The organism is Gordonibacter massiliensis (ex Traore et al. 2017) (genome assembly GCF_019731765.1).
Classification (GTDB): domain Bacteria; phylum Actinomycetota; class Coriobacteriia; order Coriobacteriales; family Eggerthellaceae; genus Gordonibacter; species Gordonibacter massiliensis.
The window spans coordinates 461,373-507,055 of the sequence record NZ_JAASIO010000001.1; the positions used below are offsets into that span (position 1 = coordinate 461,373).

General features: G+C 65.3%; 26 protein-coding genes (1 of these 26 only partly in view). 16 read left to right on the top strand and 10 right to left on the bottom strand.

What is annotated here, in order from left to right:
* The 10 genes from HCH03_RS01985 to HCH03_RS02030 form a co-directional block, all read left to right on the top strand.
* Positions 1-57: the end of a PspA/IM30 family protein gene (locus HCH03_RS01985; RefSeq protein WP_185904072.1), read on the top strand. Its footprint begins 624 nt before the window's first position; 57 of the gene's 681 nt are visible here — the last part of the coding sequence; its start codon lies off the left edge, out of view; the stop codon is at positions 55-57.
* A gap of 155 nt (positions 58-212) precedes the next feature.
* Positions 213-863, top strand: a complete 651-nt coding sequence (locus tag HCH03_RS01990; RefSeq protein WP_221688137.1) for a YtxH domain-containing protein — start codon at positions 213-215, stop codon at positions 861-863.
* A 164-nt stretch (positions 864-1,027) separates the two neighbouring features.
* Positions 1,028-2,035 carry a PRC-barrel domain-containing protein gene (locus HCH03_RS01995; protein ID WP_221688138.1) on the top strand — a complete coding sequence of 336 codons (1,008 nt, stop codon included), beginning with the start codon at positions 1,028-1,030 and terminating at the stop codon, positions 2,033-2,035.
* A gap of 7 nt (positions 2,036-2,042) precedes the next feature.
* The gene (locus HCH03_RS02000) at positions 2,043-2,861 is read left to right on the top strand and encodes a TVP38/TMEM64 family protein (RefSeq protein ID WP_246599460.1); all 819 of its coding nucleotides are present in this window, start codon (positions 2,043-2,045) and stop codon (positions 2,859-2,861) included.
* Positions 2,862-3,082: 221 nt separating this feature from the next.
* Positions 3,083-4,117, top strand: coding sequence for a TM2 domain-containing protein (locus tag HCH03_RS02005; protein ID WP_221688139.1), 1,035 nt, complete (start codon positions 3,083-3,085; stop codon positions 4,115-4,117).
* A 642-nt stretch (positions 4,118-4,759) separates the two neighbouring features.
* Positions 4,760-5,698, top strand: coding sequence for an aldolase (locus HCH03_RS02010; RefSeq protein ID WP_080144251.1), 939 nt, complete (start codon positions 4,760-4,762; stop codon positions 5,696-5,698).
* A 330-nt stretch (positions 5,699-6,028) separates the two neighbouring features.
* Positions 6,029-12,175 carry a beta strand repeat-containing protein gene (locus tag HCH03_RS02015; protein ID WP_221688140.1) on the top strand — a complete coding sequence of 2,049 codons (6,147 nt, stop codon included), beginning with the start codon at positions 6,029-6,031 and terminating at the stop codon, positions 12,173-12,175.
* A gap of 1 nt (position 12,176) precedes the next feature.
* Positions 12,177-16,169: a S8 family serine peptidase gene (locus tag HCH03_RS02020; RefSeq protein WP_221688141.1), complete on the top strand. Its 3,993-nt coding sequence runs from the start codon at positions 12,177-12,179 to the stop codon at positions 16,167-16,169.
* A gap of 48 nt (positions 16,170-16,217) precedes the next feature.
* On the top strand, positions 16,218-19,895 hold the full coding sequence (locus HCH03_RS02025; protein WP_221688142.1) for a S8 family serine peptidase: 3,678 nt from the start codon (positions 16,218-16,220) through the stop codon (positions 19,893-19,895).
* A gap of 473 nt (positions 19,896-20,368) precedes the next feature.
* A complete protein-coding gene (locus HCH03_RS02030) occupies positions 20,369-21,922 on the top strand; it encodes a catalase (RefSeq protein WP_221688143.1) in 1,554 nt (517 codons plus the stop codon).
* A gap of 752 nt (positions 21,923-22,674) precedes the next feature.
* Here HCH03_RS02030 and HCH03_RS02035 read toward each other — a convergent pair.
* On the bottom strand, positions 22,675-25,206 hold the full coding sequence (locus tag HCH03_RS02035; protein WP_221688144.1) for an immune inhibitor A domain-containing protein: 2,532 nt from the start codon (positions 25,204-25,206) through the stop codon (positions 22,675-22,677).
* Between the two features lie 345 nt (positions 25,207-25,551).
* Between HCH03_RS02035 and HCH03_RS02040 the strand changes: the two genes are divergently transcribed.
* The 3 genes from HCH03_RS02040 to HCH03_RS02050 all read left to right on the top strand — a co-directional run bounded on the left by HCH03_RS02040 (position 25,552) and on the right by HCH03_RS02050 (position 30,489).
* Positions 25,552-28,320, top strand: coding sequence for a hypothetical protein (locus tag HCH03_RS02040; protein WP_221688145.1), 2,769 nt, complete (start codon positions 25,552-25,554; stop codon positions 28,318-28,320).
* A 461-nt stretch (positions 28,321-28,781) separates the two neighbouring features.
* The gene (locus HCH03_RS02045; RefSeq protein WP_221688146.1) at positions 28,782-29,441 is read left to right on the top strand and encodes a DUF6323 family protein; all 660 of its coding nucleotides are present in this window, start codon (positions 28,782-28,784) and stop codon (positions 29,439-29,441) included.
* The gene (locus HCH03_RS02050; RefSeq protein WP_221688147.1) at positions 29,434-30,489 is read left to right on the top strand and encodes a DUF6179 domain-containing protein; all 1,056 of its coding nucleotides are present in this window, start codon (positions 29,434-29,436) and stop codon (positions 30,487-30,489) included. The genes HCH03_RS02045 and HCH03_RS02050 overlap by 8 nt, the downstream gene beginning before the upstream one ends.
* A gap of 724 nt (positions 30,490-31,213) precedes the next feature.
* Here HCH03_RS02050 and HCH03_RS02055 read toward each other — a convergent pair.
* Positions 31,214-32,374 (bottom strand): Mbeg1-like protein, encoded by a 1,161-nt coding sequence (locus HCH03_RS02055; RefSeq protein ID WP_221688148.1) that lies wholly within the window; start codon positions 32,372-32,374, stop codon positions 31,214-31,216.
* 590 nt (positions 32,375-32,964) lie between these two features.
* Between HCH03_RS02055 and HCH03_RS02060 the strand changes: the two genes are divergently transcribed.
* Positions 32,965-34,155, top strand: coding sequence for an MFS transporter (locus tag HCH03_RS02060; RefSeq protein WP_246599462.1), 1,191 nt, complete (start codon positions 32,965-32,967; stop codon positions 34,153-34,155).
* Between the two features lie 126 nt (positions 34,156-34,281).
* On the opposite strand, the gene HCH03_RS02065 is transcribed toward HCH03_RS02060, so the two are convergent.
* The 3 genes from HCH03_RS02065 to amaP form a co-directional block, all read right to left on the bottom strand.
* A complete protein-coding gene (locus HCH03_RS02065) occupies positions 34,282-34,806 on the bottom strand; it encodes an Asp23/Gls24 family envelope stress response protein (RefSeq protein ID WP_221688149.1) in 525 nt (174 codons plus the stop codon).
* Between the two features lie 98 nt (positions 34,807-34,904).
* Positions 34,905-35,297: a DUF2273 domain-containing protein gene (locus tag HCH03_RS02070; RefSeq protein ID WP_221688150.1), complete on the bottom strand. Its 393-nt coding sequence runs from the start codon at positions 35,295-35,297 to the stop codon at positions 34,905-34,907.
* A gap of 12 nt (positions 35,298-35,309) precedes the next feature.
* Complete coding sequence (amaP, locus tag HCH03_RS02075; protein WP_221688151.1) at positions 35,310-35,933, bottom strand: alkaline shock response membrane anchor protein AmaP; 624 nt, start codon at positions 35,931-35,933, stop codon at positions 35,310-35,312.
* Positions 35,934-36,213: 280 nt separating this feature from the next.
* Between amaP and HCH03_RS02080 the strand changes: the two genes are divergently transcribed.
* Together HCH03_RS02080 and HCH03_RS02085 are read left to right on the top strand one after the other, a co-directional pair.
* The gene (locus HCH03_RS02080; RefSeq protein ID WP_221688152.1) at positions 36,214-38,469 is read left to right on the top strand and encodes a lectin like domain-containing protein; all 2,256 of its coding nucleotides are present in this window, start codon (positions 36,214-36,216) and stop codon (positions 38,467-38,469) included.
* Positions 38,470-38,615: 146 nt separating this feature from the next.
* The gene (locus HCH03_RS02085; protein WP_221688153.1) at positions 38,616-40,853 is read left to right on the top strand and encodes a lectin like domain-containing protein; all 2,238 of its coding nucleotides are present in this window, start codon (positions 38,616-38,618) and stop codon (positions 40,851-40,853) included.
* 133 nt (positions 40,854-40,986) lie between these two features.
* Here the strand turns inward: HCH03_RS02085 and HCH03_RS02090 are convergent, their stop codons facing one another.
* From HCH03_RS02090 to HCH03_RS02110, 5 genes are all read right to left on the bottom strand, one after another.
* Positions 40,987-41,946: a tetraspanin family protein gene (locus HCH03_RS02090; protein WP_221688154.1), complete on the bottom strand. Its 960-nt coding sequence runs from the start codon at positions 41,944-41,946 to the stop codon at positions 40,987-40,989.
* A 350-nt stretch (positions 41,947-42,296) separates the two neighbouring features.
* Complete coding sequence (locus tag HCH03_RS02095) at positions 42,297-43,127, bottom strand: LytTR family transcriptional regulator DNA-binding domain-containing protein (RefSeq protein WP_368042404.1); 831 nt, start codon at positions 43,125-43,127, stop codon at positions 42,297-42,299.
* A gap of 134 nt (positions 43,128-43,261) precedes the next feature.
* Entirely contained in the window at positions 43,262-44,488 is a 1,227-nt protein-coding gene (locus HCH03_RS02100; RefSeq protein ID WP_221688155.1) for a molybdopterin molybdotransferase MoeA, read from the bottom strand.
* 413 nt (positions 44,489-44,901) lie between these two features.
* The gene (locus tag HCH03_RS02105) at positions 44,902-45,297 is read right to left on the bottom strand and encodes a molybdenum cofactor biosynthesis protein MoaE (RefSeq protein WP_185904094.1); all 396 of its coding nucleotides are present in this window, start codon (positions 45,295-45,297) and stop codon (positions 44,902-44,904) included.
* A 194-nt stretch (positions 45,298-45,491) separates the two neighbouring features.
* A partial coding sequence (locus HCH03_RS02110; protein ID WP_221688156.1) for a hypothetical protein occupies positions 45,492-45,683 on the bottom strand: 192 nt, incomplete at its 5' end.

Here is a 45,683-nt window from a genome sequence, read left to right on the forward strand (position 1 = left end):
AGCGATGCGGCCGTGGAGGACGAGCTCGCCAAGCTGAAAGCGGAGATGGGGCTGTAAACGCAAAGGTCAGATTGCGGGTACGCCGTATTGAGGTGCGGCAACGAAAAGGCAACTGAATAATAGAGCGCTCGTGTTTTCCGCACCGCCGGTAGGCGCCTGCCCCTATAATGGGTGAATCGACAAACGTCCAGAACATCCTTTAGGAGGCAGATATGGGCAACAAATTCGGATCCTTTCTCGTCGGCGGTTTGGTCGGCGCTGCCGTCGCGCTGCTGTACGCTCCCCGCGCGGGTCATGAGACGCGCGCCATGGTCACCGACAAGGTGAACGCGGCGTGGGGCGAGGCCCAGGAGCTGGGCGCCCAGGCGAGCGCGAACGCGCAGCATGCGTACCAGGACGTCACGGCCAAGGGCCAGGAGGTCGCGCACGACGTGGCCGCCAAGGGCCAGCAGGCCGTGCAGACCGCCCAGGCCAAGGGCCAGGAGCTTTACGGTGCCGCCAGCGCGCGCGTGCAGGAGGCCGCCGACAACATCAAGCCGGTGTTCTCCGAGAAGAACGACGACCTGCGCGAGAAGATCGAAGCCGCCCGCCAGCGCATCGCTGCTCAGGTGGCCAAGAACGCCGAGCAGGCGCACGATGCCGTGAGCGACAAGATCCCCGTGGCGGCCGATGCCGCGCACGAGACGGTGGACAACGTGGCCGACAAGGCGCAGGACGTGGCCGACACCGCGAAGAACGCCTTCGAGACGGCCGCCGACAAGGTCGCCGGCGACGACAAGGAGTCGAAGACCGAGCTTCCGGATTTCGCCGTGCCGGGTCAGCCGGGCGGTTCCGATATCGCGGAAGGCAAGAAGGAAGACTAGCAACTCGCATGAATGAAGGCGGCGGCGCGTGGGGCCGAACGGTAGCAGCCGTTCGGTCCCCGCTCGCCGCCTTCGCGTCATCGGCGCGCTTTCGACTTCGGGTCGTCGCGGTTTGAGAGCACCGCATGCGCCGTACGCCGCGCGCGTTTGGGGGAAGAGCAAACATGGCCAAGCAGCAACTGATCACGACCGACGAACTCATGGGCGTCCGGGTTATCGGTGGGAAAAAGGGCACGAAGCGCATCGGCAAGGTGCGCCGTTTCGTGTTCCATCCCAAAGAGAAGCGCGTCGTCGGATTCGTGGTGAAGCGCCCCGACCTCCTGTGGATGTTCCGTCGCAAGGATCTGTTCGTGTCGATCAACGGCTACGACGTGAAAGACGGGCGCATCGTGGTGCGCAACGAGCCTTCGGCCACCAACCGCGCCGCCTGCAAAGAACTCGGCGTCGAGTGGGACGACTGCGTGCTGTGGGTGGGGCTGCCCGTCATGACCAACGACGGGGATACGCTCGGCGTGGTAGGGTCCGTGTCCTTCAACCGCACGACCGGCGCAATCGAATCGATCGGCACGGACAGCGGCGCCACGGCCAACGCGCTGCTCGGCAAGCGCGAGATACCCGCCAGCCTTGTCAAGGGCTTCAAGCGCGGCATGGGCGCGGCCCTCGCCCGCACGGGCGAGGAGGGGCAGGAGGACGACGACGTGGTGCTCGGCGCCATCCTCGTGGCAGACGAGGCGCGCGACATCGCGGTCGAGGGCGGCTTGGCCGAGAAGGCCGGCGAGGCCACGGCCGTGGTGGTGGACAAGGCGCACACCGCCGTCGACAAGGCGAAGCCGGTCGCCAGTGCCGCCGCCAAGAAGACGGGCGAGGTGGTGAACAAGGGCGCCTACGCCACCGGCAAGCAGATCGCCGCCACCAAGGGCATGTTCTCCGGCTTCAAGGAGGAGTACGAGAAGGAGCGCGGTTCAAAGCCCGCAAAGAAAACCGCTATCGAAAAGGCGGACGGCGGCGCGTCGACCGCTCCCGCAAAGAAGGCGGCTTCAACGAAGCAAGGCTCGACGGCGACGAAGTCGACCGCGTCGACTGCCAAAAAGCCCGCGCAGAAGCAAGCGCCCAAGAAGAACATGTTCTCTGCGTTCAAAGAGGAATACGACAAGGCACGCCACGACGAATAGGCACATCTTGGTACAAAAAACGCCGCATACATCCACATCCGAAACCGGAAAGCTGAAGCAGAAGGCTGTCGAGCGCAAGCACGAATTGCACGAGAAGGCGCAGCAGGAAACGACCGTTCACGGCCACAAGATGGAGAAGGGCGACATCTTCAAGTTCGTCGGCCTTATCGCGTTCTTCGCCATAATGATTTCGATCTGCGTGCTCATCTGGCCGTACGTTGCCGATTTATTCGAACCGGGCGGGCTCGACCGCGTTATCGCCGACGTGCGCGGCGCCGGACCCGTGGGGTTCCTCATCCTTTTGGGGCTGCAGTTCCTGCAAGTCGTGGTGGCGTTCATACCCGGCGAAGTGGTGCAGATCGCCGCCGGCATGCTGTACGGGCCATGGCTCGGCGCGCTCATCATTTTGCTGGGTTGCGTTATCTCCAGCGCGTTCATCTTCGCGCTCGTGCACAAGCTGGGCGCGCCCTTCGTGCAGAACATGGTGCCCACGAAGTACTTGGAGAAGTTCCGCGCCTTCGAGAAGTCGGGCAAGCTGAACATCGTCGTGCTCGTCTTGTTCCTTATTCCCGGGTTGCCGAAGGACACGTTCACCTACCTGGTGCCGCTCACCGATATGAACATGCGCACGTTCTTGCTGCTGTCGAACCTGGGGCGCATTCCCGGCATCTTGGTTTCGACCTACGCGGCCGACGGCATCATGGACGGACGCTTTGTGGAGAGCGCCGTCTTGTTCGGCGTGGCTGCGCTTATCGCAGTGCTGGGGATCGTGTTTCAGAAGCGCATCATGAAGTTTTTGGAGAAGCATTCGCATCGCGGCAAGTAGCCCCTACGGCAAGGCTCGTGCAGACGGCGCAAGGCGGGCGTCGCAGCTCGATGCGCCTTCGAGTTCCTTCCAGAGGGTGCTTCTTTCGAAACATTCGGCAACGCAAACCTTAAAGATAGTATACAGATAGCAATATCAAGGTGACAGGTTATCGACAAAACCGGCAGTGCCGGATACCATGGCGCTAGATACCTCGAAACCTCAGATAGAGAGGCCCTGTCATGAACCTCAACGAACAGAACGAAAACGCGAACGACGAGGTCGTCGCTGCAGAAGCCGAGCTTCGTGCCGCCTTGGAAACGCTTGAGGCCGCCCGTGCGCGCCTTGCCGAGTTGAAGGGGGAGCACCCCGCCGTCGAGCCCGGAGCCGACGCGGCTTCGGACGGCGTGCTCGTGGACGAGCTGGAGGTTGCGGCCGTCGTGGTGGACGAAACGGGCGCGATCGACGGCATCGTGGTGGAGCATGCCGCGGTGCCCGTTGAAGATGTCGTTTCGCCCGCCGAAGCCGAGCCGGCTGCCAACGGCGACGACGGCGCCGACGGGTCGACGGGGGAGGCGTGTTCGGACGCATCCGAGCATGAAGCTTCCCGCGACGCCGCCGAGGCCGTTTCCGCGACCGTGATCGAATCCGCTCCGGAGCAGGACTCCGAAGGGTCCGAGGACGGTGCTGCCGCTTCGCCTTCAGCCGAAGCGGCGACCCCTCCGGTGCAGCCCGACCCGATGCCCGACTGGGTGCCTTATACGACGACGCCGGCGCCGAACCCGCCTTCCGGGGCTCAGCCAACGCCTCCCACGGGCGCTCCGTACGCGCCGCCCGCCTCTTCCGGCGAGACGGCATCCGTGCCGCCTTCGGCGCAAGGGTATTATCAGCAGCCTCAGCAGCCGTACGGCGGCTATGCGGCCCCCGGCTACGGGCAGACGCCGCATGCGGGTCCGGGCGCGGTCCCTCCCCAGCAGCCGTATTACGGCTACCAGCAACCGTACTACCAACAGCCCGTCATAGCGACGAAAGACCACGTGGCTGCCGGCCTGCTGGGTATTTTCCTCGGTGCGCTGGGCATCCACAAGTTCTACCTGGGCTACAACACCGCCGGTTTCATCATGCTCGCCGTCACCATCCTGGGCAGCCTGTTCACCTTCGGGCTCGCCGGCGGCGTCATGTGGGTCATCGGCATTATCGAGGGCATCCTCTACCTGACGAAGTCCCAATCCGAATTCGAGCAGATGTACGTCGTCAACAAGCGCGAGTGGTTTTAGGTTCCGGCGGCTTACAGCCGCCGGAACTGCTCGACGCTGCGGCCCGCCCTCGCACCCGATCTCGCGGCGATGCCGGGGGCTCGCGTACCGGAGTACGCTTCGCCCCCGCCATCCCCGCGATCTCGGGCACGAGGGCGGGCCTCGCTGACTTACTACGCCAACCTGCGAGCTCGTTTTCGCGCTTGCGCGCGAAGCGCGGGTCGCTTCGCTCCCGCGCGGTCGACCTGGGAGGCCGTTATGCGGCTATCAGCCGCATGGCAAGCGCCGCTACGCTCGCTTGCCGGGGAACCTGCGCGACTGTTTTCGCGCTTCGCGCGAACGGGCGCTCTGGAGAGCGCCCCTACAGCCAAGCGTGCGGGCCGCTTCGCTCCCGCCCGTGCAACCTGCAGTTCTTCCCGTAGGGGGCGGCCTGCTGGCCGCCCGGCATGCCATGCAGCAGGCGCACATGCGCGCGCCGCAAGAGCGCCTTCCCCGAAGACGCACGCCTTCGATTCCGCCGCCCCCGGCAGGCGCATCCCGTTCGCCTGATTGTTCACGGGTTTTTCGGTGAATCGGCGCGGTCGGTTCCGCCCATTGGCTAGAATATCCTCATCGATTAAGGCAGCGTTGCCTTTGCGACTGAGATCCTATAAGGAGGAAATCATGCCCCAAATTACTCGTGATCAGGTGAGGGTGCCGGCCGACGTCATGCCGGAGTCCCGTGACGAGTACATCGAGAACTACCTGAAGGCCACGCGCGGCACGGGTCGTCTCATGCTGTTCGCGTGCGACCAGAAGATCGAGCACCTCAACAAGGACTTCTACGGCGAGGGCATCGACATCGCCGACGCCAAGCCCGAGCACCTCTTCGAGATCGGCCGCCAGGGCGTGTGCGGCGTGCTCGCCGGCCAGCGCGGCCTCATCGCGCAGTACGCTGCCGACTATCCCGAGATCAACTACCTCGTGAAGATGAACTCCAAAACGAACCTCGTGGGCACGAAGCAGGATGACCCCTACTCGCCGCAGCTCTACGATCTCGACGCCGTGCTGGCCATGCGCGAGGCCGGCGTGAACGTGGTGGGCATCGGCTACACCATCTACCTGGGCAGCGAGTACGAGTCCACCATGATGGCCGAGGCCGGCGAGCTCATCGCCCAGGCGCATGCCAACGGCCTGCTCGTGGTGCTGTGGATCTACCCGCGCGGCAAGGCCGTCACGGCCGAGAAGGATCCGGCGCTCATCGCCGGCGCGGCGGGCGTGGCCCTGTGCCTCGGCGCCGACTTCGTGAAGGTGAACCCGCCGAAGCCCGAGGACGGCACGGCTCCGGCCGAGGCCCTCAAGGTTGCCACGATGGCGTCCGGCCGCACGGGCCTCGTGTGCGCCGGCGGCTCCACGGTGGACGCCGAGACGTTCCTCACGCAGCTGTACGACCAGATCCACACGGGCGGCGCCGTGGGCAACGCCACCGGCCGCAACATTCACCAGCGCTCGTTGGACGAGGCCGTCCGCCTGACGAAGGCCATCAGCGCCATCACGCTGGCCGACTACTCCGTGGCCGACGCCCTGGCCGTGTTCAGCGGCGAGAAGGACTTCTCGCTGTAAGACGCATTGTTCCCACGCTTCATCGGCGCCCCCTCCGCACAGCGCGAAGGGGGCGCTTTCGTTTTCGGGGACCCCGCGCTTGAAGCACGGGCATCCAGATGCCCGCTTTGCCAAGGAATTGAGAAAACTCGGCGCACCGAAGGTTTTTCTCAATTCCTTTGACAACGTCGCGATAGCTTGTGGCGTGCCCTGTCTGCGAAGTCGCGATGCGTGGTCGCCCTGACGGCGTTTCACCTTGGCGTGCCGTTGGCAGCTTGGCGTGTTGCACTCTTGTTGTTTTCGTACCCCTATACTCGGCGTCACCGAATGGAACGCTGACAAGGAGACGCAATGGCGATGTCGAGGCTTGGGAAGGCAGCGCTCTGCGTGCTCTGCGCAACGTTGCTGGCGCTACCGGGATACGGTCGGGCGGATATCGCGAAAGCGTTCGCCGACACGGCTCTTCCGCTGGCAACCCAGCACGACGCCGAAGGCGCGGCTGCCGGAGGAGATGGTGCCGGGGTGGGCGCGGCCGATGCGGAGGCCGGCGAGGGCTCGGGCGGACAGGAGGCCGACGATCCGGCCCACGGAACGGTGACGAACGACGAATCAGTCGATACGACGCGCGAGGGTTCGGGCGGCCAACCTGCCAACACGCTGCTCGGAGAGACGAACGGCGAGTCTGACGAAACGTCCAACACGCTCAAAACAGTCCCTGCCCCTCATGCCGACCCTGCCGCCAACGCGTTCGTCGTGACCGGCGGCGCGTACGAAATCGCCGATGACGGCGTGCTGGTGCTCACCGAGTCGGAGGCGTACACGGTCGGCATGGTCGGGGATGCAACGACGTCGCCCACGGGCATTCGTGTTGCCACCGGAACGGCACCCTCCATCACGCTTGACAGCGTGCGCATCGACACGACCGACCAGACGAACATGCCGGCGTTCTTCATCGAAGGCAACGGCCCCGAAAACGATGGCAAGACGACGCTGCTGCTGAAGGGCGAGAGCACGCTGAACAGCGCGAAGGGGTGCGCGGGCGTGCAGAAGGAGGATGCGTCGAGAGCGCTGGTCATCGACAGCGCCGAGGGCACGGGTTCCACCTCGGGAACGCTCAACGTCGCAGGCGGCTACGGCGGCGCGGGTATCGGTTCGGGGCACGAGTCGGTGGACGACAGCATTGCCAAGTACATCGCCGTGCGCGGCGGAACCGTCAACGCCATGGGCGGTTTCGGCGCTGCCGGCATTGGCAGCGCGCTTTCGGACGGCGCCGGAAGCTACGCCTCGCATCTCGAAGTCACGGGTGGAGAGGTGCATGCCCAGAGCGGGGGACGCGCGGCCGCCATCGGCAGCGGCTACACGTGGGTCGAGGGCGGGGTGAGCAGCGCCACGAACATCGGGATCGAAGGCGGCACGGTGACGGCCAATTCCTACGTGAAGAACTACAGCGGCGGCGCGGCCATCGGCAGTGGTTCGGCCGGCACGAGCATCGCTGCCGGCATTTCCATCAGCGGCGGAAGCGTCAAGGCCGAAAGCGGGTTCGCCCCTTACAGCGGCGCGGCCATCGGCTCGGGGTCGTTCGACCGAACGGAAGGCGGCTCGTCGCTTGCTCGCGGCATTTCCATCAGCGGCGGAACCGTCGAGGCGACGGCTTACACGTACGCTCCCGCCATCGGCAGCGGCTATTCCGACACGAGCACCGCCGAAGGTATCGTCATCTCGGGCGGTGCGGTCACGGCCACGGGAGGCACGTACGCTCCCGCCATCGGCAGCGGCGCCGCCCGCATCGAATCGAAGCTCTGCGCTTCCACCGACCCCCAGTTGGATGCCGACGGCGTCGCTATTTCGGACGGCACGGTCATCGCCACGGCGTGCGCGGGCAGCGGCGGGTCGGGCATCGGCAGCGGCGCGATCGTGTCCGGCTACACCGGCGGTAGCACGACCACGAGCGACGTGGTTATCTCCGGCGGCTCGGTTACTGCGACGGGTGCTCCCGGCCGTCTTGCGGACGCATGCAGCTACACCGCACCCGGCATCGGCCCGAGCGAGGTGAACGACACGGATCCCGACGATCCCACCACGGCGACGTTCGAGGCGAGCATCGCGCGGCCCCTGTCTGCGACTGAGCTGCGCGCCAACGTCTGGACGGGCGAGTCGGCAGACAAGGCGCAGCTGGCAGCCGGCAACGCCGAATCCGTCGATCTGACGAAGTTGGAGGGAGCGCGCGCCTACACCCGTGTAGAGTTCGCGCCTTGCTCCGGCTTGGTGCTGACCACGGCGGGCGGCGGCCCGGTGGACGAGGGCGCCTACTCCTACGACAAGGACGGGGATGTCGTCATCCTGAACATCCAGAAGGACGGGGACTACGTGGTCAAGATGGCCGAGGGCGCAACGGAGGCGCGCACCCTCGTTGCCGTTTCCGGCGACGTGTGCGGCATCACGTTGGACAACGTGAACATTGCCAGCACCTCCGACCACGCGTGCGTTGACTTGTCCAAGGTTCGCTTTGCCAGACTGAGCCTGAAAGGGAGCAACACGCTGAGCGTGGCGTCGGGCAAGTACGGATCGGCTGTTGCCACGCACCCACAGGGGGAGTTGTTCATTGCCGGAATCGAGGACGGGGCGAGCTTGAAGGCGACGGGCGGCTACTCGCATGCCGCCATCGGCACCGTCCTGTCGAACGAAGGCGTCACGTGCGGGGATATCACCATCGAAAACGCGAAGATCACGGCGATCGGCGGGACGTACGCTCCCGGCATCGGCGCGAGCGTCAGCCCGAAGGGCTCGGCGACCGCGTCCGACATCACCATCCGCAACAGCACGGTCGAAGCCGTCGGCGGCGCGGCGGCGTCCGGTATCGGCAGCGGTTGGGCGAGCGGCGACAACGCGGTGTCCGACATCGTCATCGAGGACAGCACCGTCACGGCTACGGGCGGCTTCGGAGCGCCGGGCATCGGCAGCGGGTATTCCGATGCGGGCAACTCCACGCTTTCGGGCGTGCGCATTGCGAACAGCACCGTCGTGGCGCAAGGCGGCGGTTCCGACAGCGAAGAGGTCGAGGGAGAAGGCGACGAGGGCTCGCCGCATGCCGTCGGCGCCGGTGCGGGCATCGGCAGCGGGTTCGCCGAAGCGGGCGATAGCACGGTGTCCGGCATCTCTATCGTCGGCGGCGACGTGACGGCCACGGCGGGTATCGACGCGGATGGAGCGGGCGGCGCGCCCGGCATCGGCGCCGGGCCGGCGCTTCGGGGCGCCTCGGTGGCAACGGGCATCGCGCTCTCCGGTAACGTGGCTGCTCAGGGCGGTGCCACGAACGCCGCGAACGTCGGGCCCGCAATGCTGCCCGCCGTGGGCGCGGGTTCTGCGGCAAAGCGTACGACCGACGGCAACGCCATCGCTCCCGTGAACGGCCAGCGGGCGAACGCCTGGAAGGGCTCCTCGGCCGAGGATGAAAAGCAGTTCGCCATGCTTTCGTTCGGCTACGATCTCGACGACTTTGCCGACGCCTATTTGCGCATGGAGCTTGCGCCGTCGCCGGCCAAGGACACGCTCAAGGTTGAGGAGGGCAGCGGCGCGTACGAGTTCGCCCAAGACGGCGCCCTGGTGCTCACCGAATCGGCAGACTACGTCATAAGCATGGCCGAGGGCGCAGAGGCGTCGACGACGGGCATCCGCATCGCCGCCGGCGCATCGCCCGCCGTCACCTTGAACGGCGTTCGCATCGACACGACCATCAACTCCGGCATGCCCGCGTTCCATATACTCAAGGAGGCCGGCACCGTGACATTGAAGCTGCAAGGCGAAAGCTCGCTGGCAAGCGCGAAGGACTGCGCGGGCCTGCAGAAGGACAATCCGAAGGACGTTCTCGTCGGGAAAGAGGAGCTCGTCATCACGAGCATAGACGGCGACGGCGCCACCACCGGCTCGCTTACCGCCCTTGGCGGCTACGGCGGCGCGGGCATCGGCGCGGGGTTCGCGGCAGACGGAGCCAGCCGCGCGTCGCGCATCGTCGTCAAAGGCGGCACGGTCAACGCCACGGGCGGTTACGGCGCGGCCGGCATCGGCAGCGGCTACGCGGCCAAGAGCGACAGCATCGCCAAGAACATCTTCATCGAGGCCGGCGCGGTCGCGGCGCAAAGCGGTGCGTGGGCTGCCGGCATCGGCAGCGGCTACGCGGGGGCCGAAAACGGGCTGAGCAGCGCCACAGCCATCTTCATCAGCGGCGGAGCCGTTTCCGCCAACGCCCATCAGAAGAACGCGACCGGCGGCGCGGCCATCGGCAGCGGCAGGGCCTTCGAATCCGTCGCCGGTGGCATCTCCATCAGCGGTGGCAAGGTCGACGCGCAAGGCGGAAAGTCGGGCGGCAGCGCCCCGGCCATCGGCTCGGGAGTAGGCGATGGCGGCGACCAATGTCTGAGCCTTGCGCGGAACCTCTCCATCACAGGAGGAACCGTCGTTGCGACGGCGTACACGAGTGCCCCGGCCATCGGCAGCGGCGCGGCCTGGACGAGCCTCGTGGAAGATCTTTCCCTAGCGGGCGACGACACCGTGGTGACGGCTCGGGGCGGCGGGCTCTCCCCAGCCATCGGCAGCGGCACCGCGGACTTCGAATCGAAGCTGGACGGCCTCACCATCTCGGGCGGCACGATAACCGCAACGGCGGGCGAGGACAGCGGCGGATCGGGCATCGGCAGCGGCTCGATCAGGCCGAACAGGTACGAAGCCTCCGGTGGCCGCACGGCTGTCCGCAACGTGGCCATCTCCGGCGGCGACGTGGAGGCCGTCGGCGCTCCCGGTGGACGGTTCGCGGACGAATGCTCGTACCGAGCCGCCGCGTTCGGCCCCAGCGAGGTGAACGACACCGACCCCGACAACCCTACCGAGGTCGTGTTCGAGGGCGGCTCCATCAGCCCGACAACCGGTCTCTGCTTCAGCCTGTGGTCGGGCGATTCCTTCGATGAGTCGCAGCTTGAGCGCGAGTACGCCATGGAGTCGATAGCGCTCGACACGTATGCGGGCGCGTACCAGAACGTGTACTTCGAGACGCCGCCCGATCTGCTTATCACCACGCCCGAAGGGGGCCAGGTGGATCCAAGCGAGTACGAGTATTACAAAAAGGTAGGGCTTGATATTATCGGCTCGGGCGACTACGTGGTGAAGATGGCCCCCGGAGTTACCGAAACGCACGGCTGGATCGGGGTGGGTTCCGGCGCCTCGCCCGTCATCACGCTGGACAACGTGCATATTACGAATCCCCCGACCATCGCTTGCATCCACCTCGGCGCTGCGGGCGACGTCACGTTGAACCTGAAGGGACGCAACGTCCTGGACGCGTCGACATGGGGCAGCGGCATCCTCAGGGTCAACCAAGGCGCCCTGTCCATCGTCGGCATCGAGGACGGAGCGAGTTTGGAAGCGAAGAGCGGCTCGAACAAAGCGGCTATCGGCGCCTTGGGCCCCTTCGAGAACCTCACCATAGAGAACGCGACGATCACGGCGATCGGCGGGCCCACTGCTCCCGGAATCGGCGGGAGGGGCTATATAAACGATCCCTCGACCGTGACCGGCATCACCATCCGCAACAGCACGGTCACGGCCGTCGGCGGCGAGGCGGCGGCCGGTATCGGCAGCGGCTGGTCTGCCGATACCAACGCGGTGTCGGGCATCGTCATCGAGAACAGCACCGTCACGGCTACGGGCGGGGTCGGAGCGCCCGGCATCGGCAGCGGGTACGCCAACACGGGCGATTCCACGCTTTCGGACGTACGCATCGTGAACAGTACGGTGGTGGCGCAGGGCGGCGATTCCGAGGTTCAAGAGCCTCAGACGAAAGCCGACGACACGCTCTACGGCATCGGCGCCGGGGCGGGGATCGGCAGCGGCTACGCCGACCAGGGGAACAGCACAGTGTCCGGCATCTCCATCGTCGGCGGTAGCGTGACGGCCACGGCGGGAACCGACACGGCGACCGCAGGCGGCGCTCCCGGCATCGGCGCCGGGCCGGCGTATCACGGCGTCTCGACGGCGACGGGCATAGCGCTTTCCGGCAACGTGGAGGCCTGGGGCGGCGCCACGAACGCCGAGGGTTTCGGGCTCGGGACGTTGCCTGCGGTGGGCGCGGGCTCCGCGACCGAGCGTGCGACCGTTGATGCCGCCATCGTGCCCGTGAACGACCTGCGAGCGAACGCCTGGAAGGGCGCTTCGGCTGCCAGCGCGCGGCAGTTCTTGACGCTGGCAGCCGAGCCCTACGCCCTCGGTAACTTCGAGGACGCGTACCTGAGGGTGGAGCTCGTTGCGCCGCAGCCCGTCGATCCGGGTTCGGGCGGCAAGGCGAAGCCGCTCGTTTCCACGGGCGACGGCACGATTCCGCTGATGGCTTCCGTCGCGGCGCTCGCCCTGCTGGCGATCGTCGGCATGGTTGCGGCCTTCGTGCGCCTCAAACGCGGACGCGTCGAGGCAGAGCGAAGCCCGGGAATGAACCCGCAAGGTCGGAGGTAACATGCGCACTGTCGTGAGAAAGGCCGTATCCCTTGCGAGCGCCGTGGTCCTTGCTGCGGCACTCGTTCCCGTCCCGGCAGGTGCCGAACCGGCTCCTGCCGCCCAGGCGGCTCCGGCGTACGGCGTCGACCTTTCCCGTCCCTATGCGGAGGGCGAGGCAGTCGTGCTGTATCTGCCGGTCGAACAATCTTCTGCGGCGCGCGGCCGCAACGCCTTGGAAGCCGGTTCGGCCGCCCTCGAGGCGGACGGGTTCTCCGTCAAGCAGGACTTCGACGTGACTGTCGACGCGGATACGGCGGAGGAGAACGGCTTGGGCGACACGCTTGGCGCAGCGGACGTCGCCAACGTGCTTGCCGCTGAGGTCGATGCCGGCGCCGCGCAGGGGCTGGCGGTTGCGCGTTCGGTGCGCGCCGCGTCGGACGGCTGGGGCTCTGCGGCCGATACGCCGGCCAAGACGGCCGTGCGCACGGCGTCCGAGAACGCTCGCGTGGCCGTGGTGACCAAGGAGGGCGCGAGCACGGCCGACCTCATCGCCGAGCTGCAGCAGCGTCCCGACGTGCTCGTGGCCGAGCCGAACTACCAGATAGAGCTGGAAACCGACGAAGGCGTCTCGGAGATGGCGGAAACGTTGGAGGCCGAGGTGGCGCAAGCAAGCGAGGATGCCGCGGCTGAGGTTCTGGGAGACGGCGCTGCGGCATTGAGCCAAGCGAGCGACGCCTTCGACGCGCAAACGACGCCGTTCGTGACGAACCAGAAAACCCCCGACCTTCCCTACGATCTTACCGACGACCCGTGTGCGCCCGACAATCTCTGGTCGCTCGTCGGCGTAAACGGCATCGACTTCCCGGCGGCCTATGAGGCGCTGGCCGCCGCCAAGCCCGATCCGGTCGTCGTCGCCGTGATTGACACAGGCGTCGACTACCGTCATCCCGATCTTGCCGGCAGCATGTGGACGAACCCCGGAACCATCGGTTTGCCCGGCGCGCACGGCTACGACTTCGCCTGCAACGACGACGACCCTCTGCCGGATCTCTCTTACCACGGCACGCATGTTGCGGGCACCATAGCCGCAACCTGCAACAACGGCACAGGAGTCGTTGGAACGTCGGGCGGAGCCGCGCAGATCATGGCTCTCAAGATCGCCGATGACGTCAGCGAGGGCCTCACGTTCACCGATGCGGCCGTCGCAAGCTACCAGTACGTGCTCCAAGCGAAGAAGGCGGGGGTCAACGTGGTGGCCATCAGCAACTCGTGGGGCGACTGGGGCACGTCGCTTATCCTCGAGTACCTGATCGACCAGTTAGGGCGTGCTGGCGTCATGAGCGTGTTCGCGGCGGGGAACGCCAGCAGCGATGCCGACGAATCGGCCCACCTCGAGGCCAGCAACACAAGTCCCTACCTGCTCTCCATCGCGGCCAGCACGTCGCGCGGCGACCTAGCCTCGTTCAGCGACTACGGGGCTGCTAATGTCGACGTGGCGTTTCCCGGTCACGAGATACTTTCAACGTATCCGACGGAATCGGATAAGTTCGCGGCCGCGTCTTACCTGCCGACGCTCGCCGGCACCACCGTCATCAAGCCCGGCGAGGAACGTGAGGGGCAGGGTGCGAATTACTTCTACACCTCGTTCGCCGATGCGACGTTGGACCAGTTCGAGACACAAGCTGCCGAGGGTACGTTGCGGATCTCCGACGGGTCGGATCTCGCCGGCTACGCGGGAACGGCCGGCTTGCGCGTGGATAAGCCGGAGGGGGAGAACGTCTCGTTCTCTTTCCGCATCGAAAACCCGTTCTACCAAGCGGCGCAGGTTCCCGATGACGTGTGCTTCGGCATTACGGGAGGCTTGGTGTCGCCGAGCGACGGCGTAGCGTATCTGAGCGTGACGATGACAGGCGGCGTTGCCGGCGAGAGTTTGAGCAGGTTTTATGCAAGCCGGAACAGCTTCGCTGCGACACCTGTTGCCATCGATACCAACGAAGAGGTCGTCGTGGTCAACATTCAAGTTCTCGGCTCGAAATCGGTGCCGGGCGCGTGCTCGGTCAGCGTGGGCAACATCGGCATCGGGCGTGCGCCGGACCTTGCGGCGGGGTCCTATCTCCAGGCTAGCGGCACCTCCATGGCCGCACCAGCCGCGTCGGGTGCCTATGCCGTGCTGGCCGCGCTGTACGGCGGCGCAGGCGGAGAATCCGTCCTCGACCTGCGCGGTCGCCTGCTCGGCTCCACCGATGAGCTGCCCGAGGGACAGAAGCCCGTCGCCACGAACGGGCGCTTCACGTTCGCCCGTGCGCTGGGAGCCGACCCCGCCCTCGCGCCCACCGCTTACAGCGTCAGGCGTGTCGGCGACGCGCTGCAGGTGAGCGGCCGCGCGCTCTCCGGCGCCTCCGTCGTCCTTGACGGCGTGGACGTGGGGTCGGCGGTGAGGGCTGCGGATTCGAGCGACCGACATCTTGAGTTGGCCTGGGAAGGCGTCGAGCGCGCCTTCGCCCAAGCCGGAAAGGTCGTGCCGGCCAACGCCACGGTCGCGTACGCAGTGCAAACAGACGGGCGCACGTTCACCGGCCGATGCTTCCTCGAGGCTCCGGACGAAGGCGGTGCGGCGCAGCCGGGGCTCGTGCAGCTGGGCGCGCTGCCCCGACGGGGCGAGGCCACGGTCAGCGGCGTGCTGCTGGCCGACGCCGAGAACCTGTTCCTCGTCGACGCGCTGGGACGGTACCTGTACCGATGCGACGATCCGGAAACGGGCAGGTGGACCGAGCTAGCCGCGCCGCTCGACGCTTCGGGCACGACCGCCTGCTCGTTCGCCTACGCCGACGGAAAGCTGTACCGTTTGAGCAACGAGAGCGAGCCTGCGGTGCCTGACAAGTATTTCGTCTACAACCTGCGCTATACGCTGGATTCCTACGACATCGCCGCCGGCACGTGGTCGGACAAGCAGGTGGTGGTGGAGCAGGACGGAGTTACGCTCGATCATGACGGCAGCAAGGACGTCACGCTGGGCGCGTACAACGGCAAGCTCGTGTGGGTTCGGGATGGCAGCAGGGCAAACCCGAAGACCGATCCGTACGTCGTGACGTTCTACGACCCGGCAACCGGCGAGCAGACGGAGGCACCCCTTCCGCAGGAGACGGTCGACCGAGCCCTCACGTTGGGAAGCCGCACTCTGTTGATGCAGGTGGAGGACAAACTGTACCTGCCGATGTATGAGTCCGACACCGACGGGGATGGGATGACGAGGCTGCACATGCTGGCCTTCGACGGCGAAGCGTGGGCCGACGAGGCCGCGAGCGGGTTCGTGCCCGAGCCGGTGGCGTCCAAGGCGCCGAGCGCCGCGGCGGCCGCCGGAAACGGCGTGGTGCTCGTGAACGAGCCGCTGGACGGCACGGGTTCGATGACGTTCTACCGTGCGGAAACCCGCACGTTCGAGGCGCTCCCCTGCGCCACGAACACCACCGACATGACGGGAAGCTCCGTCTGCCTCGGCTCCGTTTGCTACACCGTGGCAAGCGACGACGAAGGCACCGGCCATCTGCACCGCCTGCCCGACGCGGTCGTCCTCGCCTCCAACGTGTACGAAGCGCAGGCGAACGCAGGGGAGGGCGGCACCGTGAGGGTGTCTGCGGGTGCGGCGGGCGCGTCTGCGCAGCGCGCTTCGGTGAACGTGCGGGTGGGCGACCTGGCCACCTTTGCAGCGGTGCCGACGCAAGGCTACGCGTTCTCGCGGTGGGTGGACGCTTCAGGGGCCGCGGCGGGGACGGAGGCGACGCTCGCGCGTCGGGCGACGGCGCCGCTCGTGTTCTCGGCGGTGTTCGCGCCGACGGGCGTCGACCCTGCGCCCAACCCGCCCAGTCCGGTCGACCCGCATGCGGGCGACGAGGCTCGTCCGCTCGCCTCCACCGGCGACGGGTCGCTCCCGTTGGCGACTGTCGCGGCGGCGGCCTCCTTGCTGGCGCTCCTCGGCTTGGGGGCGGCGCTCAGGCAACGAAGGAACGGTTAGCGGATTGCCAGTCCTGCCCGAAAAGCTGCTTGAAAGGACGCTTCGACCATGCTTCGCAAAATCCTCTCCCTCTCCTGCGCGCTTGCCCTCTCCTGCGCGCTCGTTCCCACCGCCGCGCTGGCTTCGCCGCCTGCCGCGCTCTCTTTGTCGCCGGTCCTTGCGAACGCGACGGATGCGAGCTCTTGGTTCACTGAAGAATCGCTCGCCGAGTTGCTGGCGGCGGGCCCGTATGTCGAAGGCGAGGCTATCGCCGTGGTGGACAACACGGCGACGGCGCCCTTGGCGCGCAACGGCAGCCCGCTCGACTTCGCCGAGCCGCTCATGAACGTGACGGCTTCGGCCTATCGGGAAGCGACGGGCGAGGCCGTGGCGAACGAGGCGGCTCTCGGCCAAGGGGTTTCCGCCTATTCCCTCTCCAACGATGCGCCGGCGTCCGCCGGTGCGGAGGGCGTTGGCGCCGCATCCATCGTGCTGGTGAAGCAGGCGGGCACCACGACCGAAGAGCTGCTGCGCCTGCTGGCGGAGGATCCGCGCGTGGCGTCGGCCGAACCGAACTACACGATGCAGCTTGCCGACGCGGACGACGCGTCGGGCGCTGCGGAGGTGTCGGCGGCCTTGGCTTCTGCGAACGACCTGCCGAACGGGGTGGAGGCGATACCCGACCTCACGTCGTACCAGTGGGCTAGCGAAAACTCGGGCGAAACGATGGTTTTGCAGCATGACGACAGCGTCACGCAGCCGGGTTTCGATATCAACCAGACCGGCTGGAACACGCGGGAAGCCAATGCGGCCGGCACGGTGGCCGTGTTCGACACGGGCATCGATTACAACCACCCCGATCTGAAAAGCGTTATGTGGGACGGCGCGTCGCTGCGGGAGATCGTCGGCGAAGGCGGTGAGTACGGCATCAACGTGAGCGAAAACGGCAAGGGCGAAGACGAGATCATGGATGACGATGAGCACGGCACGCACTGCGCCGGTATCATCGCGGCCGCTTGGAACGGCCAAGGCACGAGCGGCGTGGCGAACGGCGTCAAGCTCGTGGGTGTGAAATACCTCGACGGCAACGGCAGGGGCACGCTGGGCGGCGAGCTTTGGGGCTATGCCTATCTGAGCGAAATAGCCCAGGCGACCAACCTCAAGGTCATCAACAACTCGTGGGGCGGCTCCAGTCTGTACACGGCGATGCGCCTTGCCATCACCCAGCTGGGGGAGCAGGGCGTCGTATCGGTGTTCGCCACCGGCAACGACTCCCACGACACCGACGAGCTCCCGGCCACGAACTCGGCGCTGGCCAACAATCCCTACGCGGTCGTCGTCAACGCGTCGGACAGCACGGGAAAGCTGGCTGCCTACAGCAACTACGGGGCTTACACCACCAACCTGGCGGCACCGGGAAGCTCCATCCTGTCGACGGTGCCCACGAACAAGACGGTGAACTACTTTCCCGAGGCGGTGGCGCCCGACGATCCGGCGAACGCGCCGGTGGCATTCGAGACGTACAAAGACGGCGCGTCCTCTTGCGCCAGCCTCGTGGCGGACGATGAGCAAGGCAATCCGACGGATATAGGAGGGGTGGAAGACTCGATCCGCTACGATGCCGGCTCGGGAGCCTTGCGCGTTTCGCTGTCTCAGATGAACGAGGTGAGTGCCGACGATCTGGCGCAGCTCGCCTGCGCCGTCGGCACCAAGGCGCTTTCGGCTCGATCGTTCGATGTGAAGATGCGCGTTGACGAAGACGACCTCGACAAGGCGACGTACTTCAGCTTGCGCTGCACGAACCCCCAGTTCAAGGAGGCCGATCCTGGTCGGGTGTACGTGGGCATTTCCGGCATAGACGCGGTGGACGAAGGCGGCCGAACGGTTTTCGCCGTTAACGAGAGCCAGGCTGCAACCGCTCGCTTGCGTATGGTCGACGGCTGGTCGATGACGACGCTCAACGTGAAGGCCCTGATCGAGGAAGAGGGCGTGCGGGAAGTCGCTCTCGACGCCGACGGCTGCATGACCGTCCATTGCGTGGCGCTCCTTCCCTACGATTTCGCCGCCGCGCCGACTGCCGACTCCCTGGTTTTCGACTGTTTCGGCGTGGGGGCGGGCGAGGGTGCGCTCGGGTCTTATGACGTCTTCAGCGGCACCTCGATGGCCGCTCCGGTAGCCACGGGAGCGGCGGCCGTGCTGGTCAACGAGTACGACGAGAAGACCAATGACGAGATCGCGCAGCAAGGCCCCGACGCGCTTGCCAAGGCGGCCGCTTTGCGCGCCGCTCGTTTGCGGGGCGCGGTGAGCGCGCTGCCGGCGTTCGAGGGCACCTGCACCACGGACGGCCATCTGGATCTTGCGAAAACCGACGGTGAGCGCGCCCCCTCCATCCTGACGATCGGGGCGGGCGACGGCGGCGATACGGTGGCCGTGTCGGGCTACTTCTTCGGCGCCGGCTCGGGCGCGCTCGCACTGAACGGGGAACCGGCCGAGATCGTGTCGTGGGAAGCGAACAGGGTGCTGGCGAAGCGTCCCGCCGATTTGCAAAGCGGCGTGGTCGAAATCACCCTGACGGCGGAAAACGGCACGTCGGCCCGCGCCAAGATGAGCCTCTCGCTGCCCTCCGTGCCGCTGTCCGCGAACCTGTACGAGAGGAATCTTCCCTCGCCCATGGGTGCGGAAGGCTTTGCCGAGCGCGACGTGGATGTGTGCGCGCTTGAGGCATGCGGTGGCGATGTGTACCTGCTTGGCTCTCAAAGCAACTATTTCCTTGCACAAGGCCTTTGGCGTTTCGACGTCGAGCGAAGCGAGTGGAGCTTGTGTGCCGATCTGCCCCAGGAGCACGTGCAGTACGCGTCCTTGGCAACCTGCGAGGGAGCGCTGTACCTTCTGGGGTCGTTCGTCGAAGAAGACACCGGCACGGTCGTGCAGCAAGCATGGCGCTACAATGCGGCCGCCGACGGCTGGCTTGATGAGGCGGTCTGCGAAGAAGGTTCCAAGCTGTCCACCCTTGCCGCTTTCGAAGGCGGGCTGGTGCTGGTAGGGGGCACGGACGGAAACGGCGATATACTGGGCGTGCGAACGTACGATCCGCAGTCGGGCGCGGGCGACGAAGTGCTGGCGTTCGAGCAAGTGCTTCTGTATCCCCAGGTTGTAGCTTCGGGCTCGTTGTTGTATGTCTCCCAAGGCTTCGATTCAGACTTTGATTTCCAGGCAACGACGCTCATGCGCCTGCTCCATGCGAATGGTGCATGGACGGTCGACGACCTCTCCGCCATCGTGCCCGCGGACGACGACTCCCTGTACTATCCCGTTCTCGCCCTTGCGGGCTACGAGGGCGGTATGGCTATGGTCGGCCTTCCCAACAAGGGAGCCGACACGGCGCTGCTTGGAAACGATGCGCAGGAGCTCTCGGCGTTTCCCAAGGCGCTTTCCTCCGAGCGCGTGCGCCGGCCTGCGGCCGTTGCGGTGGGCGGCTATCTGTACGCGCTCGGCTTCTCGACGTACGAGCAAGGAGGCATGGTGTTCCGCGCCACCGCCTTGGGCGGCGGAGGCGGAGAAGAGGGAGGCGGCGGGAGCAGCGACAACGGAGGAGGCGAGGGGAGCGAGGGCGCCGCCGCCGGCTCTGCCGAGCCGTCTCCGCTCGTGAGCACCGGCGATTCGCTTGGCAGCGTGGCGATGGCCTGCGTCGTGCTGGCGGGCGCCTGCGCCCTCGCATGCCTGCGCCTGCGCCCGCGTCGCCGCTAGTCGAACCGCTCCCAAAGGAGCCGGGCGCCTTAAGAGGCATCCGGGTTCTTTGGGGACATGCTCTCATAGCTTTCGCTTCCCGCATCCTTGGGCGGTTCGTTGCAATGCTTCTTCAGTATGGATGCAGCGAATACGAGCCTTGCGCAAAGAGGCGGAATTGCTCGGACAAGAAATCGTCTCGCGATTACTCGGGAGGTATTCTGGGAGGTATTCGTTTTAAAACCACCTTCCAAAAACCTTGTCCTTTTATATATGAGTATATAAGTTATATTTTAAATCTCCATAATAGCGTTTCACGTGAAACACATTGTCAAAAAATCATTCACATATTTGCAACTGTGTTCTTATTGAGAATCAGTATCAATAAGTCTAGCAATACTTGACCGTTCGCATGTACGATGGTCCCATCGAAAAAGCGGGGAGTCCAAGACTCCGCCCAACATCTCAACCAACGATGAGAAGGGGACGAAACCATGACCGACCACATCGACACCACGAAGCTCTATTCCGAGAACGGCGCGCCCGTCGCCGACAACAACCACACCCTCACGGCGGGCGAGCGCGGCCCCATGATGCTCCAGGACAACTGGATGATCGAGAAACTGGCGCACTTCGACCGCGAGGTCATCCCCGAGCGACGCATGCACGCGAAGGGCTCGGGCGCGTACGGCACCTTCAAGGTAACCGGCGACATCAGCCAGTACACGAAGGCGGCCGTGTTCCAGCCCGGCGCCGAGACCGAGGTGTTCGTGCGCTTCTCCACCGTGGCCGGTGAGCGCGGCGCGGCCGACGCCGAGCGCGACATTCGCGGCTTCGCCATCAAGTTCTACACGCCCGAGGGCAACTGGGACCTCGTGGGCAACAACACGCCCGTGTTCTTCCTGCGCGATCCCAAGAAGTTCATCGACCTCAACCATGTGGTGAAGCGCGATCCGCGCACCAACATGCACTCGGCGCAGAGCAACTGGGACTTCTGGTCCAGCCTGCCCGAGGCGTTGCACCAGGTGACCATCGTCATGTCGGATCGCGGCATCCCGGCCAGCTACCGCCACATGCACGGCTTCGGCAGCCACACCTACTCGCTCATCGACGAGAACAACAAGCGCACCTGGGTGAAGTTCCACCTGAAGACCCAGCAGGGCATCAAGAACCTCACCGACGAGGAAGCCGCCCAGCTTATCTCAGGGGATCGCGAGAGCCACCAGCGCGACCTGTTCTGCGCCATCGAGCGCGGCGAGTTCCCCAAGTGGACGTTCTCCATCCAGGTGATGGACGAGGAGACGGCGAAGAACTACAAGGAGAACCCGTTCGACATCACCAAGACGTGGAGCCACAAGGAGTTCCCGCTGATCGAGGTGGGCACCCTGGAGCTTAACCGCAACCCCGAGAACTACTTCGCCGAGGTTGAGCAAGCCGCGTTCGCGCCGACGCATCTCGTGCCGGGCATCGGCCTGTCGCCCGACAAGCTGCTGCAGGGCCGCCTGTTCGCCTACGGCGACGCGCAGCGCTACCGCTTGGGCGTGAACCACAACCATATCCCGGTGAACCGTCCGCGCTGCCCTTACGCCGAGTTCCACCGCGACGGGGCCATGCGCGTCGACGGCAACTTCGGCGGTGCCATAGGCTACGAGCCCAATAGCTACGGGCAGTGGCAGCAGCAGGCCGATGCGGCCGAGCCGCCGCTGGACCTGTTCGGCCCGATGGATGCATGGGACCCCGCCGACGACGCCACCGATGACACGTTCTACCAGCCGGGCGACCTGTACCGCCTGATGGAGGAGCCGCAGCGCGCAGCACTCATCGACAATACGGCGCGGAACATGGACGGTGTGACCGAGAACATCCGCCTGCGCCACGCGGCCCACTGCTACAAGGCCGACCCCGAGTACGGCGATCGCCTGGCCGCAGCGCTGGGCGTGGACGCGAACCGCGTGCACGAACTGGCCGCGATGACCCACGAGGAGCGCATGGCCGCCACCGGCCAGCAGGTCCCCGCCCGCAAAAAGGGCGGCGAGGTGCGCGCTTAACTTCTCCGCAACGCGCGTCGGCAGGGGCGTATCAAAGGGACGCACCCTCCCCCTGCCGATGTGCACCCTCGACGATGGGGTGCGTCGATGACGTTTTAGCGGCGGAGCGCAGGGGATCGGTGCAAAAATCACCGAAGCCCCCCTCCTTGGAGAGCCCGCAGGGCGTCTCGTTGGTTTTGAAATCTCGCGACCTGCGGAAACGCATGCGGCATGCGAAGACGGGCGCGCGGAGGGACCTTGGCGCGCGGCCCGGGCGGGGGACGTCGGTGATTTTTGCACCAAACGCAGGATTCTCTATGCTAAACCACCGTTGACACGCACCCGGCCGGGTTGTCATCCTAAGCGGAGGCGGCGCGAGCCGCGGGATCCTCCGTCCCCGCTTCGCGGGGCCTTCCTGCGCCCGCTCGCTCAGGGTGACAATGCACTGGCTTGCGTATGCCTACGGTGGTTTAGCATAGAGGCCGGGTTTTCCGCTGCTGAGTCGCCGCTGGCAGCCCGTTCGAGGCCGCGCGGCGCCACCTCGCCGTCGAGCGCTACGCAGAGGCGCGTCGATGGCGGCTTGACGGGCGGAAAAGGGCTTGTCGGCACCTTCGATACGGGCCCGTTTTGCGTCCGGCCGCGCGTCACTCAAAATCTCATGCATCATCACTGAATTGTAAAAGTGACGAGGCGAATTTCTTCAGCGAGAGCTTCGCTCGAAGCCTCACTGAAGGCTTCACGGCGTGCGGAAAGTATGAAAGCTTGCGGCTTCTTTACTCGCTGCGGCGAAGACGTGCGCGCGCTGCCGTGAGTGCGCCGGCAGCGGCGAGCGCCAATCCCGCCAGGGCGATGCCCGCATCGCCGTCTCCCGACTTGGGGAGCTCCTTGACGGTGGGGCCTGCGTTGCCGGAGGGCTGGGCACCGCTCGCATCGCCGTCGACGATCTCCGCCTTCTGCTCGAACACGGCGAAAGGCGACAGCTCGTCCACGACCATGTTTGCGCGCCCGTCCTGCACGACAACCTTCGTCGCTTCGAGCGCGCCATCGGCCTTTTGGTGCACCATCCAAACCGTCTCGCCCTCTCGATCGGCACCGACCGAGAACGACACGGAGAGCGCGCCGGTGCACGGGACGCCCTCGCCGGTTGTCGCATCGACCACCGACACATTCGCGCCGACGAGGAACGTTCCCACCTGGTCGGATGCCGTCGCGAGCTTCGCAACCTGCTCGTCAGCAAGGGCCGAGAGCGCAATGGAAGCCTGCGTGTCCGCGAGAAACGCCCCCGAAACCCCGACCTGCGTTCCGGCAAGCTCGGCGGTCAGCGTGCGCTCCTCGTAGGAGGGCTCTTCCGGCAGGTCCACCGTCACGCTCATGGTGCCACCTGCAACGTCGTTCACCGTCAGGGAGATACCGGAATCCACGCGCTCGTCGGGCGTCTCGCAGCCGTTGTAGAGCGAAAGCGGCAGGAGGCCGTTCTCCCAGTTGAATTGCGTGCAGAAAACGTCGTTGAAGAAGGGGCGGGATATGAGCGGGTAACCGTCGTTGTAATCCGTTCCCTCCGGATAGACGGGCATGATGCCCGGCCGGTGGTCCACCGTGTTGACGGTGTTCGCCATGGTGTTGTCTTCGATGCCTGTTTTGCGCTCGTCCACGACTCCCTGATCGATATGCCACACCACGATGCCGCCCGTTTCGTTGTAGTATTCCGGCCTTTCCTTGTGACGCTCTGCGCGGTAATAGGCTGTCAGCCCCCTGTCGAAGCTCTCGAACTGGCGGTTCTCCACCAGATAGTACTCGTCGGGCGAACTCGTCGGAATGCGCAGGCATTGGTATCCCTCGTCGCTCCAGAACGTGGACACGTCGTAGGTGCCGTCGGCGGTCACGTCCACGGGCGTGACGTAACCCAACTCCGCCAGACAGTACGGATCCAAACCCACCGGGGTGAACACCGACGTGCCGTTTTCCTCGTATCTGCCCCAGCTGCCGCCCGCCATCAAGCTGATCGCATTGACGTCGTACTTGATCCAAGGGAATTCTTCGATGGTCCCTCCGCTGGTGGCGGAGTAGCGGGTGTCGTACAGATCGGGAAGCCCCAGGTAGTGACCCAGTTCGTGCGCCACCGTGCTGAAAGACATCGGCTGGGCGGGGAACTGTCCTTCGACTTTGAAGGTTTCGCCCATGGTGATATAGGAGTCGAACTCGATCCCTTTGATCGTTTCGGGTTCGAAGTTGTCTTTGTCCATGCTGGACAGATCCCATTGAAAGCACCACTGAGCTGGCACGTTTTCGCCTGCCGAGGCTTCGTATCCTGCCACGATGAACAGCAAACACGCCTCATCCCTGCTCAGTTTGCCGTCTTTGTTCGTGTCGTAGGCTGCGAAGTCGATGTACTCGGATGCCTTCTCAAGGGCTTCCACGTACACCGTACGAAGATCGGCGGCTTCGGGGCTTTTGAAGTCGGGGCTGCGCCAGTTGCCGTGATTGCGATCAAGGGTCACGTGGATGATGCCGTCTCCGGCTGCGTCGTGCCGATTGGTGTTGCCGTCTTTGCCGCACACGCTCGTCTCTTCCGTGGCGGGCACCCAGGAGAACTTGCCGTTCGACATGGTGGCGTAGAAATTGGTGATGCTGTTCCCGCTGCCGTAGAGTCGCTCGTGCCAATCGTAGTCGTCGTGGTAGCGCTGCTCGGCTGCGGTCCACTGCGCCTTGTTGCCCTTCGAGTCCGTGTAATTGATGGTGGCGTCGGGTCCGTCGGGGCTTTCGAACCCGATGACGATGGTGATGAGCGGCAGCGAGGTCTTGGTCTGCACTGCCGGGTTCAAGCTGTAGGCGTTCGCGTTGGACGACCCCTGCGCGGCTTCGATGTCGTCGAGTGTCAGCACCTCGCCCGTCTTGTGCGTCTGGCCGGCGTAGGCGGACCCGTTCAGCGCGGCGTAGGCCGTCTTGCCCGCGTCGTCCGCCAAGGCAGCAGGGGTCAGCGCGTCTTCCGGTGCGACGCCGTCGGCGCGCGGCCCGAACGCGAAGCCGGAGTCCGCTTCCGTCACGTAATACCACGCCTGGTCGAGCGGGTTCTTCTGCACAAGGAAGCCGTCGGTCGTCCGGACGTAGTGGAAGTACTCGTCGCCGCGCTGGCCGGCTTGGAAGGTTGCGCCGTCGGGCTGCGTGTAGCTTTGCTCCACCTCCAGCGCTGGCCCGGCGAAAGCTATGGTAGGCGCAAAGCAAAGCGCGAACGCCACGGCAAGGAGGGGAAGCAGGGGAATCGCGCGCTTTTCGAAACGGGTTGTTTTGCGTGCTTCTTGTTGCATGGTGCTCCCTTTTCGATGGGTTTTACGGTGCGGCATCAGCCATTTCACAACAATTATCGAGCAAGGATACATCATGGCGCGGTTCGATTCGGGGAGCGCTCGCGAGATGAGGCGTTCGCGCCGTCGTTTGCGTCGTTCATGCGGGGGCGAAGGGTTGCTCGGGGGCAGGGTGCTCCTAGGGCGCTACGTCGTTCATGTCGCGTAGGTTACAGTTTGGGACAAATTCGAAGACGTCGCAGAAACAATCCCTACTATTTCGCTGGAGGCATACGTATGCATAGTTGCGCACACACTTGGGCAAAGCGTCGAGCGGTGCGCATCGAACAGGAGAATGAGAGGCTGCTTATGGGGCGTTTGGGCAGAAGACTGCGTGAGAAAACGGCAAAGGCGGGTTCGGTCGCGCTGGCCGTTGCGTTGACGATGTCGTTGGGCGGCACGGCGCTCGCCTTTGCCGACGAAACGGACGAGGACGCCTCGGTCGGCCTTCCGGCCGAGATAGACGGGCAAACCGCCGCAGACGACCCGACGGCAGCGGACGATCGGCCCGAGGCGGACGTTCCGGCCGAAACCGACGGTCAGGACTCTTCCCAGCCCGAGGCCCTTCTCGCCAGCGAGCAGGCGGGCACCCCGTTGGAGGCCGACGTGGGCACGCTGGCCCTCACCACGCTGTACGTGTCGTCCACCGGCGACGATACCGTAGGCACCGGCGAGGCTTCGGCTCCGTACGCGTCGCTTGCGAAGGCGGTCGCCGTGGCATCGTCGGGGTCCACCATCGTCATCATGGACGACATCGTCGCCACCGGGTGCGCCCGCATAACGGACAAGGACCTCGTCATAACGAGCGCGACGTCCACGCCGGTGACCATCACCCGCGGAGACGGTTTCGCCGTCATACGCGACACCGCCCGAAGGTGGTACAACCCGGCGATGATCGAGCTGACGGGCGATACGAACGCCACGATTTCCAACATCATCTTGGACGACGCGGGGAAGTACCAAGGAACGCTGTTCACCGCCCAAGACACCGCGGGCGGCAGCTCGGGCGCCGAGAACTCCATGAACACCGAGCGCGTCCAAGACGCGATAGTCGCGCTGTACGCCGTCAACGCGGGCTCGTTGACGCTCGACAACGCGCAACTCAAGAACTACGGCGGCCTGTCCGCCATCCGCGCGACCAACCCGAACGCGCGCGTGAACATGACCAACGGAAGCACGATAACCGTGGATCTACCTTCCTACGCAAGCGGCAGCGGCAGAAAGGGCGGCGTGTGGCTCCAGGGCAACAGCGTGACCTTCGAGATGCAGAGCGGAACGTCGATAACCAACCTGTACAGCTACGCGATCTTCCCTGAGGGCTCGACGGTGAACATGAACGGGGAGCTCTCCCGCAACCATTCCACGGCCCTTGCGAGCAACGGTGGAAACGTCGTCATCGGGCCCGACGGCGTGGTCGCGAACAACTCCGGCGGCAACACCGGCGGCGGCGTGTACGCCAACACGGGCTCGACCCTGGTCGTCAAAGGCAAGATCGTCAACAACTCCGGCAGCGGACGCGGCGGCGGCCTGTACGTTCAAGCCAACGGCACGCCTTCCACGGCTACGCTCGAGGAGGGCGGGGAGATATCGGGCAACACGAGCCTTTCCCCCGGCGCCGGCGTGAACGTCGACCAGGCGTCGAACTTCATCATGAACGGCGGAACCATCACCGGCAACAAGGCGCTCATCGGCTCCGGCAGCGGCGTGTACCTCAGGCGCGGCGCGCAGTTCGTCATGAACGGCGGGAGCCTGCTCGGCAACGGCTCGAGCGCGTCGACGAAGGGCAAGGACATCGCCCTCCAAACCGAGTCCACCAGTTGGGGCCGCATGGGATCCGTCACGTTGAACAGCGACGCCCCGACGACGGTGGGCCCCGACCAGGTGTACTACGAAGATGAGAAGAAGTGCGTCTACTATGCGGGCAGCAACGACAAGCTGACCGTGGGCGACTTGAACGCTGCGGGCAGGACGGCGATAAAGGCCGACGTTGCCGCCGCCGGCCTCACGTACCTCGAATCCATGGTGGTCAGGCCGGAGTACGAAACCACCGACCTGGAGATCACGAAGCCGTCTGCGGCCAACGCGACGGACCCGTTCTACGCGGCCGTCGTGGAGACGGACGCCTTGGGCGTTCCCGTGGGAACCTATTCCTACCATATGGTGGACGTGGCGCCTTCGGGGAACCTTTCGGTTTCGATTCCCTCGTCGACGTCTGCGGCGGGGCATGCGGTCGCCATCGCCCAGGCTCCGGGCCCGGTTATCACCAAGCAGCCCGAGGACGCGAGCGTGCTCTACAACGAAACGGCTACCTTCGAAGTGGCGGCGGAAGCGCCGTCCGGCACGGTGAGCTATCAGTGGCAGAAGTCGACCGACGGCGGTGTGACGTGGATCGACGTTGTCGGCGCGAACGCGGCGACCTACACGACGCCGGCGCTGATCGACACGGACAACGGGAACCTCTACCGTTGCGCGGTTGCCTGCAGCGCCGTGAACATAACGCTGCATAGCGACGCCGCCTCGCTTGCCGTTTCGCTTCCCATATCCGTTTCGCCCAGCAGCACATTCGAGCAGGGGAAGGCTCCCGACACCACGGTGACCGTGGGCTCCTCTTTGTCGGTGAAGGCCAGCCTCAACTTGGACGAGGTCATCTTGGATGGAGCCGTGTTGACGGAGGGGACGGATTACACGTCGGCGGACGGATCCATCATCATCAACCTGCCGGCAAGCTACCTGAACACGCTGGCGGTGGGCACGTATACGCTGGAGGTCACGACCAAGAACGCTCCGTACGATGGGCTATCGGCCCGCACGGACCTCACGGTGATTCCGGCGATCACGCCCCCCGGCAACGACATCACCGGACCCGGCGAGGATGTTCCCCAGCCCGGTGGCGGCACCGGCGATCCGACGGTCCCGCCGTCTGCGGGCGGCGCCCTTAGCGGCAAAACCGCTCCGCTGATGCCCGTAACGGGCGACGGCGCGGCCGTGCTTCCCTTGGCCGTTGCGGCATTCGTCTCCTGCCTGGTCGTTTGCGCCGGTGCGCTCTTGGCCAGGAGGGCAAGGCGCTCCGCCAAGTAGCGAACGAACCGGCCTGCAACCAGGCTGACCGAGCCGACCAGGCTTGGGTAAAACCGAATCGCCCCCGCTTCCCGAGCCAACGAAAGGTTCGAGAAGCGGGGGCTTTTTTGCGCGCTGCGTCGTACAAGCCGGGGTGGTGCAACCCTTCGAGGCTCGTCGCGGCGTGCTCGCATTGCGGCAGCACGGAATTCGACGAAAGCCAGGCGCAGCTCAACACGGCGGGTCTCACGTTCCTCGACTTCGACTGGGCTAACCGCAGCGCCACCGTGCCCGCCTGTAGGCAGTGCGGGCATATCGAGCGGTTCCTTTCACGGATCACCGACTTCCCGCCTGAGCGCAAAAAGAGGAGAAACCGTAGTTTCTCCTCTTTCAACAGGGCATATAATACCATAAATTCCGTTTAAAGTCGAGTCGTGCATACCTGCGCGGTTCGCGGTATAACCCGATGCGAGGTGATGCGCATGGGTTTCGATCTGTCGATTCCGCCGCAGCTGCAAGGGGCCGCTGCACGGGAGGATCTGGCTGTTTGCAACAAGGCCACGGCGAAGTACGGACTGCGGTTGACCGAGCAGCAGGCGTTGGGGCTCGTGCAGCGACGCGGCGAGGCGCTACGCGCGACGGGACGCGTGGAGTTCGGCCGCGGTGTGATTCGCGAGCTGGTGCTGGGGTTCTGCGACTCCCCCTATCTTTCGCAGGAGAATTACGAGGAAACGATCGCCGACGTGCAGGACGTGTTCTACCGTCGCAAGGAAGACTCCGAAGTCGGGGAAGCCATGTCCGACGACGACCTGGTGGCGGCGTTGCGCTACGCGTTCGATCACGAGGCGGGCGGGTCGACCGACGTGCTGGCGGATATGCCGCTTGCGGCGCTTCGCGCGCATGCCGAACGCGGGCGGACCGGCGACTACGACGAGAAGACACAGAACGAGGAGTTCGAAGAGGAGGCAGCCCGTGACGGAGCCGAGGAGCGCGTGCGCGATGAGCTCAGCCGCGCGTACGACGACGAGCGGTGGGAGCGGCCCGGCAACGATTACGCCGCCGGTTTCTACGACGGATACAACGAGCTCTACCGTATCGGTTTCGACTCCAACAGCCGCATCGGAGGTTCGTCCCTTGGCTGATACAGTGGGCGCGGGGGATGCAGGCACGGTAGCGCCCGTTGCCGGGGCGGCGCGCGCGGGCGGCGATTCGCGGCAGGTCGAGCGCGGGGCCTACGGAGGTTCGGCAGCGCCTTCGGCGGTGACGGTTGCCAGCTCGACGACAGGTGCTGTCGGGCGCGGGGCCGCCGGGGCGGCGCTCTTTGCGCCTGCGGACGAGGCGGACTTCCAGGCGGGTCTCTGGCGGGTGCTGGCCAAGCAGGTGACGCTCTACACGCTGGGCGAGAGCAGCTCGCTTCCCGAGTACGACGCCCACCGGTTGCTCGCCTCGACGTGCTTCGTGCTAGGCGTCGACCCCGACGATCCGGATCCCGCCCTCATGCGGGCCATCGTCGCCGAAGGTGCGGAGGCAACGTTCGAGCGGGAGGTTCGCCTTGTCGAGCGCGAGGCGGAGCGCACGGACGGACTGTGGCGGGAGGTCGCCCTTACCACGCCGCTGCTGGAGAGCGTTGCTTTGAAGGACACGCTGGAGAGCTTGCGCGGCTTCCGATCGCGCTATGCGCCGCGATTCTTCGCGCACGAGATACCGGCCGACATCGACTATCCGCTGGCGGAGCCCGTGCCTGAAGCGGTGCAAGGCGTGCGGTACGTGAACGCGTACCTCGAGCGGCTTTTGATGGAGAACCGCTTCCTGCAGAGGTTCGATCTGGAACGCTGCAAGGGCGTGCTGCGCGCCGTGCACCCCGATTACGGCGAGCTTATCCTCAACCTGTTCGAGCCGGTGGCAACGAACGCCGTTGGCTGCGCGCTTGCCGGATGCGACGTGCGGAGCCTGCGGATGGACGACGCGGGTTACGCGCGCATGGCAACATCGTTGCAGGGGAAGCCGGTGCGGCGGGTGCGTGGCGAGCTGGAGGCCGCCGCTCTGCGCGCATGCGGCGAGGTCGGTTTGCGCGCGCCTGACGACGAACCCGTGCGCAGCTACGTGGAGAAGCTTGCGTCCCGCTTGGCACCGCGGTTGCGCAACGCCCTTGCGCACGACGCGCTCGCGGGCGTGTTCGTGCGCTGGTAGTTTTACCCGGAGATCAAGCGGGACATGCGGACCGGGTTCGCCTCAAAATCCGCTCTCGGCGACCTTTTCTGCTAAAAAATCACGTTTGTGCATGATCTTATATGAGAATAATGAAAAGCACGTCAGTTTCATCTGGCTTTTTATTTAATGAGAATGAAACTTATAAATAAAAAGACCCAAATAATCGTTCACAAACGCCATTTCGAAGCAGAAACAGGATGACTCTATGTTAAACCAGCATTGACATTACGCAGGCCAGCGCGTTGTCATCCTGAGCGAGCGAAGCGAGTCGAAGGATCCCGCGCGGCGCCAGCCGGATGCGCCCCGGCTGGCGCCGCACGGGATCCTTCGACTCCGGCGGCTTTCGCCGCCTCCGCTCAGGATGACAACCCGGCCGGGCGCATGTCGACGCTGGTTTAACATAGAGCAGGATGACAGTCTGGCCGGTGTTCGGGATGGCAGCCTGGCCGGATGCGTGGCAATGGCAGTTTAGCAGCGGACAGGAGGACTCGGCGCTTTTCCGCTTTGATCGGGTGCAGTGGGCACGCCCCTCGGCGTTGACCGCGCTGTTCAAACACGGTGGACGCATTCTTCGAGGCTGAACGCCGTGCTGCGTTCGGCGCGATCGCGGTTGTCTTGCCGAATGCGGGGATCGTGAGCCTTCGGCGCGTGCTCTGCGGTTCGCCTTTGCGGCGCGACTGCACGAAACGATGTCGGCCGGCTTTCAGGCACGCGAACCCGGCCATCGGCTCGCCACGCCATGGGTGAGGTGGCGCGCGGTGATCTCGGTGAGGGGCTTGAGGGCCGCGAGCAGCGTGGCGCGCGTGGCGGGGTTGATGCGCTTGGCGGCTTCCGCCACGCGCGCGATGGCCTTCGCGCCGCCGCTCAGCAGGTCGGAGGCGTCCTGCGCGCCCGATGCCTCCACGGCTTCGAAGAACGCGTCCACCACCACGGCCGCCTCTTCGTCGCTGAACCCGGCCAGCCACTCCGTGAACACGGCGTCGGTGAGCTGCGCGCCGTCGGTCAGGGAGTCTAGGTAGACGAAGTCGTCGCCTGCCACCTCCCAGGTGAACACGCTGTGCTGGTCGATGCCCCTGGCGGTGCTCTTCACCACGCGCGGCACTGCATGCGATTCCATGAGCATGCCGATGATCGAGTCTTGCGGCACGGTGCGGTGGATGCGGCTTTCGAGCGTCGCCCAGTCGCCGGGCTCGAACGTGCCGGCTTTGAACCCAGGGCCGTCGTGGGTGTACACGCGCTCTATGCGGTCCTGCACGGCGGGGGAAGATTTCAACGCGGCGTACGCTGCCAAGTTCCCGCCCTTCGAATGGCCGCCCACCATCAGGCGCTTCACCGGTCGCGACGCGACGGCTTGCAGATAGCGCGCGGCTTGCTCCTGCGCGGGAACGGGGGAGGTGTAGGCCATGTTGAAGTTCTCGCGCCAGCCGGTGAGCGAGGTGTCCGTGCCGCGGAAGCCCACATAGGCGAACTCCTTGCGGTAAACGAACGTCATGGCGGCGAACTGGGTCTGCCGCTCGGTGTCGAACAGGCTCAGGTAGTCGCGCACGCGCACGTCCCGGAAGCGCGGGCTGGCCGCCAGCGCCAGCAGATTCTGCTTCACCAGATCGGGCGCGAGTCCGGTGAACATGGTGGGGTACAACTCGGCGCGCAGCGCATCGGTGAAACGCACGGCGCCTCGTGCCGGCGACAGCAGGTTCTCCACCACGGTGCCCAGATCGAGAAACGTTTTCCGCTCGCGCAACGCCGGCACCACGCCTTCGGCGCGCACCATGCAGAACTGGGAGAGCACGGCCGAATCCACCGGATTGAACGGCTTCTCGTCGAACGGGGCGAACTCGGTCGCCAGATAGTCGAGCAGGTTCATGCGGACGTCCTCTCGAGCGGATGAATGTTTCCCTGCCATTGTAGCCGGTGCGATTGCGCCAAGCGAACGGACTTTCGTCCGACAGCGCGCCTTTGCGCGCTGTTAGTCGGAAACGCGATTGGGGCGCACAACGACGCTGGCTGCGTTGAATGCGGTCTCGGTTCGGCCGTTAGGTCGGTGGTTCACGGCCCGAAGCGTCCATGCGACACGATCGCATTTTGAGCAGCCCCGCCGTTCGGGGTGACGAATGCAGCCGTTTGCGACTCGCCGTTCATTTGCATCCGCTAGCCCTAAACGATAGGTTTGAACAGGTAATATGCTGCACGCTTATCCAGGTCGGCGAGATGTGTTCGGGCGCTAGCCGAAGAAATGCGACGCAGGCGAGCGGCGTCGAGCGACGTGTGGGACGCTGTGGTGAAATGACGTATCTTTTAACCGGCAACGCCATCGGCTCTTGGGGTCGTTGGCAGAAGCGGAGGTAGAGTATGCGGAAGACCACGGCGAACGCACCTCAGGGAGAACGGAGAGCGCGCCGCGTGCATCCTGCGTGGCTCATCTTGATTGCCTGTTGCTTTCTACAGGCTGGCGGCATGGGCACCATCAACAACGCGGCGGGCATCATGGTTCCCGCCGTTCTGGGCGACCTGCAATTCTCGCAAGGCAGCTTCATGCTGTACTTCACTATCCAGGGATTATGCATGACGGCGGTGCTGCCAATTGTCGGCAAGCTGCTGTCGAAGGTGAGCATGAAGGTGCTTGTGAGCGGGGGTATGGTGGCATGCGCCCTTGCCTTCGCCTCGATGAGCCAGTTCAACGCCGTGTGGCAATGGTATGCGGCGGGCGCCGTGCTGGGCGTGGGGATGGGATTCTCATTCCTTCTGCCCGCGCCGGTTATGATAGGCAATTGGTTCAAGAAGAAAGCCGGCTTGGCCATGGGCATTGCCATGGCGTGCTCCGGGGTTGGCGGCGCGATCATGAACCCGTTGGGCGGCATGCTCATCCAGACGCTCGGGTGGAGGCCGTCGTACGCGATACTTGCGGGTATCGCAGCCGCCCTTGTTCTGCCGTTCTCGCTCTTCGTGATGAAGACCAAGCCCGCCGACCCCCTTGGAGCTTACGGGGCGGAAGAGGCAGGCGATGCCCAGGTGGGTGGAGGAGCGGGCAAAACGGGCGAGACGAGCGGGGTTTCCGCAGGCCGGGCCGTACGCTCTTTGGCGTTCGTGTGCGTGTTCCTGGTGGCCGGCGCTGTGTCGCTCGATAGCTCGTTCATGCAGCTTCTGGCTACGTTCGCCGACACGGCGGGGTTGGCGGCCGTGGCCGCGTTCATCCCGTCGGTTGCCATGATCAGCAACATCGTGGGCAAGCTCGTCTTGGGATGGCTCAACGATGCCGTGGGCACGCGCAACGCCACGGTATGCGGATTCGCCGTGGGTCTCGTGTCGTTCGTCCTGTTCCTGCTGTCGCGGGGCAACGTTCCGCTCGTTATCGCGGCTGCTGCGCTGTTCGGCGTGCTCACGGCCATGGTGACCGTGAACGTGCCCCTTATCGTGCGTTCCGCGTTCGGCTCGAAGGACTACAGCTCCATCTTCTCGTACGTGAGCGTGGGCACGTCGCTCATCGGGTCGGTGGGCGTGGCGGTGTACGGGTTCTTGTTCGACGCCTTCGGCTCGTACGATCCCAGCTTCGTCATGGGCATAGCCACCTGCGTCGCAGGGGCCGTGCTGGCGATCGTCGGGGTGGCTGCGGCGAAGGGCCTGCGCGAGCCTTCCCGGGCGTCGTAGGTTGCGCGGTGCGTCGCCGTTTCGAGGCGTGCGCGAAACAGCATAAGGCCCGCTCTCCCGAAGGAAAGCGGGCCTTCGCCGCGTGCGGACGGGTCGCGCGCGGCTCATGCGACGCGCGGGAGTCCTCTACTGGTTGTTCGAGGAGCCGCTCTGCCCGTCGTCGTTGTTGTTGTTGGAGCCGTTCTTGTCGGCGTACTCGTCGGGGGTCATGACGTCGACCACGTTGACGGTCATCTCGATGACGTTCAGGCCCGTCATGTCCTTGATGTCTTTGCCCACCACGTCTTTGATCTGGTCGAACACGTCCACGGCGGACTTGCCGTACTCCAGGATGATGTCGAGGTCGACCTTGGCGTTCTGCTCGTCCACCACGTCGGCGTCCACGCCCTTCGTCTTGTCGTCGCCGCCCAGGCCCTCCTGCACGCGGGAGAGCAGGTTGCCCTTCATGTCGATGATGCCGTCGATCTTCTGAGCGGACTTCGAGGAGATCTTCTCCACCACGTTCTCGTCGATGACGAGCTTGTACTGCGGCTCGGCCGGGGCGCTGGAGACGCTGGAGGCGGAATCGGAGGTGTCCATCGAGGCGTACGGGTCGTACGAGCTCGTGCTGGAGGTGGAGGCGACGGGCTTTTCCATAGTTGCTTGGGTCATGATCGTGTCCTTTCTTCGGGGTTTCCTTGCGGGGGTGCGTGACGTGCGGCCTCGCCTCGCGCCTGCTTGCGGGCGCGAGGCTCGGCCGAACGGGGTCGCTAGTTTACGCGGTCGAGGAAATGCCGCATGCGCTCGCGCGTGGCGCGGTCGCCGTCGCGGTACTTGCCGACGACGACGCCGACGGCTGCGAACACGGCCAGCAGCACCGTGGGCCAGAAGCCCACGATGAGGATGAGCGCCGCCGCGACGAAGCCGATGACGCCGTACAGCACCGCGTGGCTGTGGTTCTCCACGTAGGGCGCCATGGCGCGCTTCATGCTGGCGTACACGCCGCGGTCGTGCTTCGTCTCGGACGCGGCGTTCGCGATGACGTCGGACGGCGTGTCGGCGGGGCGGGGGGCGTCGGCATCGCGGTCGCGCGACGTCGACGCGGCCGACGGGCGCGCCGTGCCGGAGGCGCCCATGTTCATCTTCATAGCCGATTGTGTCATGCCTGCACCTCCTTACTTGCCCACGGCATGAGCCGGCACGGGCTGGGTCTGGTGCTGGCGGCTCGTGTCGTTCGTGTACTTCGTTGCCTGCTGCGTGAACGCGGGCGTGACCACGTCGGCGTCGCCGGCAAACGTGATGCGCACGGAGTCGACCGGATATCCGGTGAACGCCTCGAGCGTCGCGGCGATCTCGTCCTGCAGCTTCGCGCCCAACTCGCCCAACTCGGCGTTGCGGCCGGGATCGATCTTCGCGTGGATGGCCATGCGCGGGTCGTGCTTGTGCGTGATGTCCACCTTCACGTTGTTGACCGAGAGGCCGTGGTGGGCCTCCACCACATGCTTCACGGTGGACTGGATGGCGTTCTGCGTGATGGCGATGCTGCCGTTGTCGCGCTCGAGCTCAAGCTGGGAGTTGCGCCCCGGCGCGGTGAGCGCGCGGATGAGCACCACCAAAAGGCCCACTGCCGTTATGCCCAAGAGCACGGCCTCGACGACGTAGAACCAGGGCATGGCCATGAGCCACGCGATGGCGGGGTACAGCGGTTCCCATGCGAACCACAGGGCTGCGAGCACGCCGATGCCCAGCACGGCAGCCACGACGAACACGATCATGCAGAAGCGTTTGAACTTTCCCATGTATGCCGCCTTTCTTTCTCGTGCGCGCTTAGCGGTCTCGCGGCGCGCTGTCGGATGGAGTGCGACCACTCTAGGAGAAAGGAGCGGCGGAGGTAAGCGGTTGTACGGACTTGCGGCCGGGCGATTGCCGGGCCGTAGGGTTCGCGCGCACCGCAGGCCATCGCGGCGTTCGTTTCGCATGAGACGGCGTTCGTGTCGCTTGGGGCGGGCTATGCGCGAAGGCGACGGCGTTCCTTCGTACAATGTGAGCCCGATGAAGTTTCCGAGGAAGGGGCCGACCGTGGAACGGTTGTTGACGAAAACGCGCGCTGCCGGGCGCATGCTCTTGGCGCTGCTGTTGGCGACGTCGCTGGCATCATGGACGCCGGGTCGCGCATGGGCGGACGAGTCGAGCGGCGTTGCGGCGCTTGCGGAAAACCTAGCCGGCTACAGCGACGAGATCGAGGCCGTCATGCGGCAGGCCGCCGCCGAGGGGGTCGACTCCGTCGATGCCTTGAACGCATATCTGCGGCAGGCGTACAACAGCGACGAGGGCGGCGTTGCCCCGCTGTCGAACGAAGGGTTGCCCCCGCGGTACTTTCTGACGAACTTGGGGCAGGTCACCAGCGTGAAGCTCCAGCATCCTTGGGGCTCGTGCTGGGCGTTCGGGGCCGTTTCCGCCCTTGAGTCGTCGGTGCTGAAAGCTCGAGGGCTCGGCGGGGACGACGCCGTGTTCTGGAGCGGCGAGGACGTGAAGCCACAGCTGTCGAATCTGACGAACGAGATCGATCTGTCCGAGCACACCGTGGCATGGTTCGCGCACCAGCCGCAGACGCAGGAGAGCGGCGGCTCGCAGGCGGGCGAGGGAACCAGTAGGGCCGGTGCTGCCGACGGCACCATGACGAACGGCACGCAGCTTGGGGGCGGTTACACGGAGCTCGCCGAGGCGCAGTTCACGGCATGGCAGGGCGCGGCCTTGGAAGCCGACGCTCCCTACACGTACCGCACCGACGCCGGATTCTTCCACCCGGATGCGGCGAAGAACGATATTCCCTGGTGGCGCTTTGACCGCAGCAACAGCGAAGAACCCGATCCTGCGGATGCGACCGACGCGCGCAACAAGGATTGGTCGCTCGACGACAGCGTGCGCATGAACGATGTCGTGAGGGTGCAGGGCGTGCGCAACTTGCCCGTGCCGGTGAAGACGACGCTCGGAAGCGAGGGGCCCTCCACCTACGACGGCTACGACGCGAGTGCGACGGAGGCCATCAAGCAGGCGCTCATGGAGGTGGGCGCGGTGTCCATAGCCTATTACTCTCCCGGCTCTCATCCGTCCGACATCAACCCCGACGGATCGTATCCTGACGCCGGCGAGTACTTCAACTACAAGGAATGGTGCCAGTACGACAATCGCACGGCGGTGAGCTCCAACCACGAGGTGACCGTCGTCGGCTGGAACGACAGTTACCCGGCGAGCAACTTCAAAGGCACGGTAGGCGGTTCGCCGAAAGATGAGAACGGCAATCCACTCAACGGCGCTTGGCTGGTGAAGAACAGCTGGGGGTCGAACGACTTCTTCACCGCCGCGGGATATCCCGAAGACGACTTGAAGTGGGGCCTTGAAGACGAGAACGGCAAGCACACCGGCTTCTTCTGGCTGTCGTACTACGATCACACCATCACGTCCGCCACTGCCTACGAAGTGGCCAAGGCCGACGAGGCCTTCGCCCACAACTACCAATACGATTACCTGGCAACGAGGCAGCAGATCCCCGCCTTGGTCAAGGTGCCGACGCCCAAAACGGAGGTGGCGAACGTGTTCACCGCGCAGGGCGACGAGCTGCTGCGGGCCGTGTCGGCCCACACGTTCGCGAAGAACGCCACGGTGAACGTGAAGGTGTACGTGCTGGACGAGGGCGAGGCCTGGCCGGGGGGCGGCACGCTGGTGGCGGAGCAGCAGGAGGTGTTTCCCTTCGGCGGGTACCACACCATCCACCTTGCCGAGCCGGTGAAACTCGCCCAGGGGCAGCGGTTCGTCGTGACGGAGAACGAGCCGACGACCCGCGCTAATCCGCAAACCGGCGAGTTGGAAGCAGCTGCCTACCTGCCGCTCGAGACGGTGCTCGACGCCTCGCTGCCAAATCAGGACCTCAGTCCGACGAAGGTGATCGCCAACGAGGGGGAAACGTACATCACCGACGACGGCGAGCACTGGTACACGCCGGCTGAGCTCGAGAAGGCCACAACCGAGGCGATGGGCGGCCTCGCGCTGTACCACTACGGCAACGCCATGATCAAGGCGTTCACCGACGACGACTCGGACCCGGCTCCGAAGCCGGTCGACCCCGTTCCCGTCGACCCCTCGCCGGGCGGCGATCCGCAGCAGCCCGGGGCCCTCGAGCCCGAGCGCGTGGACTTCGGGTACGCGGAGGCGAAGCCGCTCTCCAAGACCGGCGACGCCGCAACGCCGGCTGCGGGCGCGGCTGCGACGCTGGCGCTGGGCGCGCTGGCCTCGGCGGCGGTTGCGGCTTTCGCGCTGCGCCGCAGGCGAGCGTGAGAGGCAGGCGACCGAAAGCGTCTCCCTGCTCTCGCGAACGGCAGCTTGACGGCTTATGCGAGCTGTAACCGTACTGTTTCCTTGCCGGTCGGTGCGGCCTCCTACAATGGAAGTGGAGTATACCTTCCTTTGACAACGGAGGCCGCATGGCTGCAACGAAACCAAAGGGGCCGGCGTTTCTGCGCGTCGCGCTATCGCTTCTACTCGCATGGTCGCTTGCGTCGTTTCCGGGAGTGACGCCCGCCTGGGCGGACGAACGGGAAGCGGCCGGCTTGGCGGCGGCGGCGCAGACGGCAGCCGCCGCGAACGAGGATGCCGTCGCCGTTCTGAGGACGGCCGCAGCGGCGGGCGAGGATCCAAACTTGGCGCTGGTCCGGTACGCGCAGCAGCTTTCCGACGACAACGCGGTCGGTGCGCCGCTTGCGAACGCCATGATGCCGACGCGCTACTACCTGACGAACCTCGGCCAAGTCACCAGCGTTAAATTCCAGAACCCCTGGGGCTCGTGCTGGGCCTTCGCCGCCATCGCGGCGCTCGAGTCGTCGGTGCTGAAGGCCCAGGGCGCCCCTGCCGACGACGGCGTGTTCTGGAGCGATCCCGGAAGCGTGGAGCCCCAGATCACGGGCCTGACGAATGCGGTGGACTATTCCGAGCACGCGCTTGCCTGGTTCGCGCACGAGCGCCAGACCGAAGCGCTTGCCGGCGCTCAGGCAGGCGAGGGCATGATCCGCCAGAAAACGACGCTCGGCACGCAGATGGCGGGCGCCGCGCCGTGGAACGCCGAGACGGAGTTCACCTCCGGCTTGTCCATGGCCGCCGAAGGAGACGTCCCCTACACGTACCTCACGGCAAGCGGCGAGCCTTACGTTCCCGATGCGCAGAAGGGCGACCTGCCTTGGTGGAACATGGTGCCGAACCCCGACGGCAGCACGCCCGAGGAGCCCATCGCCGGCTCTGCGGACGCGCGCCTTCAAGATTGGTCGGTCGACGCCTCGCTGCGCGCGCTGGCCGAGGTCGAGGTCACGGGTTCGATGGCCCTTCCCAGCCCGGTGAAAACATCCACCACCGTGGAGGACGGCGTTTCGAAAACCGAGTACCTCGGCTACGACGAGGCAGCGACCGAGGCCATCAAGCAGGCGCTCGTGGACGTGGGCGGCGTGTCCATCGCCTTCATGGCCGACCAGTCCAAGCCGGGGAGCGGCTCCATCGTGCAAGGCGGCAGCGGCGAGCATTTCTCGTACGACAACTGGTGCCAGTACAACGGCGTCGACCTGGGGTCCGACCACGGCGTGACCATCGTGGGATGGGACGACGACTACCCGGCCGCCAACTTCACCGGCACGGCGAGCGGCCAGCCCGAAGGCGACGGCGCGTGGCTCGTGAAGAACAGCTGGGGCTCCGACGCGTTCTTCGACGCCCTGGGTTACCCGGACGACAAGAAGAACTGGGGTCTTGAAGACGCCGACGGCAACCACTCCGGGTTCTTCTGGCTGTCGTACTACGACCACAGCATCTCGTCTCCCTACGCCTACGAGGTTTCGCCGAACGGCGGCTATCAGCACCGCTACCAGCACGATTACCTGGGGATTGCCGTATCGCCCACGCAAACCGTGGCGCCGGGCGACGACGTGCGCTTCGCCAACGTGTTCACCGCGCAGGGCGACGAGCTGCTGCGCGCCGTGTCGGCGCGCACGTTCTCTCCCGGCGAGACGGCGGAAGTGTGGGTGTACGTGTTGAACGCCGACGCCCAGCATCCCACCGACGGCACGCTGGCGGCTCCTGCGCAAAGCGCTGCGTTCGAGCATGCCGGCTACCATGAGATAGTTCTGGATCGGCCGGTGCAGCTGGCGGCAGGCCAGCGGTTCGCCGTAGTGGAGAGGGTGCGGGGCGTCACGTCCGACGGCTCTCCGGGCGGGTACCTGAACCTCGAGTACTGCTTCGACGCCAGCCTCGTGACCCAGATAAGCTCCGCGGCCATGATCGGCCAGGCTGTGGCGAACGACGGCGAGACGTTCGCCACGACCGACGGCAAGGAGTGGTTCACGCCGGCCGAGTACGAGGACGCGGTGACCGAGGCGCAGGGCGGCACCGCGCTCATGCACTACGGCAACGCCATGATCAAGGCGTTCGCCGACGACGACCCGAACCCGGCTCCGAAGCCGGTCGACCCCGTTCCCGTCGACCCCTCGCCGGGCGGCGATCCGCAGCAGCCCGGGGCCCTCGAACCCGAGCGCGTGGACTTCGGGCACGCGGAGGCGAAGCCGCTTTCCAAGACCGGCGACGCCGCAACGCCGGCCGCAAGCGCGGCTGCGACGCTGGCGCTGGGCACGCTGGCCTCGGCGGCGGTTGCGGCTTTCGCGCTGCGCCGCAGACGGAAGGGCTAATGCAGCCTGCTTGCTTTGAGGCTTCGAGCGGCTGTTGCGCGCTCGATTCGAACAGGAAGCCCCCGGAAGAATTCGTATCCGCCGGGGGCTTCTTCGGACTGTCGATGGACGACGGTGCGCCGACGAGCTCCTCTTAGCTCGCTTTGCCCGCACCGGCCGGATCGAGGGCGGGGCGCTTGCGCATGATGTCGTAGGAAAGCCAGGTGCATACGCCGGTTATCAGCAGCTCCACCACATCGCTCGAACCGCTGGAGGCGAAGGTTCCCTGCGCGAGGCTCCAACCAATGCCGATGACGCAGAGCGCGAGGCTGATTATGCACAGCACGAAGAACGGCTTGATCTTGCGTGGGTCGTTTGCTCCGCGCAGGCCGAAGATGCCCACGACCAGGTCGATGACCGAGCTGATGATGAGCACGATGGCGAACGACATCACCAGCACGAGGCTCGATACGGACTGACCGTTCAAGTCAACGGTGTAGTCGATGCCGATGCCGTTGGCCATAGAGAACACCGCCAGCGCCATCATCGCGGCGCTCACGAGCAGCGTGACGATGGCGAACACGATGAGCACGATGGCGATGACGCGCAGAGCCTTCTGGCTGCCCGAGCGCTCGGCCTCCGGCTCGCCCACGATGCCCCTATCGCGATCCCTTTTCACCTGGTCGGCCAGCGTCGTGCAGAAAATCAGGTAGATGATGTCGCCTATGAACAGGAAGGGGTCGCGGAAAATGCTTCCGTGGTTAACCCAGGTGTAGACGAACATCGCGAAAAGCACGATGGAGATGCCCCAGCTGAGTGCCCGGTAAGGCCCGATCTTGCTCGCGTCGTTGGCTCCTCGTATGCCGAGAACGGCCACGACGAGCTCGATCAAGCCCAGTACAACGACAAGCGATCCCACCACGGTGGTCACAAGCCCCGCCGTGGTGTCGGTGCCGCCTACGTTCAGCGGTTCGTCAATACCGAGCGGGCCGGCCGAGGCGCCGGCTGCGATGATGACGATGCCCGAGATTGTCACGAGTATTCCGAATACGATCATGATGACGGAGGTGATGTACAGCGCTTTCTGGTTTCCAGTGCGGGGAGGGTGGGCCATGGCGGCGTCCTTTCTCGAGTGCGCCGCCGAAGTCGCCGCCCGGCGAAACCCGCTGCATGGACGTGAAATCCACGAGGCGGGCTTTGCCGGCGCGCACTTTCCGGACGACGCTGTGTCGGGTATGCTCCTGCGCAGTATACGACGGCGTCGCGGCGGGCAGATGCGATGGACGGCCCGATGAAAGAAGAAGCGAAACGAACGCCTCTTTTTGCGAAACGAAGGACGCTCGCCGCTGGGCAACGGACGTTGGCGGCCCGCGACCGGCGCGGCCTACATCGGACGCCGTCGATCGCTTCGCATGGCGTCGGCCGCCTTCACGGGCGATCCGACCGATTCCGTTGTGGGAGGGGCTAGGCGGAAGCTTCGATGAACAGCTTGATGTCGCGGTAGCGCTTTTCGGCCACCGGGCAGGCCGTGCCGTCGTCAAGCACCAGTTGGAACCGTGCGACTTCCCTAGCCCGGCTCATATTGGCCAGGCAGCTGCGATGCGTGCGCAGAAAGCCGCGATCGGCGAACTTCTGCTCGAGCTCGCCCATGGAGGTGCGCATGAGGAAGCTTCCTTGGGAATGCCTGACGCGGCAGCGCGGGCCCTCCGCCATCACGCAGCATATCTCGTCGGGGTGGAGGAAATGCATCTTCCCTTCAACGTCGCGGAACTCCATCTTGCTTTCCGACGCGCTCAACGTCTCGAAATGGTCGAGCAGGTAGTTGAGCGCGTTCTCGTTTTCGGCGAGCTGCGGGAACGCCTCGTTGGCGTCCGTGGTGTTCGACACGTGCAGATGGACGATGCGCGGCCCGTCGGGGGTGGGCGCCCATACGTAGGTGGCGTGCTGCGTGAACGGAAGGTTGCGCCTGCCGTCGTGCGACTTGACCAGCACGGTGTAGATCGCGCTCGCAATCCAAACGCTGCCGCGCCGCTTGGCAATCCATTGCTCGTCCGCCAAAGCCAGTCTCGTGTCGTATTCGGCGCGGAGTATCTCCTTCATGTCCTCGAGGCTCGAAGCCGTTTGAAGGGAGAACGGGCCGAGCCACACGATGTCGTCGGCCATGTGGGCCATGGCCGCATCCATGTCCCGCTCGACGAAGTGCTTGTAAGCCGATTGGCGCGACAGCTCGATGACGATGCGCTCTCGCAGGCGCGCATCGTCGGTTTTAGACGGTAGGGCAGTTTCGTTGCGCACGAGCGTCCTTTCGCGAACACGGTAACCGTGACGACTTGCTTTGAGGCACGATCAGGATAACGCGGTAACGGGCAAAATGGAACAGAAGTCGCCGTGCGGCGGAGTGCGGCAGAGGCAAACGGACTCCTTGCCGCTTAGTCGATGAGCTCCTCTCCGCGCAGCAGCTCCACGTCGACGATGGCCCCGGTTTCGAAGCCGCGCTCGCCGATGGGGGAGACGCGCTGGGCGTTGCTGGCCATGCAGGCGGCCAGGTCGCCGGCCTTGAAGTTGAGGAAGTTCGCCGTGTAGCCGGTGGGGCTGTCCGCGTCGCGCACCAGGTTCACGCGGGCGATGTTCGCCATCTGCGGCGGACCTGCCACCTCGGCCGCCGCGCGCGCCTTCACCGTGGGGATGGTGCGCACGGGCACGCCCAGAAAGCGCGCGACCACCGCTTGCAGGCACCATTGCGTGCCGTAGTAGGCGGCCAGCGTGGGGCCGGGCAGGTCGACGATGGGCTTGCCGTCGGCCACGGCCAACATGAGCGGACGTCCGGGCACGGCGGCGATGTAATGATGCACCACGCGGCCGCGCTTCTCGATCATGCGCACGTTGAAATCCTCCTCGCCCACGGCCGAGCCGCCGTTGACGACCACGAAATCGGCCACGGCCAGCGCTTCGGCGAACGCGCGCTCAAGCGCGGCCTCGTCGTCGCGAACGATGGGGAACACGAGGGGTTCGGCACCGTATTCCAGCAGCATATGCTTCACCATCAGGCTGTTCGTGTCGACGTTCTGACCGCGTTGGGGCTTGGTGCCGGCCGGCACCAGCTCGCTGCCCGTGGGGATGAACGCCACGCGCGGCTTGCGACGCACGGGCACCATGGTGATTCCGCCCATGGCGAGCGTCGCCAGGTCGGTCGGACGCACGGGCAGTCCCGCCTTCATGAGCGGCGTGCCCGCTTTGATGGTGTCGCCGGCGGCGCGCACGTTCGTGCCGGGCTCCACCTGCACGTCGGCGTCGAGCACGACCGAGCCGTCCGGCTGGATGGCGGCCTTCTCTATCATGACGACGGCGTCGTAAGCGTCGGGAAAATCGTCGCCGGTGTCGGCGCGCACGTAGTCCTCGCCGAGACGCCAGCCGCTCGTGTCCGGCAGGCCGTTCGCGAACGCCGCCGATTTCACGGCGATGCCGTCGCACGACGACGCGCGCACCACCGGCAGCGTGTTCATCGACACCAGGTCGCGTGCCGTCACGCGCCCCACGGCCTCGTCCAAGCTCACCAACTCGGTGGCGGTTGCCGCCGCCGAGGGCTCCCAAGCTGCGAAAAAGTCCGCAAGCGCCTCCTCGCGCGACGGGAACCCGTGCATGATCTTCTCTCCCATGTTCCATCTCCCTGGTTGAACGGCAGTGTTGGGCATTATTATAGTACGGAAGAAATATTTGGATATCAGGATATCTAGCTGCCGTTCCAACACGGCGGATGAAGAATCGGGGGACGCAAACGAGGTTTGCTCGCGATTGCGCGCACGAAAAATGCGCCCCTTGAGCGCATTTTCGCTGATGTTTCACGTGAAGCATCTGTTCGTTATTCAGCTGGTGAAATTGTCGGCTGCCGAGCTGCGGCTGCTGACTTGCGGTTGCCGAGCTGCGAGCACCGACTTGTGACACGCGAGCCGTCGATCTGCGGCTGTCGACCCTCGACTGCCATACCACGCAAGCGTCGGCCTTCGGGTTGCCATGTCCTCGAGCCGCTGAGTTGCGACCGTCGTGCCGCCGCAACTCAGCGGCTCGCCGCCTACGCGTAGATCTCTTTTTCGACCACCAGGTCGTTCTTGATCTTGCCGACGAGCTTCTGAAGCGCGTCGATGCAGTTCGGGCGGATGTCCGCGCCGATGAGCACGTACATGATGGAGTCGCCCACGCCCAAAACGCCCTCGTTCAGCCACGTGCGCACGTAGTATACGCCGGGCCAGGTGAGCGCTTCCTTCTCCGCCGCCGCGACGCCCTCGGCGTCGTAGGAGAACTCGACCTGCGCCACGTCGCCCAGGCCCTCCACGCCTTCGCGCACCTGCTTCTTCGGCGTGATGCGCACGATGCCGTTGTGGGCGAGGAACATGCCGCACTGGGCGGCCTGCGGATCCTGCTTGGCCTCTTTGAGCCACTGGTCGATGGACGGTTCTTGCTGTGCCATGGTGCCCCTCTCTTCGTTTTTCCGGTTCGCCCATTATACGGTATCGGGTGCAATAAAAGCACAGCAATAGAGTAGGAATATGATCGAGCGCGCGTCCCGAACATAAAGCGAACGAATGTTTCACGTGAAACATCGATGTGCAATGCGTGGTCCTCGATGCGCGGGAAGCGCGAAGGGGGGGGGGAATGCGCGATTCAGGGATGAGGATTCAGGAAGCGGACAATGGGAGAAGAGGGATGGCGCTTGGAGATTGAAGCCGAAGCGCCAAAAGCGAAATAGAGAAGCAGGTGCGTCAAAAAACGAGCAACGAAAAACGAGCAACGAAAAACGAGCAACGAAAAACGAGCAACGAAAAACGAGCAACGAAAAACGAGCAACGAAAAACG

What these genes read in the sequence shown, in the direction of transcription:
- HCH03_RS02045 (WP_221688146.1), top strand. Translation starts at nt 28,782, where the DNA reads ATGGGTTTCGATCTGTCGATTCCGCCGCAGCTGCAAGGGGCCGCTGCA.
- HCH03_RS02055 (WP_221688148.1), bottom strand. Translation starts at nt 32,374, where the DNA reads ATGAACCTGCTCGACTATCTGGCGACCGAGTTCGCCCCGTTCGACGAG.
- HCH03_RS02105 (WP_185904094.1), bottom strand. Translation starts at nt 45,297, where the DNA reads ATGGCACAGCAAGAACCGTCCATCGACCAGTGGCTCAAAGAGGCCAAG.
- HCH03_RS01990 (WP_221688137.1), top strand. Translation starts at nt 213, where the DNA reads ATGGGCAACAAATTCGGATCCTTTCTCGTCGGCGGTTTGGTCGGCGCT.
- HCH03_RS02020 (WP_221688141.1), top strand. Translation starts at nt 12,177, where the DNA reads ATGCGCACTGTCGTGAGAAAGGCCGTATCCCTTGCGAGCGCCGTGGTC.
- HCH03_RS02060 (WP_246599462.1), top strand. Translation starts at nt 32,965, where the DNA reads ATGGGCACCATCAACAACGCGGCGGGCATCATGGTTCCCGCCGTTCTG.
- HCH03_RS02010 (WP_080144251.1), top strand. Translation starts at nt 4,760, where the DNA reads ATGCCCCAAATTACTCGTGATCAGGTGAGGGTGCCGGCCGACGTCATG.
- HCH03_RS02070 (WP_221688150.1), bottom strand. Translation starts at nt 35,297, where the DNA reads ATGACACAATCGGCTATGAAGATGAACATGGGCGCCTCCGGCACGGCG.
- HCH03_RS02025 (WP_221688142.1), top strand. Translation starts at nt 16,218, where the DNA reads ATGCTTCGCAAAATCCTCTCCCTCTCCTGCGCGCTTGCCCTCTCCTGC.
- HCH03_RS02090 (WP_221688154.1), bottom strand. Translation starts at nt 41,946, where the DNA reads ATGGCCCACCCTCCCCGCACTGGAAACCAGAAAGCGCTGTACATCACC.
- HCH03_RS02085 (WP_221688153.1), top strand. Translation starts at nt 38,616, where the DNA reads ATGGCTGCAACGAAACCAAAGGGGCCGGCGTTTCTGCGCGTCGCGCTA.
- amaP (WP_221688151.1), bottom strand. Translation starts at nt 35,933, where the DNA reads ATGGGAAAGTTCAAACGCTTCTGCATGATCGTGTTCGTCGTGGCTGCC.
- HCH03_RS02030 (WP_221688143.1), top strand. Translation starts at nt 20,369, where the DNA reads ATGACCGACCACATCGACACCACGAAGCTCTATTCCGAGAACGGCGCG.
- HCH03_RS02005 (WP_221688139.1), top strand. Translation starts at nt 3,083, where the DNA reads ATGAACCTCAACGAACAGAACGAAAACGCGAACGACGAGGTCGTCGCT.
- HCH03_RS01995 (WP_221688138.1), top strand. Translation starts at nt 1,028, where the DNA reads ATGGCCAAGCAGCAACTGATCACGACCGACGAACTCATGGGCGTCCGG.
- HCH03_RS02015 (WP_221688140.1), top strand. Translation starts at nt 6,029, where the DNA reads ATGGCGATGTCGAGGCTTGGGAAGGCAGCGCTCTGCGTGCTCTGCGCA.
- HCH03_RS02040 (WP_221688145.1), top strand. Translation starts at nt 25,552, where the DNA reads ATGGGGCGTTTGGGCAGAAGACTGCGTGAGAAAACGGCAAAGGCGGGT.
- HCH03_RS02100 (WP_221688155.1), bottom strand. Translation starts at nt 44,488, where the DNA reads ATGGGAGAGAAGATCATGCACGGGTTCCCGTCGCGCGAGGAGGCGCTT.
- HCH03_RS02065 (WP_221688149.1), bottom strand. Translation starts at nt 34,806, where the DNA reads ATGACCCAAGCAACTATGGAAAAGCCCGTCGCCTCCACCTCCAGCACG.
- HCH03_RS02035 (WP_221688144.1), bottom strand. Translation starts at nt 25,206, where the DNA reads ATGCAACAAGAAGCACGCAAAACAACCCGTTTCGAAAAGCGCGCGATT.